The organism is Pseudomonas sp. LPB4.O (genome assembly GCF_038383825.1).
Taxonomy (GTDB): Bacteria; Pseudomonadota; Gammaproteobacteria; order Pseudomonadales; family Pseudomonadaceae; genus Aquipseudomonas; species Aquipseudomonas putida.
Map to the genome: position 1 here is coordinate 2,008,744 of NZ_CP151298.1, position 55,698 is coordinate 2,064,441.

General features: G+C 63.5%; 49 protein-coding genes, 1 tRNA gene and 1 pseudogene (2 of these 51 cut by a window edge). 31 read left to right on the top strand and 20 right to left on the bottom strand.

The window, feature by feature from the left end; genetic code table 11:
- Together MRBLPB4O_RS09110 and MRBLPB4O_RS09115 are read right to left on the bottom strand one after the other, a co-directional pair.
- Positions 1 to 1,539, bottom strand: the 5' portion of a protein-coding gene (locus MRBLPB4O_RS09110; RefSeq protein WP_341798152.1) for an FtsX-like permease family protein. The gene continues 969 nt to the left of window position 1, outside the view; only the first 1,539 of its 2,508 coding nucleotides appear in the window; the start codon lies at positions 1,537 to 1,539; its stop codon lies beyond the left edge, outside the window.
- The gene (locus tag MRBLPB4O_RS09115) at positions 1,539 to 2,222 is read right to left on the bottom strand and encodes an ABC transporter ATP-binding protein (RefSeq protein WP_016500545.1); all 684 of its coding nucleotides are present in this window, start codon (positions 2,220 to 2,222) and stop codon (positions 1,539 to 1,541) included. The genes MRBLPB4O_RS09110 and MRBLPB4O_RS09115 overlap by 1 nt, the downstream gene beginning before the upstream one ends.
- Before the next feature lie 10 nt (positions 2,223 to 2,232).
- Here MRBLPB4O_RS09115 and MRBLPB4O_RS09120 point away from each other — a divergent pair, with 10 nt between their 5' ends.
- From MRBLPB4O_RS09120 to MRBLPB4O_RS09130, 3 genes are all read left to right on the top strand, one after another.
- Positions 2,233 to 2,838, top strand: a complete 606-nt coding sequence (locus tag MRBLPB4O_RS09120; protein WP_341798153.1) for an arylesterase — start codon at positions 2,233 to 2,235, stop codon at positions 2,836 to 2,838.
- A 58-nt stretch (positions 2,839 to 2,896) separates the two neighbouring features.
- Positions 2,897 to 3,187: a hypothetical protein gene (locus tag MRBLPB4O_RS09125; RefSeq protein WP_016485900.1), complete on the top strand. Its 291-nt coding sequence runs from the start codon at positions 2,897 to 2,899 to the stop codon at positions 3,185 to 3,187.
- A 113-nt stretch (positions 3,188 to 3,300) separates the two neighbouring features.
- Complete coding sequence (locus MRBLPB4O_RS09130) at positions 3,301 to 4,278, top strand: L,D-transpeptidase family protein (protein ID WP_016500543.1); 978 nt, start codon at positions 3,301 to 3,303, stop codon at positions 4,276 to 4,278.
- Positions 4,279 to 4,410: 132 nt separating this feature from the next.
- On the opposite strand, the gene oprI is transcribed toward MRBLPB4O_RS09130, so the two are convergent.
- Positions 4,411 to 4,662: an outer membrane lipoprotei OprI gene (gene oprI / locus MRBLPB4O_RS09135; protein ID WP_003259780.1), complete on the bottom strand. Its 252-nt coding sequence runs from the start codon at positions 4,660 to 4,662 to the stop codon at positions 4,411 to 4,413.
- 508 nt (positions 4,663 to 5,170) lie between these two features.
- On the opposite strand from oprI, the gene MRBLPB4O_RS09140 reads away from it, so the two are divergent.
- Positions 5,171 to 5,452 (top strand): GNAT family N-acetyltransferase, encoded by a 282-nt coding sequence (locus MRBLPB4O_RS09140; protein WP_016500542.1) that lies wholly within the window; start codon positions 5,171 to 5,173, stop codon positions 5,450 to 5,452.
- A gap of 138 nt (positions 5,453 to 5,590) precedes the next feature.
- On the opposite strand, the gene MRBLPB4O_RS09145 is transcribed toward MRBLPB4O_RS09140, so the two are convergent.
- Positions 5,591 to 6,667, bottom strand: a complete 1,077-nt coding sequence (locus tag MRBLPB4O_RS09145; protein ID WP_341798154.1) for a 3-deoxy-7-phosphoheptulonate synthase — start codon at positions 6,665 to 6,667, stop codon at positions 5,591 to 5,593.
- Between the two features lie 233 nt (positions 6,668 to 6,900).
- Between MRBLPB4O_RS09145 and MRBLPB4O_RS09150 the strand changes: the two are divergent.
- From MRBLPB4O_RS09150 to cysB, 3 genes and pseudogenes are all read left to right on the top strand, one after another.
- A pseudogene (locus MRBLPB4O_RS09150) lies at positions 6,901 to 7,365 on the top strand (ketopantoate reductase C-terminal domain-containing protein).
- Between the two features lie 138 nt (positions 7,366 to 7,503).
- The gene (locus MRBLPB4O_RS09155) at positions 7,504 to 8,001 is read left to right on the top strand and encodes a universal stress protein (RefSeq protein ID WP_341798155.1); all 498 of its coding nucleotides are present in this window, start codon (positions 7,504 to 7,506) and stop codon (positions 7,999 to 8,001) included.
- Between the two features lie 128 nt (positions 8,002 to 8,129).
- Positions 8,130 to 9,104, top strand: a complete 975-nt coding sequence (gene cysB / locus MRBLPB4O_RS09160) for an HTH-type transcriptional regulator CysB (protein ID WP_016485905.1) — start codon at positions 8,130 to 8,132, stop codon at positions 9,102 to 9,104.
- 123 nt (positions 9,105 to 9,227) lie between these two features.
- On the opposite strand, the gene MRBLPB4O_RS09165 is transcribed toward cysB, so the two are convergent.
- The 5 genes from MRBLPB4O_RS09165 to MRBLPB4O_RS09185 form a co-directional block, all read right to left on the bottom strand.
- Positions 9,228 to 9,962, bottom strand: coding sequence for a phosphoadenylyl-sulfate reductase (locus MRBLPB4O_RS09165; RefSeq protein ID WP_016500538.1), 735 nt, complete (start codon positions 9,960 to 9,962; stop codon positions 9,228 to 9,230).
- Positions 9,963 to 10,041: 79 nt separating this feature from the next.
- Positions 10,042 to 11,385, bottom strand: coding sequence for an aminodeoxychorismate synthase component I (gene pabB / locus MRBLPB4O_RS09170; protein WP_341798156.1), 1,344 nt, complete (start codon positions 11,383 to 11,385; stop codon positions 10,042 to 10,044).
- Positions 11,386 to 11,595: 210 nt separating this feature from the next.
- Positions 11,596 to 12,576 (bottom strand): alpha-L-glutamate ligase-like protein, encoded by a 981-nt coding sequence (locus MRBLPB4O_RS09175; RefSeq protein ID WP_016500536.1) that lies wholly within the window; start codon positions 12,574 to 12,576, stop codon positions 11,596 to 11,598.
- Complete coding sequence (locus MRBLPB4O_RS09180) at positions 12,576 to 14,111, bottom strand: inactive transglutaminase family protein (RefSeq protein WP_341798157.1); 1,536 nt, start codon at positions 14,109 to 14,111, stop codon at positions 12,576 to 12,578. The genes MRBLPB4O_RS09175 and MRBLPB4O_RS09180 overlap by 1 nt, the downstream gene beginning before the upstream one ends.
- Before the next feature lie 5 nt (positions 14,112 to 14,116).
- Entirely contained in the window at positions 14,117 to 14,653 is a 537-nt protein-coding gene (locus tag MRBLPB4O_RS09185; RefSeq protein WP_016500534.1) for an ATP-dependent zinc protease, read from the bottom strand.
- Between the two features lie 306 nt (positions 14,654 to 14,959).
- On the opposite strand from MRBLPB4O_RS09185, the gene MRBLPB4O_RS09190 reads away from it, so the two are divergent.
- The 6 genes from MRBLPB4O_RS09190 (at position 14,960) to prpD (ending at position 23,342) form a co-directional block, all read left to right on the top strand.
- Positions 14,960 to 15,676 (top strand): GntR family transcriptional regulator, encoded by a 717-nt coding sequence (locus tag MRBLPB4O_RS09190; RefSeq protein ID WP_016500533.1) that lies wholly within the window; start codon positions 14,960 to 14,962, stop codon positions 15,674 to 15,676.
- On the top strand, positions 15,673 to 16,563 hold the full coding sequence (prpB, locus tag MRBLPB4O_RS09195; RefSeq protein ID WP_016485912.1) for a methylisocitrate lyase: 891 nt from the start codon (positions 15,673 to 15,675) through the stop codon (positions 16,561 to 16,563). The genes MRBLPB4O_RS09190 and prpB overlap by 4 nt, the downstream gene beginning before the upstream one ends.
- Positions 16,564 to 16,621: 58 nt before the next feature.
- Positions 16,622 to 17,749, top strand: a complete 1,128-nt coding sequence (gene prpC / locus MRBLPB4O_RS09200) for a 2-methylcitrate synthase (RefSeq protein ID WP_016500532.1) — start codon at positions 16,622 to 16,624, stop codon at positions 17,747 to 17,749.
- Between the two features lie 109 nt (positions 17,750 to 17,858).
- A complete protein-coding gene (gene acnD / locus MRBLPB4O_RS09205; protein ID WP_341798158.1) occupies positions 17,859 to 20,447 on the top strand; it encodes a Fe/S-dependent 2-methylisocitrate dehydratase AcnD in 2,589 nt (862 codons plus the stop codon).
- 147 nt (positions 20,448 to 20,594) lie between these two features.
- Complete coding sequence (gene prpF, locus MRBLPB4O_RS09210; protein ID WP_341798159.1) at positions 20,595 to 21,785, top strand: 2-methylaconitate cis-trans isomerase PrpF; 1,191 nt, start codon at positions 20,595 to 20,597, stop codon at positions 21,783 to 21,785.
- 72 nt (positions 21,786 to 21,857) lie between these two features.
- Entirely contained in the window at positions 21,858 to 23,342 is a 1,485-nt protein-coding gene (prpD, locus tag MRBLPB4O_RS09215) for a 2-methylcitrate dehydratase (RefSeq protein WP_341798160.1), read from the top strand.
- A 173-nt stretch (positions 23,343 to 23,515) separates the two neighbouring features.
- Here prpD and acnB read toward each other — a convergent pair whose 3' ends face one another.
- On the bottom strand, positions 23,516 to 26,125 hold the full coding sequence (gene acnB / locus MRBLPB4O_RS09220; protein ID WP_341798868.1) for a bifunctional aconitate hydratase 2/2-methylisocitrate dehydratase: 2,610 nt from the start codon (positions 26,123 to 26,125) through the stop codon (positions 23,516 to 23,518).
- A 406-nt stretch (positions 26,126 to 26,531) separates the two neighbouring features.
- Between acnB and MRBLPB4O_RS09225 the strand changes: the two genes are divergently transcribed.
- On the top strand, positions 26,532 to 27,014 hold the full coding sequence (locus tag MRBLPB4O_RS09225) for a DUF1289 domain-containing protein (protein WP_151326450.1): 483 nt from the start codon (positions 26,532 to 26,534) through the stop codon (positions 27,012 to 27,014).
- A 10-nt stretch (positions 27,015 to 27,024) separates the two neighbouring features.
- Here MRBLPB4O_RS09225 and queD read toward each other — a convergent pair whose 3' ends face one another.
- Positions 27,025 to 27,381, bottom strand: coding sequence for a 6-carboxytetrahydropterin synthase QueD (gene queD / locus MRBLPB4O_RS09230; RefSeq protein WP_012271598.1), 357 nt, complete (start codon positions 27,379 to 27,381; stop codon positions 27,025 to 27,027).
- Between the two features lie 53 nt (positions 27,382 to 27,434).
- Positions 27,435 to 28,514, bottom strand: a complete 1,080-nt coding sequence (locus MRBLPB4O_RS09235) for a patatin-like phospholipase family protein (protein WP_229609435.1) — start codon at positions 28,512 to 28,514, stop codon at positions 27,435 to 27,437.
- Positions 28,515 to 28,752: 238 nt separating this feature from the next.
- Here MRBLPB4O_RS09235 and MRBLPB4O_RS09240 point away from each other — a divergent pair, with 238 nt between their 5' ends.
- The 5 genes from MRBLPB4O_RS09240 to MRBLPB4O_RS09260 all read left to right on the top strand — a co-directional run bounded on the left by MRBLPB4O_RS09240 (position 28,753) and on the right by MRBLPB4O_RS09260 (position 32,798).
- Positions 28,753 to 29,061 (top strand): PepSY domain-containing protein, encoded by a 309-nt coding sequence (locus MRBLPB4O_RS09240; RefSeq protein ID WP_341798161.1) that lies wholly within the window; start codon positions 28,753 to 28,755, stop codon positions 29,059 to 29,061.
- A complete protein-coding gene (locus tag MRBLPB4O_RS09245) occupies positions 29,061 to 29,375 on the top strand; it encodes a PepSY domain-containing protein (protein WP_016500524.1) in 315 nt (104 codons plus the stop codon). Before MRBLPB4O_RS09240 ends, MRBLPB4O_RS09245 begins: the two co-directional genes overlap by 1 nt.
- The gene (locus MRBLPB4O_RS09250; RefSeq protein ID WP_028613463.1) at positions 29,376 to 30,044 is read left to right on the top strand and encodes a response regulator transcription factor; all 669 of its coding nucleotides are present in this window, start codon (positions 29,376 to 29,378) and stop codon (positions 30,042 to 30,044) included.
- Positions 30,041 to 31,360, top strand: coding sequence for a sensor histidine kinase (locus MRBLPB4O_RS09255; protein ID WP_341798162.1), 1,320 nt, complete (start codon positions 30,041 to 30,043; stop codon positions 31,358 to 31,360). The genes MRBLPB4O_RS09250 and MRBLPB4O_RS09255 overlap by 4 nt, the downstream gene beginning before the upstream one ends.
- A gap of 283 nt (positions 31,361 to 31,643) precedes the next feature.
- Entirely contained in the window at positions 31,644 to 32,798 is a 1,155-nt protein-coding gene (locus MRBLPB4O_RS09260) for an HPP family protein (RefSeq protein ID WP_341798163.1), read from the top strand.
- On the opposite strand, the gene MRBLPB4O_RS09265 is transcribed toward MRBLPB4O_RS09260, so the two are convergent.
- Positions 32,772 to 33,638 carry a LysR family transcriptional regulator gene (locus MRBLPB4O_RS09265; RefSeq protein ID WP_341798164.1) on the bottom strand — a complete coding sequence of 289 codons (867 nt, stop codon included), beginning with the start codon at positions 33,636 to 33,638 and terminating at the stop codon, positions 32,772 to 32,774. The genes MRBLPB4O_RS09260 and MRBLPB4O_RS09265 overlap by 27 nt on opposite strands.
- 179 nt (positions 33,639 to 33,817) lie before the next feature.
- On the opposite strand from MRBLPB4O_RS09265, the gene MRBLPB4O_RS09270 reads away from it, so the two are divergent.
- Positions 33,818 to 35,707, top strand: coding sequence for a propionyl-CoA synthetase (locus MRBLPB4O_RS09270; RefSeq protein ID WP_229609433.1), 1,890 nt, complete (start codon positions 33,818 to 33,820; stop codon positions 35,705 to 35,707).
- Between the two features lie 36 nt (positions 35,708 to 35,743).
- Here the strand turns inward: MRBLPB4O_RS09270 and zapE are convergent, their stop codons facing one another.
- Together zapE and MRBLPB4O_RS09280 are read right to left on the bottom strand one after the other, a co-directional pair.
- Positions 35,744 to 36,814, bottom strand: a complete 1,071-nt coding sequence (gene zapE / locus MRBLPB4O_RS09275) for a cell division protein ZapE (RefSeq protein WP_341798165.1) — start codon at positions 36,812 to 36,814, stop codon at positions 35,744 to 35,746.
- Between the two features lie 127 nt (positions 36,815 to 36,941).
- Positions 36,942 to 37,184 (bottom strand): hypothetical protein, encoded by a 243-nt coding sequence (locus MRBLPB4O_RS09280; RefSeq protein ID WP_012271609.1) that lies wholly within the window; start codon positions 37,182 to 37,184, stop codon positions 36,942 to 36,944.
- 260 nt (positions 37,185 to 37,444) lie between these two features.
- Between MRBLPB4O_RS09280 and MRBLPB4O_RS09285 the strand changes: the two genes are divergently transcribed.
- Positions 37,445 to 37,519, top strand: a tRNA-Gln gene (locus MRBLPB4O_RS09285).
- Positions 37,520 to 37,662: 143 nt separating this feature from the next.
- Here the strand turns inward: MRBLPB4O_RS09285 and MRBLPB4O_RS09290 are convergent.
- The 3 genes from MRBLPB4O_RS09290 to MRBLPB4O_RS09300 are packed head-to-tail and all read right to left on the bottom strand — an operon-like array spanning position 37,663 to position 42,787.
- On the bottom strand, positions 37,663 to 40,050 hold the full coding sequence (locus tag MRBLPB4O_RS09290) for a response regulator (protein ID WP_341798166.1): 2,388 nt from the start codon (positions 40,048 to 40,050) through the stop codon (positions 37,663 to 37,665).
- Between the two features lie 13 nt (positions 40,051 to 40,063).
- Complete coding sequence (locus tag MRBLPB4O_RS09295) at positions 40,064 to 40,525, bottom strand: response regulator (protein ID WP_016500516.1); 462 nt, start codon at positions 40,523 to 40,525, stop codon at positions 40,064 to 40,066.
- Positions 40,526 to 40,540: 15 nt separating this feature from the next.
- Positions 40,541 to 42,787 (bottom strand): ATP-binding protein, encoded by a 2,247-nt coding sequence (locus MRBLPB4O_RS09300; protein ID WP_341798167.1) that lies wholly within the window; start codon positions 42,785 to 42,787, stop codon positions 40,541 to 40,543.
- A gap of 268 nt (positions 42,788 to 43,055) precedes the next feature.
- Here MRBLPB4O_RS09300 and MRBLPB4O_RS09305 point away from each other — a divergent pair, with 268 nt between their 5' ends.
- From MRBLPB4O_RS09305 to MRBLPB4O_RS09335, 7 genes are all read left to right on the top strand, one after another.
- Positions 43,056 to 43,583 (top strand): spore coat U domain-containing protein, encoded by a 528-nt coding sequence (locus MRBLPB4O_RS09305; protein ID WP_341798168.1) that lies wholly within the window; start codon positions 43,056 to 43,058, stop codon positions 43,581 to 43,583.
- Positions 43,584 to 43,613: 30 nt separating this feature from the next.
- The gene (locus tag MRBLPB4O_RS09310) at positions 43,614 to 44,150 is read left to right on the top strand and encodes a spore coat U domain-containing protein (RefSeq protein ID WP_341798169.1); all 537 of its coding nucleotides are present in this window, start codon (positions 43,614 to 43,616) and stop codon (positions 44,148 to 44,150) included.
- Positions 44,151 to 44,168: 18 nt separating this feature from the next.
- The gene (locus MRBLPB4O_RS09315; protein ID WP_341798170.1) at positions 44,169 to 44,702 is read left to right on the top strand and encodes a spore coat U domain-containing protein; all 534 of its coding nucleotides are present in this window, start codon (positions 44,169 to 44,171) and stop codon (positions 44,700 to 44,702) included.
- Positions 44,703 to 44,705: 3 nt separating this feature from the next.
- On the top strand, positions 44,706 to 45,209 hold the full coding sequence (locus MRBLPB4O_RS09320; protein WP_341798171.1) for a spore coat U domain-containing protein: 504 nt from the start codon (positions 44,706 to 44,708) through the stop codon (positions 45,207 to 45,209).
- A 39-nt stretch (positions 45,210 to 45,248) separates the two neighbouring features.
- Positions 45,249 to 46,025, top strand: coding sequence for a molecular chaperone (locus tag MRBLPB4O_RS09325; RefSeq protein WP_341798172.1), 777 nt, complete (start codon positions 45,249 to 45,251; stop codon positions 46,023 to 46,025).
- A 108-nt stretch (positions 46,026 to 46,133) separates the two neighbouring features.
- Positions 46,134 to 48,431 (top strand): fimbria/pilus outer membrane usher protein, encoded by a 2,298-nt coding sequence (locus MRBLPB4O_RS09330; RefSeq protein ID WP_341798173.1) that lies wholly within the window; start codon positions 46,134 to 46,136, stop codon positions 48,429 to 48,431.
- The gene (locus MRBLPB4O_RS09335; RefSeq protein WP_341798174.1) at positions 48,428 to 49,396 is read left to right on the top strand and encodes a spore coat U domain-containing protein; all 969 of its coding nucleotides are present in this window, start codon (positions 48,428 to 48,430) and stop codon (positions 49,394 to 49,396) included. Before MRBLPB4O_RS09330 ends, MRBLPB4O_RS09335 begins: the two co-directional genes overlap by 4 nt.
- A gap of 176 nt (positions 49,397 to 49,572) precedes the next feature.
- Here MRBLPB4O_RS09335 and MRBLPB4O_RS09340 read toward each other — a convergent pair whose 3' ends face one another.
- Positions 49,573 to 50,721: a M14-type cytosolic carboxypeptidase gene (locus MRBLPB4O_RS09340; protein ID WP_341798175.1), complete on the bottom strand. Its 1,149-nt coding sequence runs from the start codon at positions 50,719 to 50,721 to the stop codon at positions 49,573 to 49,575.
- A gap of 142 nt (positions 50,722 to 50,863) precedes the next feature.
- Between MRBLPB4O_RS09340 and MRBLPB4O_RS09345 the strand changes: the two genes are divergently transcribed.
- Complete coding sequence (locus MRBLPB4O_RS09345) at positions 50,864 to 51,823, top strand: AraC family transcriptional regulator (RefSeq protein ID WP_341798176.1); 960 nt, start codon at positions 50,864 to 50,866, stop codon at positions 51,821 to 51,823.
- 42 nt (positions 51,824 to 51,865) lie between these two features.
- Here MRBLPB4O_RS09345 and MRBLPB4O_RS09350 read toward each other — a convergent pair whose 3' ends face one another.
- Positions 51,866 to 53,779 (bottom strand): tyrosine-protein phosphatase, encoded by a 1,914-nt coding sequence (locus MRBLPB4O_RS09350; RefSeq protein ID WP_341798177.1) that lies wholly within the window; start codon positions 53,777 to 53,779, stop codon positions 51,866 to 51,868.
- A gap of 285 nt (positions 53,780 to 54,064) precedes the next feature.
- On the opposite strand from MRBLPB4O_RS09350, the gene MRBLPB4O_RS09355 reads away from it, so the two are divergent.
- Together MRBLPB4O_RS09355 and MRBLPB4O_RS09360 are read left to right on the top strand one after the other, a co-directional pair.
- A complete protein-coding gene (locus MRBLPB4O_RS09355) occupies positions 54,065 to 55,027 on the top strand; it encodes an ABC transporter substrate-binding protein (RefSeq protein ID WP_341798178.1) in 963 nt (320 codons plus the stop codon).
- 14 nt (positions 55,028 to 55,041) lie between these two features.
- Positions 55,042 to 55,698 carry the 5' portion of an aliphatic sulfonate ABC transporter substrate-binding protein gene (locus MRBLPB4O_RS09360; RefSeq protein WP_341798179.1) on the top strand. The gene runs 306 nt beyond the window's last position, so 657 of the gene's 963 nt are visible here — the first part of the coding sequence; it begins with the start codon at positions 55,042 to 55,044; the stop codon falls past the right edge of the window.

Here is a 55,698-nt window from a genome sequence, read left to right on the forward strand (position 1 = left end):
GGCGAAATGGTTGGGCGCATCCTTAGGTAACTGAGCTTGCCAGGTGTCGAGCAGTTCTGCGCGTAGCAGGGCGACCAACGCCATGGCTAGCAGGATCAGGCCGAAGGCCAAGGCCTGGCCGGCGGCGGCCGTGGGGTGGCGCAGCAACTGGCCCAGCCCCAGGCGCCAGGCCAGTGGCGCCCCGGCCAGCAGCTGGCGGAGGCTGCGCAAGCCGAGCAATAGCAAGCCGCCGAGCAGTAATGCGGCGACCAGGCCGCCCCCGAGCAGGGCGAAGGTGAGCAACAGATCGAGGCTCAGGCGCCACATGATCAGGCCAAGGGCAAACAGAGCGGCGCCGTACACCAACCAACTGCTGGGCGGTATCGGCAACAGATCACGGCGCAGTACCCGCAGTGGCGGGACCTGGCCCAGGGCGGCAATGGGTGGCAGGGCGAAGCCGGCTAGTGCAACCAACCCGGTGCCGATGCCGGCCAGGGCCGGGATGATGCCGCCTGCCGGCACCACGCTTGGCAGCAGGCCGTGCAGCAGGCGGAACAGGCCCAGTTGTGCCAGCCACCCGAGCAGCGCCCCGGCAATGGCGGCAACCAGGCCGAGCATGGCCAGTTGCAGGCAATACAGGCCCAGTGCCTGGCGGCGCGAGAGACCCAGGCAGCGCAGTAGTGCGCTGGCATCCAGACGACGTGCGGCATAACGGCTGGCCGACAAGGCCACGGCGACCCCGGCCAGCAGCACCGCCACCAGACTGGCCATGTTCAGGTAGCGTTCGGCCTTGCCCAGGGCGCCGCCGATCTGCTGGTTGCCATCGCGGGTGTCGCGCAGGCGCTGGTTGGCGGCCAGGTCTTTTTCCACGCCCTGGCGGTATTGGGCCAGCGCCCCGGCATCGCCGCGCCACAGGTCGCGGTAGGTGACCCGGCTGCCCGGCTGGATTACACCGGTGGCCTCCAGGTCGGCCAGGTTCATCATCACCCGCGGGGTGAGGCTGTAGAAGTTGTTGGCGCGGTCCGGTTCGTAGGTCAGCACACGGCTCATGCGCAGGGTTTTCATGCCTACGTCGATGCTGTCGCCAATCGCCAGCCCCAGCGCCGCCAACAGGCGGGGCTCGACCCACGCCTCGCCAGGTGCCGGGCCGCCGCCAGGTGTTTCCTCGGCATAGGGCGCCGGCGCGCTGCGTACTTGCCCGCGCAATGGGTAGGCGCTGTCGGCGGCCTTGACGCTGGACAGCTGGATGCCGTTGTCGCCGCCCACCACACTGGTGAACTCGACCACCTGCGCGTGACGCAAGCCAAGTGCGGTGCCGGTATCGATCTGCTGCTCGCGGGCGGGGGCGCTCCCCTGCAGCACCAGGTCGGCACCCAGGAATTCGCTGGCGCGCAGTTGCATGGCGCCGTTCAGGCGGGCGCCGAAATAGCCGATGGCGGTGCTGGCGGCCACTGCTACCAGCAGGGCAAAGAACAGCACGCGCACTTCGCTGGCGCGAATGTCGCGCAGCAACTGGCGCAGGGCCAGGCCGCACAGGCGGGACAACGGCATATGCTTCATCAAGCCTCCACCGGCGCCACCAGGCGCCCCGCGTCCAGGCGGATCTGGCGGCGACAGCGCCGGGCCAGGCGTTCGTCATGGGTGACCAGCACCAGGGTGGTACCGCGCTCCTTGTTCAAGTCAAACAGCAAGTCGCTGATGCGCTCACCCGTGTGGCTGTCGAGGTTGCCGGTGGGCTCGTCGGCAAACAACACCGCAGGTTGTGCGGCGAAGGCGCGGGCGATGGCTACCCGCTGCTGTTCGCCGCCCGACAGTTGGCGTGGGGTGTGGCTCAGGCGCTTGCCGAGGCCGACCCGCTCCAGCAGGGAGCGCGCCTGCTCGCGGGCATCGCGGCGGCCGTCCAGCTCCAGTGGCAGCATGACGTTTTCCAGCGCATTGAGGCTGTCGAGCAACTGGAATGACTGGAACACGAAACCCACATGTTCGGCGCGTACCCGGGCGCGCTGGTCTTCATCCAGTGGCCCCAGGTCGTTGCCGGCGAGGATGACCTTGCCGGCACTGGGCAGGTCGAGGCCGGCGAGCAGACCGAGCAGGGTCGACTTGCCTGAGCCCGAGGCGCCGACGATGGCCAGGCTGTCGCCTTTGGCCAGTTCGAGGGAGAGCGCGTGGAGGATCGTCAGGTCACCTTCCGCGCTGGGGACCACTTTGCTAAGGTTCTGCGCAACGAGTATGTTGGGGCCCATGGAGAATCCGATGCGAGTGTGGTGGTTGAGTGCCGGTCTGGCCCTGTATTGCCTGGCCCAGAGCGCGGCGGCGGGAACACTGCTGGTTGTTGGCGATAGTATCAGCGCCGGTTTTGGCCTGGATAGCCGCCAGGGTTGGGTCACTCTGTTGCAGACCCGCCTCAAGGACGAAGGTTTCGACGACAAAGTGGTCAATGCCTCGATCAGCGGCGACACCAGCGCAGGTGGCCAGGCGCGGCTGCCGGCGCTGCTTGCAGCGCATAAACCGAGCTTGGTGGTGCTGGAGCTGGGCGGCAACGATGGCCTGCGTGGGCAACCGCCCGCGCAATTGCAACAAAATCTTGCCTCGATGATTGAGGGGGCACGCCAGGCCGGTGCCAAGGTGGTGTTGCTGGGCATGCGCCTGCCGCCCAATTACGGGGTGCGCTACACCACCGCTTTTGCCAAGGTGTATGAACAGCTGGCTGCGGACAAACAGGTGCCGTTGGTGCCGTTTTTCCTCGAAGGGGTAGGGGGCGTGCCTGAGTTGATGCAGGCCGATGGCATCCATCCGGCCCAAGGTGCCCAGCAGCGCCTGCTGGAAAATGCCTGGCCGATGATAAAACCCTTGCTGTGACGCTTTAAACGGGGCGGGCTTTCGGCTAATGTTGCGCCCCCCGTTTCGAGTGCCCCCGATGCCGCGCCCTGCCTGGTCCCTGTATGCCTATCAACTGATCGAGCCCGATGAGCAGCTCGACCTGTTCGCCTGCCAGGAAATCCGCGTCCACCTGGTGGCCCGCCAGCTTGAGCTGGGCGTGCCGGTCGACCGTACCTTGTGCGGCGGCCTGCTGCCGGCGCAGCCGCGCTGGTCGGGCGTGCCGCGCGCGATCTACCGCGATAGCCGGCTGTGTGACTTGTGCCGAGCCATCCTCGATGCCCAGCGGCGCGGCATGCGCCCGGTCTGGCCAGAGCTGCAGGCGAGCTGAACGGCAAGCACCTTTCATCATCTGAAACGCTTGCATCGCGCCAATGCCTCCCGCTTGCATCGGCGCGGGTGTACAATCGATCCTCTTGACCCACCTTTCGAAGGATTTACCGGATGTTGCCGCGCTTTCCTGCCGTCACCCGTAGCCTGTCCCTGGCCGCCCTGCTGGTAGCGGGCCCCGCTGCTGCGCTGGAGCTGCCACTGCCACCGCCCGGTGAAGACATCGTCGGTCAGGTGCATGTGATCAAGGCAAAGTACGAGGACACGTTCGCCGACATCGGCACCGCCAACGACCTCGGCTACCTGGAAATGATTGCCGCCAACCCGGGCGTCGACCCTTGGCTGCCGGGCGCTGGCACCGAGATCATCCTGCCGACCCGCTACGTGCTGCCGCCTGGCCCGCGCGAAGGCATCGTCATCAACCTGGCCGAGTACCGCCTGTACTACTTCCCGAAAGGGCAGAACGTGGTACATACCTTCCCGCTAGGGATTGGTCGTGAGGGTTGGGGGTCGCCGATCGCCAATACCAAGATCACCGCCAAGACGCCGAACCCGACCTGGACGCCACCTGCTTCGATCCGCAAAGAGCACGCGGCGGACGGTGACATCCTGCCGACCGTAGTGCCGGCTGGCCCGGACAACCCGCTGGGGCCGTTCAAGTTCACCTTGGGCGTGCCGGGCTACCTGATCCACGGTTCGAACAAGAAGTTCGGCATTGGCATGCGTACCAGCCACGGCTGCTTCCGCATGCTCAACAACAACGTGCTGGAACTGTCGAAGATGGTGCCGGTGGGTACGCCGGTGCGCATCATCAACGAGCCTTACAAGTTCGGTATCAGCGGCGGCAAGGTCTATCTGGAAGCGCACACGCCCCTGGATGACCAGGGTAACCCGTCGGTAGTCGATAAACACACCGCCGTTATCAACGCCTTGCTCAAGCGTGAAGACCTGGCCAATAACCTGCGTATGAACTGGGACATGGTGCGTGACGTGGTGGCCGCAGAAGATGGCATGCCGGTAGAAATTGCCGTGCCGGTCGAGAACCAGGGTAGCGCACCTATGGTGTCGAGCATTCCGCCAGAACTGCAGTAAGGTAATTGCGACACATCACGGCCCGCCTTAGTGCGGGCCTTTTCGTTACTGCCTGGCGCATTTACCTTGCTGGCAGGCAATAAAAAAGCCGACCCACAAGTGGGTCGGCTTCTTAACAATCCGCGAGGATTATTACTTGCGGCTGGCTTTGTCCAGCATACGCAGAGCGCGCTCGTTGGCTTCGTCAGCGGTCTGCTGAGCCTTCTGAGCGGCTGCCAGTGCGTCGTCAGCCTTACGGTAGGCTTCGTCAGCACGAGCTTGAGCGCGAGCTGCTGCGTCTTCAGTCGCAGTCAGACGAGCTTCGGTTTCTTTGGATACGCTGCTGCAACCGGTAGCCAGAACTGCGGCCAGAGCCAGAGCAGAGAATTTCAGAACGTTGTTCATCGTGTTCCCCTTCAAGGACTTTCTATTAAATAGCCATCTCTCAGGAAAGAGAAACTGGCCGGCGTACATAGTACCCATTACTTGTAGTAAGTAAACTGACTGAGCGCAAGAACTGCAAAAAAAATGTGGCTTGGCGCCACGCCGACAAGATTTGCGACGTGCGTGTGAAAAAAACGTGCAGGGTTCGCAAGCGATTGTAGTGCCGGAACTTTTTTGTTGAACTAACGGTGACTTTAACTGTCCTTCGACGTCTTAAGCCCTACAACATCCGGCGGCTGTTGAAGGTAGCAGGGAAGAGTCGCTTTCTCAGCATTTTCGCCATTTTTCGCCGCTGCCACCTTGAGCAATCCCATTTGCGGCGCCTACTATCTTGTGAGTGCCACAGGATCCGAACGATTACAATCGTCCAGAGGTCGAAGGGGCAACAGGTGGCGTAGAGGATTTAGCGCCGGATAAACCACCATCGGTTAAGGTATGGGTCTGCCGAGAAGACCTGCGAGGAGTAGTGATGAGCGAAGCGCTGACCATCCACCATGACCAGGCCGGTCATCAGTTCGAGACCACCGTGGACGGTCATCGTGCCTATCTGACGTACATGGATCTGGGCAAGCAGACGCTGGACATCTATCGCACCTTCGTGCCCAACGCCTTGCGGGGCCGCGGGATTGCTGCCGCTTTGACCGAGCGGGCGCTGGAGTACGCTGAACAGATGGGCTACACGGTGATTCCGTCCTGCTCATATGTGGAACGCTACATGGAGCGCCAGCAGCGGCATTCGAGCAAGGCCTGACGCTTTACATAAAAAAACGGGGGCCGCTTCGCGCCCCATTCGCGGCACAAGGCCGCTCCTACAGGAGATCGCATATCCCTGTAGGAGCGGCCTTGTGCCGCGAATGGGGCGCGAAGCGGCCCCGCTTTTTTATATCAATCAGCCGCGCTTACGCTGCGGCAGCACATCCTTGAGCTTGGCATGCATGCTGCGCAAGGTTTTCTCGGTCGCGGACCAGTCGATGCACGAGTCGGTGACCGAGACGCCGTACTGCAATTCGTTCAGGTCTTTCGGAATCGACTGGCAGCCCCAGTTCAGGTGGCTTTCCACCATCAGGCCAATGATCGACTGGTTGCCTTCGAGGATCTGGTTGGCAACGTTCTCCATGACCAGCGGTTGCAGGGCCGGGTCCTTGTTGGAGTTGGCGTGGCTGCAATCGACCATGATGTTGGCCTTGATCTTGGCTTTGGCCAGGTCCTGCTCGCACAGGGCGACGCTGACCGAGTCGTAGTTCGGCTTGCCGTTGCCGCCGCGCAGTACCACGTGGCCGTACGGGTTGCCCTTGGTGGTGACGATGGACACGCCACCTTCCTGGTTGATACCGAGGAAGCGGTGTGGCTTGGACACCGACTGCAGGGCGTTGATGGCAACGGTCAGGCCGCCGTCAGTGCCGTTCTTGAAGCCGACCGCCGAGGACAGGCCCGAGGCCATTTCGCGGTGGGTCTGCGATTCGGTGGTGCGAGCGCCGATGGCCGACCAGCTGATCAGGTCCTGCAGGTATTGCGGGGAAATCGGGTCAAGCGCTTCGGTAGCGGTCGGCAGGCCCATTTCGGCCAGGTCCAGCAGCAGCTGGCGGCCAATGTGCAGGCCATCCTGGATCTTGAACGAGTCATCCAGGTACGGGTCGTTGATCAGGCCTTTCCAGCCGACGGTGGTGCGTGGCTTTTCGAAGTACACACGCATGACCAGGTACAGCGTATCGGACACTTCGGCGGCCAGCACCTTCAGGCGCTCGGCGTATTCGTGGGCGGCCTTGATGTCGTGGATGGAGCAAGGGCCGACTACGACGAACAGGCGATGGTCCTTGCCATCGAGAATATTGCGCACCACTTCACGGCCGGCAGTCACGGTCTGCAGGGCCTTGGCGCTGAGGGGGATTTCCTTCTTGAGCTGATCGGGGGTGATCAGGGTCTCGTTGGAGGCAACGTTCAAGTCATCGATCGGTAAATCAGCCATCGTGTTACTCGTCAGGTCACGGGTGCCGGCCGCCAACTGTCCCCGTGCGGCCCAGCAGCAAGAATAATCGCAGCGGGGAGCCGAACCTTAGCGCGTTACGGGTGGCGCGACAATGGGCTGAAGTCGCGTCAGCATGCTGTTTTCCCTGCTGTTGTGGCACTTTGGCGTGCATGGGCTAGCTGGCAGTGTGCAAGCTGTGTAAAAAGAAAGCTGACCTTGACCTGGAAATCGGCATGCATCCGCGCGCACCACGCATCGGCATCATTGGCAGCGGAGCTATTGGAGGCTTCTATGGCTTGATGCTGGCCCGGGCTGGTTTCGACGTGCATTTTCTGCTGCGCAGCGAGTCCGTCCAACGGTCTGTCGGTATTGCTGGGCGAAGGCACCGCCGGGCTGATGGCAAGCAGCCATGACCGTGAACTGATCCAGGCCCTGATGGCCGAGGTGTGCAAGGCGCTGCCGCCTGTGGGCATGTGTTACCCGAGGGGTATGCCGAGCACTTGTTCCAGATGACCGAGCGCATGCCTGACTATTGGCCAAGCATGTTTCACGACTATGCCCTCATGCGCCCGCTGGAGCTGCAGGCTATCTATGCAGAGCCGCTGGCGCGTGCGCGTATGGCAGGCTGCAGCTTGCCGGGCATGGGAACCCTGTACCAGGCCATGAGTTTCCTCGACACCAGAGATCGGCCCTGCTGACGGCGGCTTTGACCTTGGCGTTGCTTTTTTTGCGCGGGCCTGCAGGCCACGCCGGCAGCGCGCCGGACGGCAAAGCGTGCGTTCGGCGCGCTGCTAAGCTGAAGCTTGCTCTGCCGTTGCGGCAGTCGAGGAGGTCGAATGATCCGCTCCATGCTGTACGCCACCGACCTCGGTGTCTACGCCCCTTTTGTGATGCAGCACGCGCTGGCCTTGGCGCGCACGTTCAATGCCGAGTTGTATGTCATTCACGCCGTGGAGCCAATGGGCCAGTTCGCCGAATCCCTCCTGCAAAGCTACCTCGATGAGCAGACGCTCGACCAGTTGCATAGCCAGGGGGTGAACGCGGTGATGGCCAACATCGAGCAGCGCGTGCTGGAAAACTTCCGCGATGAGCTGGGCGAGGAGGCCGACCTTGCGGTGATCAAGGCGGTGCGGGTACGCCAGGGCGATCCGGCGCAGGTGATCCTTGACCAGGCGCAGCGGCTTAGCGTCGACCTGTTGATTTTCGGCAGCCACAGCGCCGGCGCCGGCGTGGATGTGCCCTTGGGGCGCACGGCAGTGCGACTGCTGCAACTGTCGCCGGTGCCGGTGTACATGGTGCCTTTGGCGCAGCATCTGGGGCGTAGGAAAATATGAAGTGGAGCGTCTGCTTTTTCCGAGGGTACGTAACAAAATAGTTCTAGATTTATTTCCAGAACCACTAATATAGTTATATATCGTCGCTGCCTGCTGCCGCGGACTCATCGCTGAACCGAGGGAAACCTATGAAGCTTCAACAACTGCGCTACATCTGGGAAGTGGCGCACCATGACCTCAACGTCTCCGCGACGGCGCAGAGCCTGTATACCTCCCAGCCAGGTATCAGCAAGCAGATCCGCCTGCTCGAAGATGAACTGGGTGTTGAAGTCTTTGCTCGCAGCGGCAAGCACCTCACCCGTGTCACCCCGGCCGGTGAGCGCATCATCAATACTGCCGGCGAAATCCTGCGCAAGGTCGAAAGCATCAAGCAGATTGCCCAGGAGTTCTCCAACGAGAAGAAGGGTACGCTGTCCATTGCCACCACCCACACCCAGGCGCGCTATGCCTTGCCGCCGGTGATCAGCAGCTTCATCAAGCAGTACCCGGAAGTGTCCCTGCACATGCACCAGGGTTCGCCCATGCAGATTGCCGAGATGGCTGCGGACGGTACGGTCGACTTCGCCATCGCCACCGAGGCGCTGGAGCTGTTCGGCGACCTGATCATGATGCCGTGCTACAAGTGGAACCGCTGCGTGGTGGTGCCACAAGGTCACCCGCTGGCCAAGCTGCCGAAACTGACCCTGGAAGCGGTTGCCGAATACCCGATCGTTACCTATGTGTTCGGTTTTACCGGGCGCTCGAAGCTGGACGAAGCCTTCAACCACCGTGGCCTTACGCCAAAAGTGGTGTTCACCGCAGCAGACGCCGACGTGATCAAGACCTATGTGCGCCTGGGGCTGGGCGTGGGTATCGTCGCGGGTATGGCCGTGGACGCCAAACTCGACAATGACCTGGTGGCCCTGGATGCCAGCGAGCTGTTCGAAGCCAGCATTACCAAGATCGGCTTCCGTCGTGGCACCTTCCTGCGCGGCTTCATGTGCGACTTCATCGAGAAGTTCGCCCCGCACCTGACCCGCGAAGTGATGGCCAAGGCCATTCAGTGCCATAACAAGCAAGAGCTTGAAGAACTGTTCGCAGGCGTTGAACTGCCGGTGCACTGATCCGCAATTGTGCGGGGCCGCTTTGCGGCTCTTTCGCGGCACAAGGCCGCTCCTACAGGGGATGCGATCTCATGTAGGAGCGGCCTTGTGTCGTGATAGGGCTGCAAAGCAGCCCCGGCTATCTCAAGCCTTGCTGATCAGGTTGCCGGCGTGCAGCCCGCATTCCTTTTGCGTCGACTCTTCCCACCACCAACGCCCTTCACGCTCATGCTGGTTCGGCAGCACCGGACGGGTGCATGGCTCGCAGCCGATGCTGATGAAGCCGCGCTCATGCAGGCTGTTATATGGCAGCTCAAGCATGCGGATATAACCCCACACCTCTTCACTGCTCATCTGCGCCAGCGGGTTGAACTTGTACAGGGTGCGCTCGGGCGTGGAGAAGGCGCTGTCGATTTCCAGTGCCGCCACCTGGCTGCGGGTGCCTGGGCTCTGGTCGCGGCGCTGGCCGGTGGCCCAGGCGCTCACGGTGGCCAGCTTGCGACGCAGCGGCTCGATCTTGCGAATACCGCAGCACTCGCCGTGGCCGTCCTTGTAGAAGCTGAACAGGCCCTTTTCCTTGACGAACGGGTCGAGTTTGGCACGGTCGGGGCTGAGCAGTTCAATCGGCAGGTTGTACTGCTCGCGCACCTGGTCGATGAACCGGTAGGTCTCCGGGTGCAGGCGGCCGGTGTCGAGGCTGAACACCTTGACCTGCTTGTTCAGCTTCCAGGCCATGTCGACCAGCACCACGTCCTCGGCGCCGCTGAAGGAGATCCACAGGTCATCACCAAAATGCTCGAAGGCGAGCTTGAGAATGTCCTGCGGGGACTTGTTGGCGTAGGTCGCGGCCAGGGCGGCGACGTCGAAGGGTTGGCTCATCAGGCGGTTTCCATCTTGGCTGTGGCGCTGTGCGCTCGTAGTAAGGTGATGGTAACAAAAAAACGCGGGCTAGACGGACTCACAAGCCCTGCAAGGTCTGCATCAACACCCGCACTTTGGCGATCGACTCTTCATATTCGGCCTGCCATTCGGAGTCGGCCACCACCGCACCGCCGCCCCAGCAACTGACCTGGCCGTCCTTGACCAGCAGGCTGCGAATGGCAATCGAGCTGTCCATCTCGCCGCGCACATCCACATACAGCAGCGAGCCGCAGTAAAGCGCCCGGCGTGCAGGCTCCAGCTCGTCGATGATCTGCATGGCGCGAATCTTCGGCGCCCCGGTGATCGAGCCGCCGGGGAAGCTGTCGCCGATCAGGTCCAGGGCATCCTTGTCGCTGGCCAGCTGGCCGGTGATGCTGCTGACCAGGTGGTGGACGTTGGGGTAGCTCTCCAGGCTGAACAGCTCCGGTACCTTCACAGAACCGATCTTGCAGGTACGCCCCAGGTCGTTGCGCAGTAGGTCGACGATCATGAGGTTTTCCGAGCGGTCCTTGGGGCTGTGCAGCAGCTCCTCGGCATTGCGCTTGTCTTCAATCGGGTCGCTGGCGCGCGGGCGAGTGCCCTTGATTGGCCGGGTTTCCACCTGCCCCTGGCTGACGCGGACGAAGCGCTCCGGGGAGAAGCTGAGCAAGGCACTGCCATCGGCCAGTTGCTGGTAGCCGGAAAACGGCGTCGGGCAAGCTTGGCGCAGGGCCTGATAGGCGCGCCAGGGGTCGCCCTGGCAGGGCGCGCGAAAGCGCTGGGTAAGGTTGATCTGGTAGCAGTCGCCGGCCTGGATGTAGCGCTGTACCTGGTCGAAGGCGGCCCGGTACTGGTCGGGCTGCAGGTCACCGGCCATCGGCGCGAGCAGCTTGAAGTCGCCGCTTGCAGTGTCGCAGGCGCCTTCGAAAAGCGTGATCAGGCGTTCGCGTTCACTGCTGGCCAGGCTTGGGTGGAACACCAGCTGGCTGGTGCCGTGCACATGGTCGCTGACCAGTGCCCAGGCATATAGCCCCAGTTGCGCGTCGGGCAGGCCGAGGTCGTCCACGGCCAGGCTTGGCAGGTGTTCCAGGCGGCGACCGAAATCGTAGCTCAGGTAGCCGATCAGGCCACCGGCGAAGGGTAGCTCGCTGCCTTCGGGCAGTTGTGCATGGCCCAGGTGGGCCAGGCCGTCGCGCAGGCGCTGGAGGAAGGCGCTGCCTTCTTCATCGGGGTGCGCTTGCAGCTGTTGCAGCGGCCAGGCGCTGAGCAGGTCGAAGCGGCCGCGTTCGGCGCCGGGGCGGGCGCTGTCGAGCAGGATCGCGCCGGGGGCCTGGCGCAAGCGGGCGAAATAGGCGGCTGGGTCAGGCTGGTAGGGCAGGGGGTAAAGCGTACAGGTCGGCATCAGTGTGGACGGCGATGTAAAAGCGAGGAGGGCGATTGTAGACCTGTGTAGGAAAAGCGCCTAGCACTGGGCGCGACATTCGCCAGTGTGTTTGGCCCATTCGCAGCACAAGGCTGCTCCTACAGGTGAAACGCAGCCCTGTAAGCCTGCGCAGTATTCTGTAGGAGCAGCCTTGTGCTGCGAATGGGCTGCAAGGCAGCCCCCGGCAATTCAGCGGTTAGGCACGTGCCCGAACAAACCCTGAGCTACCCGAACCCGCTGTTCGGCATCTTCGGTAATGCCATCCTTGGCCAGCGCTTCGATATGCGCCTCAATGGCGTGGGTGCGCTGGGTCAGACCGCAGTCGTTGGCAATCTGGATGTTAAGGCCCGGGCGGGCGTTGAGCTCGAGAATCAGCGGGCCTTTTTCCTGGTCCAGCACCATGTCCACGCCGATGTAGCCCAGCCCGCACAGTTCATAGCAGCCGGCGGCCAGCTTCATGAAGCCGTCCCAGTTCGGCAGCTGCACGCCATCCACCGCATTGGTGGTGTCCGGGTGCTTGCTGATGATGTTGTTCAGCCAGGTACCGCGCAAGGTCACGCCGGTGGCCAGGTCAACGCCCACGCCGATGGCACCCTGGTGCAGGTTGGCCTTGCCGCCCGACTGGCGGGTCGGCAGGCGCAGCATGGCCATTACCGGGTACCCCATCAGCACGATGATGCGGATGTCCGGCACGCCTTCGTAGCTGATGCTTTTGAAGATCTGGTCGGGGGTAACCCGGTACTCGATCAGCGCGCGGTCGCGGTGGCCGCCCAGCGAGTACAGGCCGGTGAGGATGCTCGAAATCTGGTGTTCGATTTCCTCATGGCTGATGATCTTGCCCGACACCGTGCGGTAGCGGTCCTCGAAGCGGTCGGCGATCACCAGGATGCCGTCACCGCCGGCGCCTTGCGCCGGCTTGATGACGAAATCGCTGCGCCCGCCAATGATCTGGTCGAGCTTGTCGATTTCTTTCTCGGTTTCGATGATGCCGTACATTTCCGGCACATGGATACCGGCCGCCAGGGCGCGCTCCTTGGTGATGATCTTGTCGTCGACGATCGGGTACAAGCTGCGCTTGTTGTACTTCAACACGTAGTCCGCGTTGCGCCGGTTGATACCCATGATGCCCCGGGCCTCCAGGGCTTTCCACGTCTTGATCAGGCCAAACATCAGGCGTCAGCCTTCTTCAGGAATGCCTTGAAGCGCACGAGTTCGGTCAGGCGGTAGCCACGGTAGCGGCCCATCGCCAGCATGAAGCCCACCAGGATCAGCAGTACGGCCGGGAACGTGAACACGAAGTACACCAGCTCCGGCACCATCATCAGCAGGTGCGCCAAAGAGGCTGCAAACAGGGTGCCGATGGCCACTTTCATGGCATGGCCACCGCCACGTTCTTCCCAGGTGATCGACAGGCGCTCGATGGTCATGGTCAGGATCACCATCGGGAACAATGCCACCGACAGCCCGCGCTCAAGGCCCAGCTTGTGGCTGAACAGGCTGATGGCGGCGATCAGCACCACGACGAAGGTCAGCACCACCGACAGGCGTGGCAACATTTGCAGCTTGAGGTGTTCCAGGTACGAGCGTAACGACAGGCCAAGCGCGGTAATCACCGTGAACAGCACGATGCCAAAGCCCAGTTGGGTCTCGCGGAAGGCCAGGGCGATCAGCACGGGGGTGAAGGTACCCAGGGTCTGCAGGCCGACCAGGTTGCGCAGCACCAGGATCACCAGCACGCCGATAGGGATCATGACCATGATCATGAAGGTTTGCTGGGTCTGCAGCGGCAGGCTGTACAGCGAGTACTCGAGGAAGTCGGCGTCGGTGTTCTCGTCGGTCAGCTTGGCCAGGCGGATGGCGTTCATCTCGCTGTTGTTCATGCTGAAGGTGACGTTGGCCTTCTTGCCGCCATCGACGGTGATCAGGTTGTCGTCACCGGTCCACCACAGCAGGCGGTCGCTGGGCAGGCCTTGCTCGCCGGTGTCCGGGTTGAAGTACAGCCAGTCGTTACCGTTGAAGCTGCGCAACCACAGCTCCGGGGTTTGCGGGGTGTCGGCCACCAGGCGGATGGTGTGCACCTTTTCCATCGGTACGTGGGCGATCGACAGCAGCAGGTCGATGATCTGGGCTTTCTTCATCGGCGAGGTGTCGCCGGCCAGCAGCAGCTTGACGTTGTCGTCGTTGAGGTTGTTGACCCGCTTGATGGTCTCGCTGACGAAGGTCTCTACGTCGGCAGAGTGCTGGCGAATCGGCGCCATCAGGGCTTCGGCGGCGATCTTCTCGGGGCCTTCGATAGCCAGGCTGTCACGGAAGGTCGGGCCTTTGACCGTGGTCTTCTCGTTGCTGTAGCGCTTGGTCAGCACCAGGCGGTAGTAGAGGGTCTGGTTGCCGCTGGCGCGGCGGGCCGACCAGGTGACCTTGCGGTTACCGTCGGCACGGTTGACGCTCACCCCGTAGTTGTTGGAGATGAAGCTCTCGTTGAGGCTGACATAGTCGCGGTTCAGCGGTGGCACGAACATCTGCACCTTGACCGGGTCCTTGGTGCTGGCCACGAACTCGACCTTGGCGTCGATGTTCCACAGGTCGTCGGTTTCATCCTCGGTCACCGGGATGCCGAGGAAGAAGATCTGGTAAGCCGTGACCGCCACACCCAGTAGCACCAGTACGGTGATCAGGACTTTCAGATGGAGGGTAAGAGAGCGCATCGGAATTACTCTGCTTTGTGAGCGTCGGTGGCACAGGCAGGTTTGCCGGCCGCATATTTAAGGCTTGGGTCGACCAGCGCGTCGAAGTGCTTGAGTGCCTCGGAGCCGATCAGCAGCGGGAACTGGAAGGCGCTGCGGTCGGTGAGGTTGACTTCGATGGTGCGCATGGCCTGGCCCATGCAGATTTCAAGTTCGATGACCGGGCGTGCCGTGTAGGCCTTGCCCGATTCGGCATCATAGTCGCCGGCCCGGCGCTTGATCTTGCTTACGCGTGCCAGCGGGCGCTCGATCGGGTGCGAGTGGGCAGCATCGATGGCCAGGTAGAAGCGCACCCAGCTTTCGCCGTTGCGCTTGAACCGCTTGATATCGCGGGCGCTGAGCGAGGCGGTTTTGGCACCGGTGTCGAGCTTGGCGGCCACTTCCAGGTCCAGGTCGCCCAGCCGTGCATATTCGTTGAGACCATAGACGGTCTTGCCCGCAGCCTGACCAAGGGCCGGCAGCAGGGTGAGGCATAGCAGCAATAAAACGGGTGTAAGTCTCATAATCCTGGCGCGGTGCAGTGCAAGGTTCTAGGCAAGGTTCTGGTCAAGGCGACTGGCAACTACTGCGCAAGCTTCCTCTTTTATCTGTCAACAAGCATGAATGTATGACAGACAGGCTATCCATACCCCATCGGAGGCGCGGCATTCTATCACGCCGACGTATTGACGCCAGCGGTGCGCGATCTGACAGCACCGGGCGGGGGTTAGTTCGTTATTAGACAATTGTCGACAATGTTCATTTTGTCTTTGACTGGCGAGCCTGTTTTCGCTAATTTCTGGCAAAGAGATTTTCAAGGTGTCGACAATATGCAGGACCTTTCCACCGCCAGCCCGGTGCTGACAGACGAAACGGAAACCTTGTCTGAAAACGTCTTCCGGCGCATTCAGGCGGCCATCGTCAAGGGCGAAATTGCCCCCGGCAGCAAGATTTCCGAGCCGGAGCTGGCGCGCACCTACGGCATCAGCCGTGGGCCGTTGCGCGAGGCCATCCACCGCCTGGAGGGCCAGCGCCTGCTGGTGCGCGTACCGCATGTTGGCGCGCGCGTGGTATCGCTGAACCACGCCGAACTGATCGAGCTGTACGAAATTCGCGAGTCGCTGGAAGGCATGGCCTGCCGCCTGGCAGCCGAACGCATGAGCCAGGGCGACATCGACGAACTGCGCCGTGTGCTTGATACCCACGAGCGCGATGCCGCATTCCAGGCTGGTGTGGGTTACTACCAGCAGGAAGGCGACTACGACTTCCATTACCGGATCATCCAGGGCAGCGGCAACCAGACCCTGGTCAAGATGCTGTGCGGCGAACTGTACCAACTGGTGCGCATGTACCGCATCCAGTTCTCTGCCACGCCCAACCGGCCACGCCAGGCTTTTGCCGAACACCACCGCATCCTCGATGCCATCGCCGACCGTGACGGCGAGCTGGCCGAACTCCTGATGCGCCGCCACATCGGCGCGTCCAAGCGCAACATCGAGCGTCACTATCTGGACGCCCACAACAACAGCCCACGAGGTGAGAAATGACTGTGAAGAGCACCCCCGGTCAGCGTTTCCGCGACGCCGTTGCTGCCGAACATCCCCTGCAGGTGGTTGGCGCCATCAACGCCAACCATGCCCTGCTGGCCAAGCGCGCCGGCTTCAAGGCCATCTACCTGTCCGGCGGCGGCGTGGCCGCAGGCTCGCTGGGCTTGCCGGACCTGGGCATCACCGGCCTGGACGACGTGCTCACCGATGTGCGCCGCATTACCGACGTGTGCGACGTGCCGTTGCTGGTGGATGTCGACACCGGCTTCGGTGCGTCGGCCTTCAACGTCGCCCGCACCGTACGTTCGATGAGCAAGTTTGGCGCTGCTGCCATCCATATCGAGGATCAGGTGGGCGCCAAACGCTGCGGTCACCGTCCGAACAAGGAAATCGTCAGCCAGCAGGAAATGGTCGACCGCATCAAGGCCGCTGTCGATGCCCGTAGCGATGACAGCTTCGTGATCATGGCGCGTACTGACGCCTTGGCCGTCGAAGGCCTGAACGCTGCCCTTGATCGCGCCGAGGCCTGCATCGAGGCTGGCGCCGACATGATCTTCCCGGAAGCCATCACTGAACTGCAGATGTACAAGACGTTCGCTGATCGGGTGAAGGCGCCGATTCTGGCCAACATCACCGAATTCGGCGCCACGCCGTTGTACACCACCGAAGAGCTGGCCTCGGTCGACGTGTCGCTGGTGCTGTACCCGCTGTCGGCGTTCCGTGCCATGAACAAGGCCGCCGAGAACGTGTACACCGCGCTGCGCCGCGACGGCACCCAGAAAAACGTGATCGACACCATGCAGACCCGTATGGAGCTCTACGATGCCATCGGTTACCACGCCTTCGAGCAGAGCCTCGACGCGTTGTTTGCCCAGAAGAAAGGCTGAGCAACACCCCGAATTAGCCAGAATAAATCCATAACAAATTCAAGAAAGGAGAAACACCATGGCCGAAGCGAAAGTACTCAGTGGCGCAGGCCTGCGTGGCCAGGTGGCCGGCCAGACCGCACTGTCGACCGTTGGCCAGGCCGGTGCCGGGCTGACCTACCGGGGTTACGACGTGCGTGACCTGGCGGCAGGTGCCGAGTTCGAAGAAGTCGCTTACCTGCTGCTGTACGGCGAGCTGCCAACCCAGGCCGAGCTGGCCGACTACAAGCTCAAGCTCAAAGGCCTGCGTGACCTACCGCAAGCATTGAAGGAAGTGCTGGAGCGCATCCCGCGTGACGCCCACCCGATGGACGTGATGCGCACCGGTTGCTCGGTACTGGGTACCCTGGAGCCCGAGCTCACCTTCGAAGCCCAGCGCGACAAGACCGACCGCCTGCTGGCGCTGTTCCCGGCAGTGATGTGCTACTGGTACCGCTTCACCCACCATGGCGTGCGCATCGATTGCACCAGTGACGAAGACACGCTCGGCGGCCATTTCCTGCACCTGCTGCACGGCAAGAAGCCGAGCGAGCTGCACGTCAAGGTCATGAACGTGTCGCTGATCCTGTACGCCGAGCACGAGTTCAACGCCTCCACTTTCACCGCCCGCGTTTGCGCCTCGACCCTGTCCGACCTGTACTCCTGCGTCACCGCTGCCATCGGCTCGCTGCGCGGCCCGCTGCACGGCGGTGCCAACGAGGCGGCGATGGAGCTGATCGAGCGCTTCCAGAGCCCGCAGGAAGCCACTGCCGAGCTGCTGCGCATGCTGGAGCGCAAGGACAAGATCATGGGCTTTGGCCATGCCATCTACAAAGAGTCCGACCCGCGCAACGAGGTGATCAAGGGCTGGTCGAAGCAGCTGGCCGACGAAGTGGGCGACAAGGTGCTGTACCCGGTTTCAGAAGCCATCGACAAGACCATGTGGGAGCAGAAGCGGCTGTTCCCCAACGCTGACTTCTACCATGCCTCGGCGTACCACTTCATGGGTATCCCGACCAAGCTGTTCACCCCGATCTTCGTCTGCTCGCGCCTGACCGGCTGGGCGGCGCATGTCTTCGAACAGCGTGCCAACAACCGCATCATCCGCCCGAGCGCCGAGTATGTCGGCGTCGAGCAGCGCCAGTTCGTGCCGATCGAGCAGCGCTGAAACCGAACCTGTGGGGTGGCCTGTTCCGGCGATGAGGCCGGAACAGCCAACACAGGACAGCAATTAGAAAGCTATCCACGACCGTACCGTGACCGAGCCTGATAACGATATGAACACAGCATTCCGCAAGCACCTTCCAGGCACCGACCTGGACTACTTCGATGCCCGTGCGGCGGTCGAGGCGATCAAGCCCGGCGCTTACGACGGCCTGCCTTACACGTCCCGCGTGCTCGCCGAAAACCTGGTGCGCCGCTGCGACCCGGCCACCCTCGACGCCTCGCTGGGCCAACTGATCGAACGCCAGCGCGACCTCGACTTCCCGTGGTTCCCGGCCCGCGTGGTGTGCCACGACATCCTCGGCCAGACCGCGCTGGTCGACCTCGCCGGCCTGCGCGATGCCATCGCCGACAAGGGTGGCGACCCGGCCGCCGTCAACCCGGTGGTGCCGGTACAACTGATCGTCGACCACTCGCTGGCAGTGGAGTGCGGTGGCTTCGACCCGCAGGCCTTCGAAAAGAACCGGGCCATTGAAGACCGCCGCAACGAAGACCGCTTCCACTTCATCAACTGGACCAAGAAGGCGTTCAAGAACGTTGACGTGATCCAGCCGGGCAACGGCATCATGCACCAGATCAACCTGGAGAAGATGTCGCCAGTCATCCACAACGATCGCGGCGTGGCCTACCCGGACACCTGCGTCGGCACCGACAGCCACACCCCGCATGTCGACGCCCTGGGCGTGATCGCCATTGGCGTTGGCGGCCTGGAAGCCGAAAACGTGATGCTCGGCCGCGCTTCGTGGATGCGCCTGCCGGAAATCGTCGGCGTCGAGCTGACCGGCAAGCTGGCACCGAACATCACCGCCACCGACCTGGTGCTGGCCCTGACCGAATTCCTGCGTAAACAGAAAGTCGTCGGCGCCTACCTTGAATTCCACGGCGAGGGCGCCCGCGCGCTGACCTTGGGTGACCGCGCCACCATTTCCAACATGGCCCCGGAATACGGCGCCACCGCCGCTATGTTCGCCATCGACCAGCAGACCATCGACTACCTGCGCCTGACCGGCCGCGAAGAGCAGCAGGTCAAGCTGGTGGAAACCTACGCCAAGGCGACCGGCCTGTGGGCCGACAGCCTGGGCGGCGCTGTCTACGAGCGCACCCTGAGCTTCGACCTGTCGAGCGTGGTGCGCAACATGGCCGGCCCGTCCAACCCGCACGCTCGCGTGGCTACCACCGACCTGGCAGCCAAAGGCATTGCCGGCAGCTGGGAAGAGGTGCCGGGGCAGATGCCGGACGGTGCGGTGATCATTGCCGCCATCACCAGCTGCACCAACACCAGCAACCCGCGCAACGTGATAGCCGCTGGCCTGATTGCACGCAATGCCAACAGGCTTGGCCTGGCCCGCAAGCCGTGGGTCAAGTCGTCGCTGGCGCCAGGTTCCAAGGCTGTGCAGCTTTACCTGGAAGAAGCCGGGCTGGAGAAGGAGCTGGAGCAACTCGGTTTTGGTATCGTCGCCTTCGCTTGCACCACCTGCAACGGGATGTCTGGCGCGCTGGACCCGGTGATCCAGCAAGAAATCATCGACCGCGACCTGTACGCCACCGCCGTGCTGTCGGGTAACCGCAACTTCGACGGGCGTATCCACCCGTATGCCAAGCAGGCCTTCCTGGCTTCGCCGCCGCTGGTGGTGGCCTATGCCATTGCCGGCACCATCCGCTTCGACATCGAGAAGGATGTGCTGGGCGTGGTCGATGGCAAGGAAATCCGCCTCAAGGACATCTGGCCGAGCGATGAAGAGATCGACGCCGTGGTGCGTGCCGCGGTCAAGCCAGAGCAGTTCCGCAAGGTGTACATCCCGATGTTCGCCATCGAGGAAGACCGCGGGCCGAAAGTGGCGCCGCTGTATGACTGGCGCCCGATGAGCACCTACATCCGCCGCCCGCCGTATTGGGAAGGCGCGCTGGCCGGTGAACGTACCCTGCGCGGCATGCGCCCATTGGCGGTGCTGCCGGACAACATCACCACCGACCACCTGTCGCCGTCCAACGCCATCATGCTCGACAGCGCCGCCGGTGAATACCTGGCGAAAATGGGCTTGCCGGAAGAGGACTTCAACTCTTACGCCACCCACCGCGGCGACCACCTGACCGCCCAGCGTGCCACCTTCGCCAACCCCAAACTGTTCAACGAAATGGTGCGCAAGGAAGACGGCAGCGTGAAGCAGGGCTCGCTGGCGCGTATCGAGCCGGAAGGCAAGGTGACCCGCATGTGGGAGGCGATCGAAACCTACATGCAGCGCAAACAGCCGCTGATCATCGTGGCCGGCGCCGACTACGGCCAAGGTTCGTCCCGCGACTGGGCGGCCAAGGGCGTGCGCCTGGCGGGTGTCGAGGCCATCGTCGCCGAAGGCTTCGAGCGCATTCACCGCACCAACCTGGTGGGCATGGGCGTGTTGCCGCTGGAGTTCAAGCCAGGCACCGACCGCAAGACCCTGGGCCTGGACGGCAGCGAGACCTATGACGTGCTGGGCGCACGTACCCCTCGGGCGACCCTGACGTTGGTGGTTACCCGCGCCAATGGCGAGCGCCTGGAAGTGCCGGTGACCTGCCGCCTGGACACCGCCGAGGAAGTGTCGATCTACGAGGCGGGCGGGGTGCTGCAGCGCTTTGCCCAGGACTTCCTCGAAGCGACCGCCTGAGCATGAACGGGGGCCGCTTTGCGGCCCTTTCGCGACACAAGGCCGCTCCCACAGCGTCACGCGATCCCTGTAGGAGCGGCCTTGCGCCGCGATGGGCTGCAAGGCAGCCCCAGAGGCCATATGCATTTCAGACAGGACAGCACATCAATGGCACACGTACCGCAAATAAAAATCCCCGCCACCTACATCCGTGGCGGCACCAGCAAAGGCGTGTTCTTCCGCCTGCAAGACCTGCCCGAGCAGGCGCAGATCCCCGGCCCAGCCCGTGACGCACTGCTGCTGCGGGTAATCGGCAGCCCCGACCCCTACGGCAAGCAGATCGACGGCATGGGCGGTGCGACGTCCAGCACCAGCAAGACCGTGATCCTGTCGCAAAGCATCAAGCCCGGGCACGATGTCGACTACCTGTTCGGCCAGGTCAGCATCGACAAGGCGTTCGTCGACTGGAGCGGCAACTGCGGCAACCTGTCTGCTGCGGTCGGTTCGTTCGCCATCACCAGTGGCCTGGTCGACCCGGCGCGCATTCCGCGCAACGGCATCGCCACGGTGCGGATCTGGCAGGCCAATATCGGCAAGACCATCGTCGCCCATGTCCCGATCACTGAAGGTGAAGTGCAGGAAACCGGCGACTTCGAGCTGGACGGGGTGACCTTCCCGGCGGCCGAGGTGCAACTGGAATTCCTCGACCCGGCGGCCGACGACGGTGACGACGGCGGTGCGATGTTCCCTACCGGCAGCCTGGTCGATGACTTGGAGGTACCGGGCGTCGGCACCTTCAAGGCGACCCTTATCAACGCTGGCATCCCGACCATCTTCGTAAACGCGGCGGATATCGGCTACACCGGTACCGAACTGCAGGACGCAATCAACGGCGACCCGCAGGCGCTGCTGCGTTTCGAGACCATTCGTGCTTATGGCGCCGTGCGCATGGGCTTGATCGACAATGTCGACCAGGCTGCCGGGCGTCAGCACACACCAAAAGTGGCGTTCGTTGCGCCACCGAGCACCTACACTGCGTCCAGTGGCAAGGTGGTACAGGCAGGGGATGTCGACCTGTTGGTGCGGGCCTTGTCGATGGGCAAGCTGCACCATGCCATGATGGGTACGGCGGCGGTGGCGATCGGCACCGCAGCGGCCATTCCGGGCACGCTGGTCAACCTCGCCGCTGGCGGGGGCGAGCGCAGCGCTGTGCGTTTCGGCCACCCTTCGGGCACCTTGCGGGTCGGGGCCGAGGCGCGCCGGGTGGAGGGTGAGTGGACAGTGACCAAGGCAATCATGAGCCGCAGTGCTCGCGTGCTGATGGAGGGCTGGGTTCGCGTGCCTGGCGATAGCTTCTAAAGCACCACTGGCGCTCGGCTTTAGTTCGTTGGGGCTGCACAGCAGCCCCGGCAATTCTGAAGGGAGCTGGATATGAGCGCCAACGTAGACCTCAACGACCGCCCGGATTACGACCGGGTGTTGCAGACCCTGGCCGACTACGCCCTCGGCTACCGGGTCGATTCCGCCGAAGCCCTGGCCACCGCGCGCAACTGCCTGATGGACACCCTCGGCTGCGGCCTGCTGGCCCTGCGCTTCCCCGAATGCACGAAACTCCTCGGCCCTCAGGTGGAAGGCACGCAGGTCCCCAATGGCGCCCGTGTTCCCGGCACCGCCTACCGCCTCGACCCGGTCAAGGCCGCCTGGGACATCGGCTGCACGGTGCGCTGGCTGGACTACAACGACACCTGGCTGGCCGCTGAATGGGCTCATCCCTCGGACAACCTTGGCGGCATCCTGGCCGTGGCTGATCACCTGTCGCAGAAGCACGTCGCAGCGGGTGAGGCGCCGCTGCTGATGCGCGATGTGCTTGAGGCAATGGTCATGGCCCATGAGATCCAGGGTGTGCTGGCACTGGAAAACTCTTTCAACCGTGTCGGCCTCGATCACGTGATTCTGGTGAAGGTGGCCTCAACCGCCGTGTGTGCCAGGCTGATGGGGGCCAATCGCGAGCAGATGCTCTCGGCCTTGTCCCACGCCTTCGTCGACGGCCAGGCCCTGCGCACTTACCGCCATGCGCCCAACGCCGGTTCTCGCAAGTCCTGGGCGGCGGGCGATGCTTCCAGCCGGGGCGTGCGCCTGGCCGATATCGCCCTGCGCGGCGAGATGGGCGTGCCGGGCGTGCTCACGGCGCCGCAGTGGGGGTTCTACGACGTATCGTTCAGTCACACCAACAAAGACTTGGCGCTCAAGCCTGCCGGGCAGTACGAGCTGCGTCTGCCTCAGGCCTTGGGCAGCTATGTGATGGAAAACGTGTTGTTCAAGGTCAGTTTCCCTGCCGAGTTTCATGCCCAGACCGCCTGTGAGGCGGCAGTGACCCTGCATCCACTGGTGCGCAACCGTCTGCATGAAATCGACCGCATCGTGATCACCACCCAGGAGTCAGCGATCCGCATCATTTCCAAGAGCGGCCCGCTGGCCAATGCTGCCGACCGTGACCACTGCTTGCAGTACATGGTGGCGGTACCGCTGATCTTCGGCCATTTGGTGGCAGAGCACTATGAAGATGCTTTCCATGCCCACCACCCGAGCATCGATCGCCTGCGCGAGAAGATGGAAGTGGTGGAAGACCTGCGCTTCAGTCGCGAGTACCTGGAGCCAGACAAGCGCTCGATCGCCAACGCGCTGCAAGTGTTCTTCAAGGATGGCAGCAGCACTGACCAAGTGGTGGTGGAATACCCGATCGGGCATCGGCGGCGGCGAGGGGAGGGCATACCGTTGCTGGAGGCCAAGTTCAGGGCAAACCTGGGGACGCGTTTTGCCCGTCAGCGGTGTGCGCAGATTGTGGAGGTGTGCAAGGACCAGCAGCAGCTGGAGGGGATGGCGGTGCACCGGTTCGTGGATTTGTTTGTGATCTGAGGTGGCCTCTACTGGCCCAATCGCCGGCAAGCCAGCTCCCACAGGTACTCCAAAGTTCTCAAGACCTGTGGAGTACCTGTGGGAGCTGGCTTGCCGGCGATAGGGCCGGTACAGGCTAAAACAAAAAGCCCCGGCATCGCTGCCGGGGCTTTCTTTACTGCCTGTAACTCAGCTTAAGCCTGAACCACCGGGATCTTGGCGTTGGCTGCCGCTTCGCGGAACTCGGCGATCTGGTCGAAGCTCAGGTAGCGGTAAACGTCGGCAGCCATGCTGTCGATGTCTTTCGCGTACTGCATGTACTCTTCGACGGTCGGCAGCTTGCCGATGATCGAAGCGACAGCAGCCAGTTCGGCCGATGCCAGGTACACGTTGGTCGCGTCGCCCAGACGGTTCGGGAAGTTACGGGTCGAGGTGGAGACCACGGTCGAACCGGTCTGCACACGTGCCTGGTTACCCATGCACAGCGAGCAGCCTGGCATTTCCATGCGCGCACCGGCCTTGCCGTAGATGCCGTAGTAGCCTTCTTCGGTCAGCTGGTGAGCATCCATCTTGGTTGGCGGAGCCAGCCACAGACGGGTAGGGATGCCACCCTTGACCTTCTCCAGCAGCTTGCCGGCAGCGCGGAAGTGGCCGATGTTGGTCATGCACGAACCGATGAACACTTCGTCGATCTTCTCGCCCTGTACCGAAGACAGCAGGCGGGCATCGTCCGGGTCGTTCGGCGCGCAGAGCACAGGCTCTTTGACGTCGGCCAGGTCGATTTCGATGATTTCAGCGTACTCGGCATCGGCGTCAGCCGACAGCAGCTCAGGGTTGGCCAGCCAGGCTTCCATGGCCTGGGCGCGGCGCTCCAGGGTACGTGGGTCGCCGTAGCCTTCGCCGATCATCCAGCGCAGCAGGGTGATGTTGGACTGCAGGTACTCGGCGATGGCCTTTTCCGGCAGCTTGATGGTGCAGCCGGCAGCGGAACGCTCGGCCGAGGCGTCGGACAGCTCGAATGCTTGCTCGACGGTCAGTTCGTCCAGGCCTTCGATTTCCAGGATGCGGCCGGAGAAGGCGTTTTTCTTGCCCTTCTTCTCGACGGTCAGCAGGCCCTTCTGGATGGCGTAGTAAGGGATGGCATGTACCAGGTCACGCAAGGTGATGCCCGGTTGCAGTTTGCCCTTGAAGCGCACCAGGATCGACTCTGGCATGTCCAGCGGCATGACGCCGGTGGCGGCGGCGAAGGCCACCAGGCCGGAACCGGCCGGGAACGAGATGCCGATCGGGAAGCGGGTGTGCGAGTCGCCACCGGTACCGACGGTGTCAGGCATCAGCATGCGGTTCAGCCAGCTGTGGATGATGCCGTCGCCTGGGCGCAGCGACACGCCGCCACGGGTGCGGATGAAGTCTGGCAGGGTGTGGTGGGTGGTGACGTCGATCGGCTTTGGATAAGCCGCGGTGTGGCAGAACGACTGCATGACCAGGTCGGCAGAGAAGCCCAGGCACGCCAGGTCTTTCAGCTCGTCGCGGGTCATCGGGCCAGTGGTGTCCTGGGAACCGACGGTGGTCATCTTCGGCTCGCAGTAGGCACCTGGGCGCACGCCCTGGCCTTCTGGCAGGCCACAGGCACGGCCGACCATTTTCTGCGCCAGGGTGAAGCCCTTGCCGGAGTCGGCAGGCTGCTCTGGTTTCTTGAACAGGTCGGAAGCACCCAGGCCCAGCTCGGCGCGGGCTTTTTCGGTCAGGCCACGGCCAACGATCAGCGGGATACGGCCGCCAGCGCGGACCTCGTCCAGCAGCACTTCGGTTTTCAGCTCGAAGTTGGTGACCAGCTCGTCGCTTTCGTGGCGGCGTACTTCACCTTTGTACGGGTAAACGTCGATGACGTCGCCCATGCCCAGGTTGGTGCAGTCGAATTCGATCGGCAGGGCGCCGGCGTCTTCCATGGTGTTGTAGAAGATCGGGGCGATCTTGGTGCCGAAGCAGAAGCCACCGGCGCGCTTGTTCGGCACGTACGGAATGTCGTCGCCGAAGAACCACAGTACCGAGTTGGTAGCGGATTTACGCGAGGAACCGGTACCTACCACGTCACCTACATAGGCAACCGGGAAGCCCTTGGCCTTGACGGCTTCGATCTGTGCCAGCGGGCCGACCGAACCAGGCTGCTGTGGCTCGATGCCGTCGCGGGCCATTTTCAGCATGGCCAGGGCGTGCAGCGGGATGTCAGGGCGCGACCAGGCGTCTGGAGCAGGCGACAGGTCGTCGGTGTTGGTTTCGCCTGGCACCTTGAACACGGTCAGGGTGTACTTCTCGGCGATGGCCGGGCGGGCGGTGAACCACTCGCCGGCAGCCCAGGAGTCCAGCACGGCCTTGGCGTGAGCGTTGCCGGCCTTGGCTTTTTCGGCCACGTCGTGGAAGGCATCGAACATCAGCAGGGTGTGCTTGAGCTGTTCGGCCGCGACGGCGCCCAGTTCGGCGTCATCCAGCAGTGCGACCAGCGTTTCGATGTTGTAGCCGCCCTGCATGGTGCCGAGCAGTTCGGTGGCGTGCTTGCGGTCGATCAGAGGCGACTGGGTTTCGCCCTTGGCAACAGCAGAAAGGAAAGCAGCCTTGACGTAGGCAGCTTCGTCGACCCCTGGTGGTACGCGGTTGGTGATCAGGTCTACGAGGAAGGCTTCTTCGCCGGCCGGCGGGTTTTTCAGCAGCTCGACCAGGCCTGCGGTTTGTTCGGCGTTCAGCGGCTGGGGCACGATACCCAGGGCGGCACGCTCTTCGATGTGTTTGCGGTAGGCTTCAAGCACAGTTATTTCCCTCATCAGTGGTCCCTAAAGGGGGTCCGGGACGCTTATCCAGCATTCGATGCACCCATGCGCTGCCACGGCTTTGTGGGCCGCCCAGCCAGAGTCGCAAAGAATCCTTACAGAAGCTGCTTTCAAAGTTTTACGCCTGCAGAACGGGGAGCTGATGAGGGCTGGCGCGGGCATGCGAGGGATGCATGGCCCGGGCCAACGCCGTTCTACCGGATTAACTGTGCTCGTGACGCTTTGAAAACAGCTTCCAACGGACATTGTTGCCTTTGAAAAGGCCGGATGATTCTACGGCAAAAAAAGCCCGAAAGTAAGGCGCAGAAGATGACTTTAACGAGTGACCCTGGTTAGACAAAGGGCTAACATGGGCCCGTGTTCCTCCGCCAAACTGTTGTTTTTCATGTCCAACAAGTCCATCAAGACCCCTTGCGTCGGCCTGTGCTCCACGGTTTACGGAGACACGGTGTGCCGTGGCTGCAAGCGTTTCCACCACGAGGTGATCAACTGGAACGGCTACGACGACGCGCAGAAACGCGCGGTGTGGCTGCGCCTTGAGCAGTTGCTGGTGCAGGTGATGATGGCCAAGCTGGAGGTGTTCGACAAAAGCCTGTTGCGTCAGCAACTGGAGCAGCGCTCCATCCGCTTTGTCGAGCAGCAGTCGGAATATTGCTGGGCTTACCAGCTGATTGCCCGCGGGGCGCGGATGATCCGTGACCTGGAGGCCTACGGCATGGTGCTGCTGCCGGAGTTTCGCGACTGGGAACTGCCGCAATTGCGCGATGCCATCGATCGCGAGTTCTTCCTGCTTTCAGAAGCGCATTACCAGCGCTACATCGCCCCCAGCTTCCTGCGCGATGCCATGGGCAGCACGCAGGGCCAGTAGCGCGGGCGAATCAGTCGCCGGTATATTCGCAACCGCTGGTGCAGGTTTCGTGGATGCGCACTTTCGACAGTTCCGGCATCAGCGGCTTGACCTGGTCCCAGATCCACTTGGCGATCACTTCGCTGGTGGGGTTCTCAAGGCCCGGGATGTCGTTCAGGTAGTTGTGGTCCAGTTGTTCGTAGATCGGCTTGAAGATCGCCTTGACCTCGGCGAAGTCGCGGATCCAGCCGGTGTGCGGGTCGAGCGGGCCGGTCAGGTGCAGGCCGACCTTGAACGAATGGCCATGCAGGCGGCCACATTTGTGCCCTTCAGGGACGTGGGGCAGGCGGTGGGCCGATTCGAATGTAAATTCCTTGAAGATTTCCACGCTGTCTTAACTCTGTGTGAATCAATAATGCGCGCATTCTACCAGCATGGCCGTTACAAGGCTTGCAGGCGTTCATGCAGCCGCCCGGTGGCGACCAGCTCCAGCAACTCGTCGCCCAGGCGCTGGCTTTCAGCGATAGCCTTGTACCAATAGCGCTTGCGGCCTGGCGCATCACCCATGAAGCGCTTGAAGTCGTTGCGGTCCGGCAGCTTGCCGTAGGGCAGGGCGGCCAGGTACTGCGGCGAAGGGGTCATCAGCAGCACGTTCTGCAGGCGGGTGGCATCGCCTTTGCGCCAGGGCAAGGCTTTGTCGAACCAGCCCGGTACCACCTTGTCGGTGAAGTGCGGGTACAGCACCAGGTCGTCGCCGCGATAGGGCAGGTCGAGGTGGTAGTCCAGCAGGCCGCCGTCGCGGTAGGTGCCAGCGCCCACGCCGGGGATGTCTTTCACACCCTGCATGACCATGGGGATCGAACCCGAGGCCAGCAGGGCGTGGCGCAGGTTGGCCAGGTCCAGCGGCAGGTAGCGTGAGGGGAAGTCGGTCAGTGCGTCGAGCGGCGGCGTGGCGCGCCCGTCGTGCAGGATGATGCGCTCGAAGTGGCGCGCCAGGCGCGAACGGCCGAGCAGGTTGCTGGCCACCACCGAGCCCAGGCCCAGGCCCAGGCGGCCACGATGGTCGTGGGCAAGCTGGCCATGGCTTTTCACTACCAGGATATTCAGGTGATAGTGCGGGTTGGCCAGCAGCTGGCCGTCGCGGCCCTGCAGCAGGTCGTCGAGCATGCGTTGGCAGCTGTGGCTGATTTCGGCCGGGGTGGCGCCCTTGGCGAAATCCAGTTCGGTGTACAACTCGCCCAGGCGACGCAGACCCGCGATGGGGTCTTCGAGGCAGGCGCTGGCGAAGCGCCAGGCACCGATCGAAGCGCCAATCAGGGCGCGCGGGCGCGGTGCCGAAGGCAGCCACTCGCCGAACAGTGCCAGGTCCAGGCCCTGGATACCCAGCGGCTTCGGGCCACCGGCCGCACCTGGCAGCACCCCGACATCGGCCGCCTGCAGGCCGCGCTCGCGGATGAGCCGCAGGGCACGGTCACCGGCCTTGAAGGTGAGGGCAGGGTACTTGATGTGGATGGCGCTCATGGCGGATCTCTTGGGTTTGTAGGAGCAGTCTTGTGCTGCGAAAGGGCCGGTACAGACTACACAACTGTTGTGCCTGCACGGGCCCTTTCGCAGCACAAGGCTGCTCCAACAGGAGGCCGAGTCTGGCTGGCGGTGTAACTGCGCTATCATGCCGCCAGCTGTTTTCAGGTTGAATTAAGGACCGGTGGTTAATCTTAACCCCGTAGACAACTTACACAGTTCTCAGGAGAGAAGAACGATGAAAACCTTGACTGCCCTGTTCGCCGCCGCCGCCCTCGCCCTGGGCGCCAATGCCGCTTTCGCCAAGGATGTACAGCCTGACGAAGTGGTCAAGCTGGTCAACGCCAAGACCATCAAGTCGCTGGACGAGCTCAAAGCCACCGCCGTGGCCAAGCACCCCGGCGCCACCGTCACCGACTCGGAGCTTGAAGACGAGTACGGCCGCTACATCTACAAGGTCGAGTTACGCGACAGCCAGAACGTCGAGTGGGATGTTGACCTGGACGCCAAGACCGGTGAAGTGCTGAAGGACGAGCGGGACAACTGATGATCCACTTACCGCGGCCGGCGCGCTACCTCGCGCTGGCGCTGCTGGCCGTGTGCTCCCTGGCCGCAGCCCGCGACCTTGACCAGGACGAAGCCCTGAAGCTGCGGCAGAAGGGCGTCATCCTGCCGCTCGAGCAATTGCTGGAAACCGCCCTGGGGCGTCACCCCGGGGCGCGCCTGCTGGAAGCCGAGCTGGAAGAAGACGACGATCGCTACGAATATGAGGTCGAACTGCTGACGGTTGAAGGTGTGGTACGCGAGATCAAGCTCGATGCCAGCACCGGCGCCCTGCTCAAAGACGAGGAAGACGACTGAATGCGCCTGTTGCTTGTCGAGGACAATGTACCGCTGGCCGATGAGCTGACCGCCGGCCTGCAGCGCCAGGGCTATGCCGTGGACTGGCTGGCCGACGGCCGCGACGCGGTTTACCAGGGCCAGAGCGAACCCTATGACCTGATCATTCTCGACCTTGGCCTGCCGGGCTTGCCGGGCCTGGATGTGCTGGCCCAGTGGCGTGCCGCCGGCCTGGCCACGCCGGTGCTGATCCTCACCGCCCGCGGCTCGTGGGCCGAGCGCATCGAGGGGCTGAAGGCCGGGGCTGATGATTACCTGAGCAAACCGTTCCACCCGGAAGAGCTGCAATTGCGTATCCAGGCATTGCTGCGCCGTGCCCGGGGCCTGGCCAACCAACCGAAACTGGAGGCAGCGGGGCTGCACCTGGATGAAAGCCGTCAGTGCGTGAGCCGTGATGGCATGGATGTGCAGCTGACCGCCGCCGAGTTCCGGCTGCTGCGTTACTTCATGCTGCACCCGCAGCAGATCCTGTCCAAAAGCCACCTGGCCGAACACCTTTACGACGGCGAAACCGAACGGGACTCCAACGTGCTGGAAGTGCACGTCAATCACTTGCGGCGCAAGCTGGGCCGCAGCGTGATCGAGACCCGGCGTGGGCAAGGGTACATTTATGCAGGGAGCGCCGAGTGAAGTCGATCCAGGCGCGCCTTAGCCTGGGCCTGGTGGCGGTGCTGGTGGTGGTCGGCGTGGTGCTGGCGCAACTGACCTTGTGGCTGTTCGAAGCTGGCCTGCAACGCTACCTGGAAAACGGCCTGCGCAAGGAAAGCGAGAACCTGCTGGTGGCGTTGGTACGTGGGCCGTCCGGCCTGCAGCTGGATGAGCGGCGTATTTCGGCGGCCTACCAACGGCCTTTTTCCGGGTACTACTTCCGCATCGATTTTGACAAAGGTACCTGGAGGTCTCGTTCGCTGTGGGACCTTGACATGCCCAAACCATCGGCGCCCGGGCTTTCCGATAGCCATGAACTCGGCCCGGAAGGGCAGCAACTGCTGGCCCTGCGCGCCGACTACCGGCGCCTGGGCCAGGACATTTCGATCAGCGTGGCACAGGACTATTCGCCGGTGCGCGAAGGTTTCCGGCGCATGCAGCAGATCGGCCTGGGCATGGGCCTGGTGGCGCTGATTCTGGTTCTGGTGCTGCAGCGCATCACGGTTACCCGCTCGTTACGCCCGCTTGAGCGGGCACGCCAGCAGATCGCCCAGCTGCAGCAGGGCCAGCGCTCGCAGCTGGATGAGCAGGTGCCCAGCGAGTTGGCGCCGCTGGTGGGGCAGATCAACCACTTGCTCAGTCATACCGAAGACAGCCTGCGCCGTTCGCGCAATGCCTTGGGCAACCTTGGGCATGCACTCAAGACGCCGTTGGCGGTACTGCTGAGCCTGGCCTCCAGCGAGCGCTTGAAGGACCTGCCCGAAGTCCGCGCGCAGATGCGTGAGCAACTGGAGCAGATCCAGCAACGGCTGGCACGCGAGCTGAACCGTGCGCGGCTGGCAGGGGATGCGCTGCCGGGCGCGCAGTTCGACTGTGACGCCGAGTTGCCGGGGTTGCTCGGGACATTGGGCATGATCCACGGCGAGGGCCTGCTGCTGGCAAGTGATGTGCCGCCCGGGCTGTTATTGCCATGGGACCGCGAAGACTTCCTGGAGCTGCTGGGCAACCTGCTGGACAACGCCTGCAAGTGGGCAGACAGCGAGGTGCGCCTGGGCATTGAGCCCAATACCGAGGGCTTCCAGCTGTGGGTCGATGACGATGGCCCAGGCATCCCTGAGAGCCAACGGCTGCAGGTGCTGGAGCGGGGCTCGCGGCTGGACGAGCAGGTGGACGGGCATGGGTTGGGGTTGGGCATCGTGCGCGATATCGTCGACGCCTGGGGCGGGCAACTGGCCTTGGAAGAGAGCCCGCTGGGCGGATTGCGTGTGAGCATCGACCTGCCGCGCAAGGCTCGGTAATGCCGGGGCCGCTGTGCGGCCCATCGCGACACAAGGCCGCTCCCACAGGTGTGCCCAATCCGCCGAGGCCATATCAGTACTGCAAAAAAATTGCAGTACAGCCGCAGTTTTTTGAATTAGCCCAACTTCCCTCCACCCGGCAAAATCCCTCTCACGAAACCCTGCGGTTTCCATCTCTCCATGGAAGGAGCCCCTTGTGGTATTGCACGCGCAATACGAGGCCCAGGCCAGCTCGGCTGGGCTTTCTTTTTAATCAGAAAAAACCAAGATCCCGATTACTTAAATGTCTGCCTCGCGTTCCGAAAGCCGTCTGCAGCGCCTGTTGCCGGCGCCCCTGAATACCTCTCCAAAAGAATGGTTGCGTGCCGGTATCGGTGCGTTGCTCGGTCTGTTCCTCGCTGGCTGGCTGACCAGCATGGCCTATGGCCCCGGCATCGCCTTGCACCTGCTGGGCCCGCTGGCGGCCACGGCAGTACTGGTGTTCGCCGTGCATTCCGGCCCGTTGGCCCAACCTTGGCCAGTGCTGGGCAGCTACGCGCTGGCCGGCGCGGTCGGCCTGGCCATGCGTCAAGGTTTCGGCCCGGAGCTGTGGGTGGCCGCAGCGGCCCTGGGCGTCTCGATCCTGGTGATGTGCCTGCTGCGCTGCCTGCACCCGCCGGGTGGCGGGGTGGCAGTGAGCGCAGTGCTGGCTGATTCGGGGTTGACCGCCATGGGCGATCACCTGCTTGAGCCCATCCTGCTCAACGCGCTGATCCTGGTGAGCGTGGCGGTGCTCTACAATCGCCTGACCGGTGTGCGCTACCCGAAAGGCGTAGCGCCGCGCAAAGATGTGCACCATACCCACGACCCCCTGCCCAGTGAGCGGGTCGGCATCCGTGGCGAGGACCTGGATCAGGCCCTGGAAGAGCTGGGTGAGTTCGTCGACGTCACCCGTGACGAGCTGGAACGCATCATCCTCGCCACCGAGCAGCACGCCCTGCAGCGCAGCCTTGGCGGTATTACCGCGGCTTCGGTGATGTCGCGCGATGTGCAGTTCGCCACGCCCGAAACCACCCTTGAGCAGGCCTGGAAAATGCTAGCCAGCCACCACCTGAAAACCCTGCCGGTATTGCAGCAGGGCAAGCTGGTGGGCATCGTCAGCCTCAGCGACCTGGTCGGCCCGGCCATGCAGCGTGGCCGCTTCAGCTGGCGCGGGCTGTTCGGCCGCAAAGCGGTACGCATGGAGCAGGTGATGAGCCGCCGGGTGGTCAGTGTCAGTAGCCAGCATCCGCTGGAGCGCCTGTTGCCGCTTCTGTGCGAGCAGGGCCTGCATTGCCTGCCGGTGCTCGATGCCGGCAAGCTGGTGGGGGTAATCACCCAGACCGACCTGATTGCTGGCCTCAAGCGCCAGCTGCTCAGCAACGGCGAGGCTTCAGATAACCGGGTCCCAGCGTTGTGACCAGTCGCTGGCGCCGGCGGCTACCAGCCGGCGCAGGATGGCGAAGGCCTGTTGCAGGGCTTCGCTGTCGCGTTTGCGTGGGTACACCAGGAAGGTCGGGTAGGTGAATTCCGGCGCCTGCGGCACCCGTTCGAACACGCCGCTGTCCAGGTACGCCTGCACCACCCGCGTGCGGAAGTAACCGCTGCCGCCCTGGTCGAGAATAAACTGCAAGGCCAGAGGGCCCAGGTTGAAACTGAGCGCCGGGCGGGCGCAGTCGGGCAGGGCGGCATCGTGCTGGCGGCGAAAGGCCTCGCCCCAGTCGATGTAGATGTAGGGCTCTGGCTGGTCGACCCGGCGCACGCGGATCAGCTTCTCTTCCATCAACTGTTCCACCTGCAGGCCCGGCCCGTAGGTCGGCTGGTACACCAGCGCGGCGTCCAGCAAACCCATCTCGACCTTGCGCAGCAGCGACTCGCCGTCACTTACCTCGCTGCGGATGGCATGGCTGGGCAGCTCACGGTGCAGGGCACTGATCCAGTCAAGCATCATCGGGTTGCCCAGGCTCACTTCTCCCCCCACATGCAGCACTTGCTGGCAGCCCTCGGGCAGCGGCAGGTCGCGCCGCGCCGCTTCCCAGGTTTGTACCAGCTGGTTGGCATAACTGACGAATGCTTCGCCGTCGCTGGTCAGGCTGGCGCCGTTGCGGCTGCGCACAAATAGCTGGCAGCCCAGTTGCTGCTCCAGGCGCTGCACTCGGGCAGTAATTGCCGTCTGTGACACGAACAGGCGTTCGGCGGCGGCGACCAGGCTGCCGCAACGCACGATTTCCAGGAAGGTTCGGGCCTGATCGATATCCATGGGCTGCTCGGTGGCTGAAGGGTGGCCTATTCTAGAGGCTTTGCACCGTTATGGGGCGCTTTTGCGTTGTCTGCAAATTTGCAGGTCGGTTGTGACTTTAGTCCCATGGCGGCGCGGGTGTAGCGGTCCATACTCAGGTTTCGCCCTTCAATAACAACAAGTACCGGGTTCCCTTCGATATGAGCTACCAGCACAGCTACGCCCATTCCATTTCCGACCCTGCCGCTTTCTGGGCGGAACAGGCCGCGCACCTGGCCTGGCACCGCAAGCCTGCCCTGACCCTGCAAGACAACGCCGACGGTACCCACCGCTGGTTCGCCGATGGCCGTCTGAACAGTTGCTACCTGGCCCTCGACCACCAGATCGAGCTGGGCCGTGGCGAGCAGGTGGCGCTGATCTACGATTCGCCGGTCACCGGCGTGCAGCAGGCCTACACCTACAACCACTTGCGCGACGAAGTGGCGCGCCTGGCCGGTTTGCTGCGCCAGCTGGGGGTGGAAAAGGGCGATGGGGTGATCATCTACATGCCCATGGTGCCGCAAGCGGCCATGGCCATGCTGGCCTGCGCGCGGATTGGCGCGGTGCATTCGGTGGTGTTCGGCGGCTTTGCCGCCAACGAGCTGGCCCTGCGCATCGATGACGCCCGGCCCACGCTGCTGCTGACGGCATCCTGCGGGCTGGAATTCGACAAGGTGATTGCCTACAAGCCGCTGGTCGACCGCGCCTTGCAGCTGGCCCGGCACCAGCCGCGCAATGTGCTGGTGCTGCAACGGCCGCAGGCGCAGGCGCAGCTGCAGCCAGGCCGCGACCTGGACTGGCAGGTAGCCTTGGTCGGCGCCCAGCCGGTAGCACCGGTCGAGCTGGATGCCGGCGACCCGCTGTACATCATGTACACCTCTGGCACCACCGGCAAACCCAAGGGCATCGTCCGCGAAAACGGCGGCAATGCCGTGGCGCTGTGCTATGCCATGCGCCATATCTACGGCATGCAGGCCGGAGACGTGTGGTGGGGCATTTCCGATGTGGGGTGGGTGGTCGGCCATTCGCTGATCGTCTATGGGCCGCTGATGAGCGGCTGCACCACGGTGTTCTACGAAGGCAAACCGATCCGCACGCCGGACGCCTCGGCTTACTGGCGGGTGGTGGAGCAATACAAGGTCAACGCGCTGTTCTGTGCGCCCACCGCGATGCGTGCCATCCGCAAGGAAGACCCGGAGGGCGAGCTGATCCGCAAGCACGACCTCAGCTCGCTGCGCCAACTGTTCCTGGCGGGTGAGAAGCTCGATTCCAGCACCCATGAATGGCTGGAGCGGGTCAGTGGCAAGCCGGTGCACGACCACTGGTGGCAGACCGAAACCGGCTGGCCGGTCACCGCGCCCTGCGTGGGGCTGGACGGCAGTGCGGCGAAACCGGGCTCAAGCAACCGGGCGGTTCCGGGCTATCACGTGCGTGTGGTGGATGACGAGGGCCATTTGCTGGGCCCCAACCACCAGGGCTCGATCGTCATTGCCTTGCCATTGCCGCCTGGGTGCAGCCAGACCCTGTGGGGCGATCACGAGCGTTATTTGCAGGCTTACCTGCGCACTTACCCGGGGTATTACCACACGGGTGACGGCGGCTTTCTGGATGATGACGGTTTCGTCTACATCATGGGGCGCACGGATGACGTGATCAATGTCTCTGGCCACCGGCTGTCCACGGGCGAAATGGAGGACCTGGTTGCCTGCCACCCGGCGGTGGCCGAGTGTGCGGTGATTGGCGTGCACGATGAAATCAAGGGTCAAGTGCCTTTGGCGCTCATTGTGCTCAAGGACGGCGAGGGCATTGCCGAGGCGCAGTTGCTGGTAGACCTGGTGGGCAGCGTGCGCGAAGCGATTGGCCCGCTGGCCTGTTTCAACCGGGTTCGGCTGGTGAAGCGGCTGCCCAAGACCCGCTCGGGGAAAATCTTGCGCGCGGTGCTGCGCAAGATTGCCGACGGGCAGGACTATGTACCGCCTTCGACTCTGGATGACCCGGCGGTGCTGGGGGAAATCGAGGCGGTGCTGGCGGATTTGCCCAGGGCGGGTTGATATTTTGACCATCAGGCCGGGGCGGGCAATGCAGTGCTAAGGGGCTACCTGGTGCAGTTGCCCCAACCGGCTGCGGGTACGCATCAGGTCGGCAAGCGGCCCGCCCAGGCTCTCTTCCAGCGGCCGCTTACCAACCACTGTCACCTGTCGGTCCTGGTCATACAGCACATCTACCAGGTTGACGAAGCGCTGCTGCGCCGCCAGCGAACACTGCGCCAGGTCATCCAGCCCATCGATGATCCATTCATCGTACTGCTGCGCAAGCGCCAGGTAGTCGATCACCGCCGTGGCCTTTTCGCACAAGTCGTCAAAGCCAAGCACCACCCGCCGGCCATCGATGGCCAGTGCGCGCAGCGGGCGGTTGTTCACTTCAAGCATTACCGGCTGCTCGTCCGGCATGCCCAGTACCTGGCGCTGCGCTGCCGTCCCCGGCCATACATAGTGGCCTTGGGTAAACCGCTGGTGCTCGCGGTTGGCCGGCAAGCTGCGAAAATCGGTGTCGCCACCCACTTCCAGAACCTGCATGCGCCCGTTGATCAGGCGGATCACCGGCAGGAAACGCTCGTGGTACAGCGGGTTGGGCAGCAGCCCTTCGGGCGCGTAATTGGAGGTCACCAGCAGGAACACGCCGCGGACGAACAGGGCGTTGAACAGGCGGGTAAGCAGCATGGCATCGCCGATGTCATGCACGTGGAATTCGTCGAAGCACAACACCTGGCAGCCACCTACCAGTTCGTCGAGGGTTGCGCCCAGCGCATCGTCCAGCGCCCGGTGGCGGTGCATGCCCTGGTGCAGGCGGGCAAAAAAATCATGAAAGTGCAGGCGGCGCTTGGCTTCAACCGGCACCGCCTGGAAGAACCCGTCCAGCAGCCAGCTCTTGCCGCGCCCCACCGAACCGTACAGGTACAGGCTGCGTGGCTGCCCTTGTTCGAGCAGTGCCAGTTGTTCGGCCATGCAGTGGATCACCCGTCGCTGGCCGTCACTCAGCTGGTAACCGCGGCTTCGGGCTTTGTCCTCGAACCAGTCGAGCAGTTCGCTCTGGCCGGCGGGGGCGCCGCGCAGGCGCTGGCCAAGCTGGCGCAGTGGGGCAGGGATCCAGGCAGACAAAAGCAAAGCTCCTTGGGCGATGACGGGGCAGCGCGCAGCTTGCCCGAGGGCAGCCATTTTGACTAATACAGAAAATGATCGGCAATGATCACCTGATGCGATAGGTCTGGCTGCACACCTGCATTGCCTAGGCTTTACGTTCCAGTTGGCGCTCGATCATGTATTTCACCGCCAGGCGGCGCTCCTTGAGGTGGCGCAGGTCTTCGTCAACAAAGTTGCCCGCCGAGATCGATTCGGCGGCCAGCACCTGGTTGTCGATGTCCATGTACTCGTCCAGCAGCCGGTCCAGCGCTTTGTCCTGCTGGCGGCGCTGCTGGACGATTTCGCGCGGGTAGTGCAGGTCCTGGTACAGGTCGTGAGAGACAGGCATGGGGTCCTCCTTGGTGAATGCAATTGGCTCAATAGATTGGAAGGGAGGAATGCGATTGTGTTGAAGCGAAGCGGGGGGAAAGCGACGGATGGTCACTGTACAAACCGCTGAAATGACTAACTCGCTGTTTTTTGACAATTTTTTTTCATCAGGGGGTTCACAGATCAAAACTTTGTTGTTAAAGTGCCGCGCATTCCAAGACAACAACCCAGTTGTCACTCAGTTGGAATTGTCAGAGCAGCGAATGCTGCATCCGATACAGGGGCGTCGCCAAGCGGTAAGGCAGCAGGTTTTGATCCTGCCATGCGTTGGTTCGAATCCAGCCGCCCCTGCCATTTTCCAGTTTCAAACGTATATCGCCCGGTGCTTAGAAAGATAAGCGCTGGGTTTTGTCGTTTCCGTATTTTTGATTCCGTCACACGATTCTTGCAGGAGCGGCCTTGCCGGGCCGCTCCTGCAAGGGTTTTGCTTTCCCGAATTACCCGGCAATGCCCAGCATCTCGTTCAGCACCCTGGCGAGTTCATCCGCTTGCGCCGGCTTCTGAACCACCACGCTGCCCGGCAACTCCAGCCCCTGCAACTCCGCATAGCCAGTCAGGAACACCACCGGCAAGCGCGGGTACCGTTCGCGTGCCGCCAGCGCCAGTTGCGCGCCGTTGAACTCGGGCATGGCGAAATCGGTAAGCAGCAGGTCGATCTCGTCGTCCAGCAAGGCCAACGCCTGTTCGCCGCTGTGCGCCTGACGCACCTGGTAGCCATATTGGCGCAACACATCGCCAAGCAGGTCCCGCACCAGATGGTCATCATCCACCAGCAACACCGTGCGGTTGCGGCCGCTGTCGCTGACCGGCTGGCCGAGCGTCGGGATCACCGGCTCGCTCACGATATGGTCCTTTACGGCGGGCAAGTACACCGCCACCTGCGTGCCGCGGCCGGGGGTGGTATCGATGCGTACACCACCCCCGGACTGCTTGGCGAAGCCGAACACCTGGGCCAAGCCCAGGCCCGAGCCCTTGCCGATGTCCTTGGTGGTAAAGAACGGCTCGAACACCTTGGCCAGCACGTCTTCGCTCATGCCGCAGCCGGTATCGCGGATGCTCAGCATCACGTACTCGCCCGGGTCCGGGTCTTCCGGGCGTTGCGGGCGGTTGTCAATGCGGGTGTTGCGGGTGGTCAGGGTCAGCTGGCCGCCGTCAGGCATGGCATCGCGGGCATTGATCGCCAGGTTGAGGATGATCATCTCAGTCTGGGTGGGGTCGGTCAGTGCGTGCCACAGGGCCTGGTCCAGGTCCAGGCGCACCGAGACGTTGCCACCCAGTGTGCGGCGCAACAGCTCTTCCAGGCCGGCCAGGGTCTGGTTGAGGTTGAGCGCTACCGGTTCCAGGCGCTGGCGGCGGGAAAATGCCAGCAGCTGCGAGGTCAGCTTGGCGCCACGCTCGCCCGCCTCGCGGATGTGGGTGAGACGCGTACGGGCCTTTTCCAGGTTGGCCTTGGCCAGGTCGCGCTCAAGAAAGCTGGCGCCGGTAAGGATCACCGTCAGCAGGTTGTTGAAGTCGTGGGCCACGCCAGCGGTCAGCTGACCGACTGCTTCAAGTCGCTGCATCTGCTGCAGCGCCGCCTCGATGCGTTCGCGTTCGTTGATCTGTTCGCGCAGGCGGGCGTTGGCTTCTGCCAGGCCCAGGGCGGCTTCGCGCTCGCTGGTGATGTCGCGTGCCACCACATACAGCAGGGTGTCTTCCGGCACCACCACCCACGATAGCCAGCGCTGCTGGCCGCCGGCATGCAGGATGCGGCCGACGAAACGTACGCTGGTACGGCCATGGGCGAGGGCAGCCAGTTCGGTCAGCAGCAGATCCTGGTCGGCTTCGGGCAGCAGATGCAGCAACGACGACTGGCTCAGGCGCTCGCGGGAGAAGCCCAGGCTGGCTTCCCAGGCGGGGTTGAGTGCGACTGGGGTCAGGTCCTTGTTCAGCACGGCCAGCAGGTCCTGCGACAGCTCCCAGGCACGGTCGCGTTCGCGGGTGCGGCGTTCGACCCTTTCCCCCAGCATCTCGTTGAGCTGACGCAGCGCCTGGGTGGCCAGGCGCTGGGTGTGGATGTCCTGCAGCACACCGGAAAAGCGCACGCACTGGCCATCGACGAACTGGCTCTGGCCGCTGCTGAGCAACCAACGCGGCTCCAGGCCGTTGGGTTGCGCGATGCGAAATTCGACGCGGTAGCGGCCGCCGCTTTCCGGGCGCATGGCGTATTCCACCGCCTCACGCACCATTGGCAGGTCATCGGGGTAGATGCCACCGAGGAACACCTCAAGGCTCATTTCGGTGCTGGTAGGCAGGCCGAACAAGGTCTTGCAGCGGTCGTCCCACACCAGCAGGCCTTCCTGCGGGCGCAGGTCCCAGGTGCCCATGCCGGCGGCGTCGATGGCGATACGTGCCCGCACCTCGACGTCGATCAGAGCCTCTTCGGCGCGGCGCCGGCGCTGGCGTTCCTGCACTTCGGTCAGTGCCCGGCGTACCGCCTTGGGCAGCAGTGGCAGGTTCTTCTTCAGCACATAGTCGGTGGCGCCCAGGCGGATCATTTCCACCGCGTGCTCTTCGCCGTAGATGCCGGAGAGGAAGATGAACGGAACGTCCGGTGCCAGGCGTTGGGCAACGGCCAGCACCTCGGTGCCAGACGACCCCGGCAGCACGCAGTCGCAGAGGATCAGATCGTAGCGGGCCTCGCGCAGGGCATGGTCGACACCCACATGGTCGAATACCAGCTGGGACTGCACATGCAGCCCGCTGCGCTCCAGGCGCATCAGGGTAAGCTCGGCGTCCATCGAGCTGTCTTCGACCATCAGTAGTTTCAACGGCGTTTGCTGCATCGTTGCGGCGGCCTCAGTTGCTACCGCGACGATTCAGCCGCAGTGAGCCGGGTGGCGGTTCGTTAAGCACTGCCCAGAATACCCCGAGGTCAGAGATGGCGGCGACGAATTCCTTGAATTCCACCGGCTTGACCACGTAGGCGTTGACCCCGAGTTCATAGGCGCGCAACAGGTCGGGCTCCTCCCGCGAGGAGGTCAGCATCACCGTGGGGATGCTGCGCAGTTCGGCGGTGGCGCGCACTGCCCTGAGCACTTCAAGGCCGTCGACCTTGGGCAGCTTCAGGTCTAGCAGCAAGACGGCGGGGTTGCCGTCGTCGCGGTCGGCATAGGTGTTGCGGCGCAGCAGGTAGTCAAGTGCCTCGGCGCCGTCGCGCAGCACGATGACCTCGTTGGCCAACTGGCTGCGCTCCAGGGCCAGCAGGGTAAGTTCCAGGTCCCGGGGGTTGTCTTCGACCAGCAGGATGGGTTTGAGCATGATGGTAGCGGTGCCTCAGGTAGCAGTGTTTCGGGGGAGTGTGAAATGGAAGCTTGCGCCCTGGTCGATCTGGCCTTCGGCCCAGACCCGGCCATCATGGCGCTCGATGATGCGGCGCACACTTGCCAGGCCAATCCCTGTGCCCTCGAAATCTTCCATGCGGTGCAGGCGCTGGAATACGCCGAACAGCTTGTTGGCATAGGCCATGTCGAAGCCCACGCCATTGTCGCGGATGCAGATCTCGGTTTCGCCTGGATGCTCCACGGCACTGATCCCGATGTGGGCAGGGGTCCGGCCGCGTGTGTACTTGATGGCATTGGCGATCAGGTTGTGCAGGGCCATGTTGATGAACGCCGGGTCGCCGATCACCTTGGGCAGCGGGGCGATGTCCCAAACGATTGCGCGGCCTTCGTAATCGGGGGCCAGTTCGCTGCGAATGGCCTCGACCAGCGCGTTAAGGTCTACGTCGGACAGGCGCAAGGCAGAGCGGCCCATCTGCGAGAAGTTGAGCAGGTTGTCGACCAGGCTGCCGGCAAAGTGCGCGGCTTCACCAATGTGCTGCAAGAACCGCTTGCCGCGCTCGGTCAGGCCCTGGCCTTCCATTTCACTCAGCAGTTCGGTGTAGCCGGCGATGTGCCGCAGAGGCGCGCGCAGGTCGTGGGAAACACTGTAGGAAAACGCTTCGAGCTCCTTGTTCGAACGGCGCAAATCACCCGCCAGCTGTGCCAGTTCTTCGGCTTTGCGCAGGACTATGCCAAGCACGGCGGTGCGCAGTTCCAGCACGCCGTCGATCACTAACGGGTCCCAAGGCTCGCTATAGCCGCGCAGCTCTTCCTGCCAGCGTTCGAAACTGTGCCGTGGGTCGAGGTTACCCTGCGGCCCGACCTGCTTGGTCGGCTGGCCCGCCCAGTTCACCGTGCGCACCTGTTCGGGCCGGAACCACAGCAGGTAGTGCGAATGGATCTGCGAGATGGCCACCGCCAGAACACCACCGGCGTGGGTGGCCAGCTCGGGCAGGTCAGTGATGTCGCGGCGCACGTTGTCACTGTGGAATACAGTGTCTTCGCCGCGCTGGCCAAGCCAGTGCACCAGCGCGGTCACCTGGGCTTCAGGCGGGGTCTGGCCGATCAGGTCACAGCGTTCAGCCGAGATTACTGCGGCGCCTTGGGCGCCGGCAAAGGCCAGCAACACCTGGGGCAGGTCGCGCAGGCCGTCACTGACGCTGTCGTGGTCGGCCATGGACGAGATCATGCGCACGATGTGTTGGCGCAACGCCAGCAGCTTGCGCGTGCTGGCGTGGGACTCGCGGGACTCGATCTGCAGTGACAGCACACTGGCCAGCAACTCGCAGGCCGTGCGTGTACGCAGGTCCACCGCACGTGGCTGTTGGTGGTGGCAGGAAATCAGCCCCCACAGCTCACCGTCGACCACGATCGACAGCGACATCGAGGCCAGTGTGCCCATATTGCGCATGTACTGCAGGTGCACCGGCGACACACTGCGCAGTGCGGCAAAACTCATGTCCAGTGCCTTGCCGGTGCGCGGGTTGATGACCGGTAGCAGGGGCGAGGGTTGGTAGTTGGCATCCTCGATCACGCGGATGCGGTTGACCCGGTACAGTTCGCGCGCCTGGCGCGGGATGTCTGCAGCCGGGAAGCACAGGCCCAGGTAAGCGGGGTAGCCTGGGTCGGCGGACTCGGCCAGTACCTGGCCGTTGCCCTCGGCATCGAAACGGTACGCCTTGACCCGGCCAAAACCGGTGATGCGCTTGAGCTGCAGCACCGTTTGCTGCAGCAGGTCTTCGAGGCTGCTGGCCAGCTGCAGGCTGCCGACAAAGCTGCGCACGAGCGGGTAATAGTCACCTTGCCCGGTCAGTTCCGGCGACAGCCGAGGGGGTTCGAATTCGGCAATCAGTACTTCGTCGTGGCCGTGCACCAGCAAATGCAGCGGGGTGCTGTACGGCGCACTTTGGCGCAAGCGCACGTCACCGATGTGGAAGGGGAAGACTTCATCTTCGGGCAGCCTTGCGAGCTGCGCGTGCAGGTCAAAACCGTCGCTGACCAGATTGGCGAAGGGGCAACCGATCAGTTCACGAGCTGGCAAGCCCAGCCAGTGCTCGACGTTTTCACTGGCCTGCAGCACGCAAAGGTCGATGGCGTCCAGCACCAGCAGAAAGCCGTGGGGCTGGATGCTGCTCGGCACGTGGATCGGTTCCCGGGCACAGCGCTCCATGGCTTCTGCCAGCGTGGTGTCTGCAGTCATCAATGAAAACGCTCCTGTCATGTCCGTCCATGTATGGCATTGGCGCCCGGCGCTGGAGGAACGTGGTTCACCCTACCAGAAACCAGGCACATTTACCGGCCCTCGGCCATTGGAGGCACGGAGGTGGCCTGGGGTTCTGCGCCGTTCCGGCTTTTTTTAACGCGGTGCTATCGCTTTATCGCTAATACCAAAAAACGGCTTGGGGCCACCACGGTTGCACTGCCTCGCTGCTACGCTCTGTTCAGGACGTTTCGACAAGGATAAAAAGGTGACGGAGCGCTTAATGGCCGCGTTGTTGGGCCTGTTGTTCAGCGGCAGTACCGTGGCAGCGGATTTTCTCGTGGAAGTGCGTGTGCTGGTGCAGCGCGGTTGCATGCTGGTCAACCAGACCCGCGACGCGGGAGCCCAGGCCCTCGGACGCATTGATCTGGGCACGGCGGCACGCCTGGACAGCCCCGGCGCACCGTTGAGCGGCGTTCTGCTAAGCCAGCGCCCACCGCGCCTTGAGTGCAACCCGGACACCCCTTATCAGGTGCGCGTCGATGGCGGCCAGCATGGTGGCGTCGGCGAGCTGCGCTACCTGGCCAGCGACGATCACACGGCTAGGCCCATCCCTTATCGCTTGTACCGCGACGCTGCCTGGCGTGAGCCGCTGGCGGTGGGGGTCGCCCAGTCGGCGAGGGTACCGAGCAGCGGCTCGGTCGAGCTGCCGTTGTACGCTCGCATCGACAAACTGGCCTGGGTGCCGAATGCAGGGGTTTACGCCGACCTGCTCAAAGTCACGGTCACCTGGTAGGGACGCCACCATGCACAAGGACGCCACGCCATGAACCGCACTTCGATACTGTTGCTTACCCTTGGCCCGCTGCTGGTGCCCGGTGGTGTGGCGCATGGCAGCACCACCGGGTTTATCCAGGCGCGGTTGGTGATCAGCGCAGCCTGCCAGATCAGCAGCGACGACACGCAACCGGCTGTGCTGGGCAACCCGGGGCTGCTGGACTTTGGCGAGCGTGGCCCGAACTGGGACCAGCCGCTGCGCAGCCGGGTTGACGAAGCGGGCGGCGCGGGCTCCCTGCAGATCAGCTGCACGCCCGAAGTAAGGGCCTTCAATGTGCGGATCAATGGCGGCCTGAATGGCGACGACGGCGTGCGCCGGCTGAGCAACGGCCGGGAGCTGATCCCTTATCAACTGGCGGTCGACCCGGGCGGCAACAGCCGCTACGCCATCGGCCAGGCGCGTGCTTTCACCATCAACAGCACCCAGCAAGTACCAATCCCCATTTACGGTGTGCTGGTGGCGCAACCGCGCGCACTGCCGGCCGGGCTGTACAGCGACACCCTCAGAGTGACCCTGGACTGGTAACCACGCAAGGAGACCCCGATGCGAACGAACCTTTCATGCTGCATGCTCGCAGGTCTGGGCCTGGCACTGGCTTCCCAGGCCCAGGCCGCCACGGTGACCGGCAGCATCAACTCGACCCTGACGCTGATCTCGGCGTGCCAGGTAAATGGGAGTTCTGGCACGTCGGGGCTCAACTTCGGTGCCTTGAACTTCGGTACCCAGGATGCCTTGTTCGTCACCGCCAATGCCCAGGTGCTGGGAGGCGGGGGCGGTGCCATGAGTATCCTGTGTTCGGCGGGTACGGTACCCGCGATCAAAGTGCGCGCAGGCCTGCATGACGGCCAGTCGAGCGGTGGCACGCGTGCGCTCGCCGATGGGGCCGGCAACTTTGTGCCGTATGACCTGTACACCGACACCGGGCGTACGACGCTGCTGGCCATCGACGGCACCATCACCCTGCCCACCAGCACTGGCGTGGCCCAGACCGTCAACCTTTACGGCAAGGCCGTGGGCAAGGCGGGCCTGCCCGCAGGGGTCTACAGCGACACGATTTCGGTCGAACTGTCGTTCTGAGCCATGCGCGGCTGGCTGGCGGGTGGGCTGACCGGAATCGGCATGCTGTTGGCTGCCCCGTTGGGGGCGGTGACCACCAGTACCTTCACGGTAACGGCGCAGATTGTCGCCGGGTGCCTGGTGGTGGGCGGTGTCAGCAGTTACGGCACGCTCGACTATGGCTCGCAGTCGGCACTGTCCAAAGCGTTGCTCAGCACCTCGCTGGGTGGCTCGACAGTGACCTTCCAGTGCACGCCGGGCGTGGCCATGAGCATGAGCGTGGACGGCGGGCAGAACAGTGCCAGTGGCACACGCAACCTGAAACGCACCAGCGGCACGCAAGTGCTGGCTTACCAGTTATACCGGGACGCGGCGTACAGCCAGGTCTTGGGGATCGGCCAGAGCGTGGCCGTGAGCTATTCCGACCCGACGGCGATCAAGCTGCCGGTGTACGGGCGAGTCCAGCTGACCGGCGTGCTGCCGGCAGGGACCTACACCGATGTGGTGCAAGTGACGGTGACCTGGTGAAGGCCAGCGCACCAAAGACAAGTGTCTAAGGAGAGCTGCATGCGGGCAGGCGCGAAGTGGGCGCATGGATTGATCGGATTGTTGTGGCTGGCAAGCCTGCCGGCCGGGGCGGCCACCTCGGTGCTGATCTGGCCGATCGACCCGGTGCTGGAGGCCGACCAGAAGGCCGGTGCACTGTGGCTGGAAAACCGTGGCACTGAGCCGGCCAATTTGCAGGTACGGGTATTCGCCTGGCGCCAGGGTGATTACCAGGAACAGTTCCAGGCGCAGCGCGAGATCATCGGCAGCCCGCCGGTGGCCAACATTGCCCCCGGGCAGAAGCAGCTGATCCGCCTGACCCGTACCGGCCCTTCACCTGCCGGCCAGGAGCAGGCCTACCGCATCATCATCGACGAGATCCCGCCCGCCATCCCGGTCGAGAAGGCCGAGCCCGGCGCTACTGCGGCCATCCGTTTGCAGATGCGTTATTCGGTGCCGCTGTTCGTCTATGGCGAGGGGCTGTTGGGCAAGGCCGACCCTGAAGGCAAACGCAATGCCGAAGGCGTGGGCAAGCCGCAGCTCAGCTGGCGGCCGGTGACGGTGCAGGGCAAACCTTACGTGGAACTGCGCAACACAGGCCCCGTGCATGCGCGGCTGACCGATGTGGTGGTGCAGCAAGGCAGCCAGAGCAAGCCACTGGCCGAAGGCCTGCTGGGTTATGTGTTGCCGGGCGCCAGCATGCGCTGGCCTACTCCCGTGGCCTCCACCAGCGGCAGCGTGCTGAAGGGCAGGATCAATGGCCAGAGTGCAGCGGACGCCATCCGCCAGGGCCAATGAGTCAACGACTGTATGCAGTGCAGGGGCCAGGGAGGACCCGGCAATGGTTGGAAACCGTGTGTGAAATGGCTCTCGGCGACGACGCGCCGCTGGTGCCTGGGGCTGGTCATGACCAGCCCTGTGCTGGCGCTGGCCGACGACCTGCCCCCGCCGCCCACGGAGATGTCCGCCATCGCCGACGCTACCCTGTATCTGGACCTGGTGGTGAACCAGATGCCCAGGGCTGAACTGGTGCCGGTGCAGCAACGGGCCGGGCAGTTGTACCTGGGCAGCGACGTGTTGCGGGCAGCCGGTATCTCGTTGCCGGGCAATCCCCAGGGCGAGGTGGCCCTGGAAAGCATCGCAGGGCTGCACACCGACTACGACACCCAGAACCAGCGCCTGCTGCTGCAGGTGCCGCCGGCCTGGTTGCCAGACCAGCAAGTGGGTGACCGCAACCTGTACCCGGCCAGCGATGCGCGCAGCAGTTTCGGCGCCTTGTTCAACTACGACCTGTATCTGAACGACACCGATGAGGGCGGCACCTACCTGGCCGCCTGGAACGAGCTGCGCCTGTTCGACAGTTGGGGGACCTTCTCCAGTACCGGGCAATGGCGCCAATCATTCAATGGCGCACAGGCGGACGATACCCGCCAGGGCTTCATGCGTTACGACACCACCTGGCGCTTCACCGACGAGCAGCGCCTGCTCACCTACGAAGCCGGTGACTTCGTGACCGGTGCCTTGCCCTGGAGCAGTTCGGTGCGGGTGGGCGGCCTGCAAGTGTCACGCGACTTCGCTGCACGCCCCGATCTGGTCACTTACCCGTTACCGGCGTTCGCCGGCGAAGCCGCGGTGCCGACCTCGCTCGACCTGTTCATCAACGGTTTCAAGTCCAGCACCACCGAGCTGCAGCCTGGGCCGTACACCCTGACCAACGTGCCGTTCATCAACGGCGCGGGGGAGGCGGTGGTGGTCACCACAGACGCCCTTGGCCGGCAGGTGTCGACCACCTTGCCGTTCTATGTCACCAGCAGCCTGCTGCAGAAGGGCCTGTCCGATTACTCGGTGGCCGCCGGTAGCCTGCGCCGTGATTACGCGGTGCGCGATTTCAGCTATGGGCCCGGGGTTGCCTCGGGCAGCCTGCGCTATGGCCTCAGCGACATGTTCACCCTGGAAACACACGCCGAAACTGCCGAATCGCTGATGCTGGGCGGCTTGGGCGGCAACATGCGCCTGGGCAACTTCGGCGTGCTCAACGCCGCCCTTGCGCAAAGCCGGTTCGACGGTGACAAGGGCCACCAGGTCGCCTTGGGTTATCAGTACAACAGCCAGCGCATTGGCTTCAGTTACCAGCGCCTGCAACGCCACGGCGACTACGCCGACCTGACCCGGGTGGACTCCCCGGACATGCAACTGAGCAAAAGCAGCGAACAGGTCACCCTCAGCCTCAACCTGAACGAGTACGGCAGCATCGGCGCCGGTTACTTCGATGTGCGCGCCGGTGACGGCACGCGCACTCGGCTGATCAACCTGAGCTACAGCAGGCCGCTATGGGGCAGCAGCAGTGTGTACCTGTCCGCCAACCGTGAAGTGGGTGACAGCCAGTGGGCCGTGCAGGCGCAGCTGGTGATTCCGTTCGACCTGCACGGAACCCTGGCCCTGGGCATGGAGCGCAGCAACGAAGGCGAAAGCCTGCAACGAGTTAACTACAGCCACGCCGTGCCGGTAGGTGGCGGTGTTGGTTACAACCTGGGCTATGCCGCAGGCAGCGACCGCGATGCCTACCGCCAGGCCGACGTCACCTGGCGCTTGCAGTCGGTGCAGTTGCAGGCCGGTGTGTATGGCAGCAGCGGCGCGATGACCCGCTGGGCCGACGCCAGTGGCTCGCTGGTGTGGATGGATGCCGGCGTATTCGCCGCCAACCGCATCGACGATGCCTTCGTGGTGGTCAGTACCGGCGGTTACGCCGAGGTGCCGGTGCGCTACGAAAACCAGGATGTCGGCCGCACGGATGCCAAGGGGCACTTGCTGGTGCCGTACAGCAGTGGCTATTACCGCGGCAAGTACGAGATCGACCCCATGGACCTGCCACCGGACATCCTTGCAGCGGAGGTGGAGCAGCGTGTGGCCGTGCGCCGGGGTAGCGGCTACTTGCTGGAGTTCCCGCTCAAACGCGTAATGGCGGCCAGCATCGAACTGGTCGATGGCAACCAGCAAGTGCTCAAGCTGGGCAGCCGTGTCACTCATGAAGAAAGTGGCAGCCAGGCCGTGGTGGGCTGGGATGGCCTGGTGTATCTGGAAAACCTGGCGGCGCACAACCGCCTGCTGGTGGAGCTGGAAGGTGGTGGCCATTGCGAGGTGACGTTCGATCTGCCTGAGGCACAAGGCTCGATCCCCTTGGTCGGCCCCTTGGTGTGCAAATGAAGGCCTGGTGGGGCGGGGTGTGGGCGTGCGCCGTGCTGCTGTGTGCGGGCCCGGCCTGGGCCAAGTGCACGTCAGTGGCGACTTCGGCAGCGGCATTTGGCTCGCTCAACTCGACCCAGGTACGAACCACGGTGCAGACGGCTTCCAGTGCCAACTCGGGTTTGCAGTGCAACGGCTCGGTGCTGAGTGTGCTGAGTAGTACCGATTCCTTCGTGGTGAAGATCACCTCGGCCACCAACGGCCTGGTAGGGCCCACCGGAGATGTCATCCCTTACACGCTGTATGCCGACGCCACCACTACCTATCCGATCACGCGCGGCACGGGCTTCGAATTCAGGACCACCGGCATCCTCGACTTGCTGGGGCTGCTCAACGGTACGCCCAAAGCCGTGCCGATCTACATGCGCACTCAGATCAACGCCAACGTGGCGGCGGGGCTCTACCAGGAAACCCTCAATGTCGAGTGGACATGGAAGTACTGCGATGGGATTGGGTTAGGCGGCATTTGTATCGGGACTGACCAAGGCACGGGCACCAAGCCGCTGACGGTGACCCTGACGGTGACCAACGATTGCCAGATCACCACACCCAACATCAGCTTCGCCAGTGCGCCTGTGGTGGCAGGGTTTGGCACGGTGAGCCAGGGCATAAACGTGTCGTGCACCAAGGGCAGCAACTACACGGTGGGGCTGGATGACGGGCAGAACGTGTCGGGCGGGCGGCGACGGATGAAGTCGTCGGCCAACAACTACCTGGCCTATGACATTTTCAAGAGCGCAGGGGTGGTGCGTTGGGGTTCATCGGGGGCTGCCAGGCGTTCCAGCACGGATGCCGACGTAAACCCCGGTGCGGGTACCGGCACGGGTAGCCAGGTGTTCAACTACAACGCCAAAGTCTATACCGACCAGCCTACGCCGCCGGCAGCAACCTATTCCGACAGCGTGATACTGGATGTGCAGTTTTGACTGAACCCCATGCCTACCACGGTCCCCCTGTAGGAGCGGCCTTGCCGGGGCGCCGGACCGGCCGGATGGGCTGCGCAGCAGCCCCAGGATGGCAGACCCAGCACAGATTGCCGTGGCCGCTATGCGGCCCATTCGCGGCACAAGGCCGCTCCTACAGGGACCGCGTGAGGCAGGGCTCAGCGCAAATCGTCCGCCATTTTTGACAGGGTCTCCAGCACCGCCCCCGCCAGCGCCTTCGAACGTGCACCCGACCACCCGGTTACCGGATCGGGCGCGTCGTCGTGGTCCTTGAACGGCATCTCCAGCGTCAGCGACAGGCAGTCATGGGCCATGCCCACGGCATTGCACGCCAGCGTGGTGTTGGCCTGCCCCGGCTCATCACGTGTGTAGCCATACTTCGTCTGGAAGTCCGGCGTAACGCTGCACAACGTAGTGCGGAACTGCTCCTCCAGCTTGGCCAGCCGCGGCGTATAGCCGGGGTTGCCTTCGCAGGCCGCCGTGAACACATGCGGGATTTCCTCATCCCCATGCACGTCGATAAACGCGTCCACCCCATATTGCTTCATCTGCGCCTGGGCAAAGAACACCTCCGGGCTCAGCTCGACACTAGCATCCTGCCAGGCTCGGTTGAGGTCTTTGCCCTTGAAGTTGGTGCGAAGGTGGCCAAGGAATGCGCCATCGGGGTTCATGTTGGGGATAAGGTACAAGTCGGCTTTAGCCAGCAGTTGCTGAACGACGTCATCGTTCGCCTGCAGCCGATCGATCACACCCTCCATGAACCACTCGGCCATGTGCTCGCCCGGGTGCTGCTGGGCGATCAGCCACAGCTTGCGCTTGCCCGCGCCACCGTTGCCGGCGCGCAGCAGGGGGATGTCGCGGCCTTGCACGCTGCGGCCATGGGCCAACAGCTCGACCCCTTCGATTTTCTGGGCACGTTCGATCAACTGGTTGTGGCGCGCGCGTGGGTAGGGCTCGAAGTAGGCAAACCAGATCTGCTCCTGCTCGGCCTTCACTTCAAAGGCCAGTGCCTTGCCATCGAACTGGCTGGGCACACGGAACCAAGTGTGCTGGTCGTAGGAGGCCACGGCGTTATAGCCGGCCCAAGCGTTCTTGTAGGAGGACTCGCTGGCGTTGTCCAGGCTGAAGCGATGAACCTGACCGGGGGTGAGGCCGCTGACCTTGAAGTGGAACCACTGGAAGTGGCCGCTGTGAGTGTCCGGGCGGATGGCCAGGTGCACCTGGGCAGGGTTGCTGGCGTCCAGTACCTGGATGTTGCCGGAATCGAAAGCGCAGTCGATCTGCAGGGGGGATAGCGTCACGGTCATGTGCCGGGCTCCTTTGCGGGCGTTGTTGTAGGGGTACTGTACACGGCTTGGCAGGTTCGCTGCCTCTTTAACGCGGTTGTCATACGGGCATGGCAGCATCCGGGTCCCCCTTTGCACAGGTGAACCTACAGTGCATTCCGGCATGACGCGCAAGCCGTTCATCCTCCGCTCTCGCGACATGCGCAGCGATGACTTTGGTGCTTTGTTCACCCAGATGTTCGGCAACCTGTATGCCGACATGCCGCCGCTGGCCGAGGGCATCAGCATTGGCGGCGTATATGGGCGCTTTGAAGGCATGAGCGTGCGACGCCTGCAGTATGGCGGGGATTTCAGCATCACCCTGCCCACGCCACAGGACGAGATCACCTTCGTGCTGTCTACTGCTGGCAAGATCATTTTCGATCACCGAGGCGAATCGGTTGGTGATGCCCAGGTGGGGCTGGCGGTCGACAAACGCGATATTCGCACGGTGCGCTTTGCCGAAAACCATGCCCAGTGCGGCATGTCGATACACCGCGGGTTGTTTGCCGAGCGCCTGTCCCTGTTGTTAGGCCAACCCTTGGCGGCACCGGTGTGTTTTGCCCCGGTGGTGGACCTGGCGTTGCCGGTGTTCCAGGGCATACGTGCGTTGCTGGAAATGGCCACCGGTACGCAGTTCGACCAGCTGATCAATACCGGCGTGCTGATGCCGACCCGCCTGCAGGAAATGATGGTGGATGCGGTGCTGGAGGCCTGGCCGCACAACTATAGCGATGCCCTGCGCAGCCCTGCGCCCGGGTTGGCGCCGCGCCATGTGAAGCTGGCGATGGCGTACCTGCACGAGCACCCGGCGCGCTTGGTCAGTGGCACCGAGCTGGCGGGGTTGGCCAATGTCAGCCTGCGCGCCTTGCAGGATGGCTTTCGCCGTTTTGCCGGGACCTCGATTGCCGGGTATCAACGGCAGGTGCGGCTGGAAAGTGCGCGCCAGGTGCTGGCGCGCGGGGAGGGCGGGTCGGTGGCCGAAGTGGCCTTGAGCCATGGGTTCAGCAACGCGGGGCGTTTTGCCCAGTACTTCCAGCAGGCGTTCGGAGTAAGCCCGTCTGAATTACGGCGCAGTGGTTAGCGCTGCCGGGCACCGGCAAAGCCGGTGCCAGCGGTTACAGGATCAGAACGCGTAGCTGGCCTTGAGGCTGCCACTCACCCCGTGGCTGTCGCCTCCGCCCATCGCCGCCACTTCGCCGCCGACACTCAATGCACCCAGGTTGGCCATCAGGCTCACCCCGCCAGTGAACTGATCGCGGTTGTCAAATGCCGCACGTTGCTCGATATCCAGCCCCAGCAGATGCCCCCGGCTATCCACCTGCTGATCACCCAGGGCATGCTCGTAACCCACTTCCACTCCCGGCACCAACCGCCAGCTGCCTACCGGAATCGGCGCGAACGACGCCTTGAGGTTGGCCACCGCACTTCGACGGGTTTCTTTCAGGTCGTCCACTTGCAGGGCCAGTTCGCTGCCTTTCTCGGTGAAGCCGTTCAGGTCGACGTGGCTGACCCGCACGCCAAGGCTTGGCTCCAGCACCACGCCATGGGTGGGCAGGCGATAACCCAATGCCAGGCTGGCACCCGCCAGGGTGCCGTTGCTGTCACCTTTGGCCGTGCCCAGGCCGCCGCCCAGTTCGCGCTTGCTGGAGTAGTCGAGCCAGCCGCCGCTGATGACGGCATCGATGAACAGCCCGTGCTCCAGGCTCCCCGGGGCAAAGCGTGCCCCCAGGCTGAGGAAGGTCAGGTCAGTGTCGGCCTCGCCACCGGCACCGCCCACATTGCCGCGGTTGTAGCCAAAACCGGCATGGCCGCTGAGCTGTTCGGAGAAGCGCTGGGTCATGCCCACCATCAACCCTTGGCTGTGTTCGTTGCTGCTGGCCGCATGGGCTGAGCCGTCAGTGCCCAGGTAGCCGGCCAGCGCCGTGCTCCACAGGCGCGCCTGGCCGACCTTGACGTTGCTGGCGTCGGCAAAGGGCGAAGCCGCGCGCGTGACCATGGCGCCTTGGCGCAACAGGTAGCTGGCGGCATCCGCGTGCACCTGGCCGCCAACCGTCGAGGTCACGCCGCCGAGTGTGCCGGCATCGATGGCCGATTGCAGGTAGTAGTTGTAGGCGCTGTAGCTGCCCGACAGCGAAGTGTCCTGCAGCTCACGCAACAATTGCGCGCCGGCGGCAGCGTTGCCCAGCAGGCCAGCCTCGCCGGGCAGGGAACCATAGCGCACCATCTTGCCGCGCAGCACGTAGATCGTTTCCTCGCTCAGGCCCAGGCCCTGCTTGAGGTAGTTTTCCATGTTGCCGTAGTCGGCGCTGATTTCATCGAGGCCAGCCTGCAGGTAGCTGGCTTCGACCCCCAGTAACGGTGCATAGATTTCGGCCATGCTCGCCGGCATCGCCGCCAGGGTGGCAGCCACTCGGGCGGCGGTGTAGTCGTTGGTTGCCAAGTAGTTGCTCATGATGGTGGCCTCGTCCACCCCGGCGATGCTCAGCAGCACCGCTGCCGTCCAGCCGGTGCGGTCCTTGCCCGCATTACAATGGAACAGCGCCGCGCCATCGGCAGCGGCCAGTTCGTTGAACAGCACGGCAAACTGGCCACGCATGCCGGCGTCATTGACGAAGGCGCGGTTGGTCTCCTGCATCATCGCCCGCGCCTGTTCTGCGCTGCTGAAGGAAATATTGGTGATGTTGGAGCCCGATGTGGTGCTGCCAATGATGTCGATGTTGGTGTAGCTGGCGCTGTCCGGCAGGGTATCGGGGGTGCTGGCTGTTTCGCTTGGGGTGCGCAGGTCGTACACATCGCCGATACCCAGGCCATTGAGGGTTGCCAGGTCGGCGGCGGTCGGGGTAAGGGCATTGGAGCGGTAGAACACGCCCGCCCGCATTGTGCCGTCATGGCTGGTGGTGTAGGCACTGGTGGTGCCGGCGATGTCGCGGAAATTGTCCATGCCGGCCAGGCGCGGGGTGTCGAGCGCTTCGGCAGCGTGGGCGGTGGAAATGGCAAGGGTGAGCAGGGACAGGGAGCAGAGCACACGTTGCAGCACGGATCAGGCCTCAGGCAGTGGTTTGGGCTGTCTACGGTCCTGGAGCAATATGAAACTGAATGTTACAGGTTGCAGTGATGTGTAAAAGCTTGCGCGATCTGTCCTGTTTTTGCGTGTTCTGTCCGGCGACAGGGGCGCAAAGCGCTCCCGTCATCACCCACTGGTTACGACGAGGATTATTCGCGCTCAATATTTTTTGCATATTAGCTTATTACTTTAATCACTTTTATTTATTTGATGCGGCCCGCTACATTCGCAGTTCTTCCAACCTGCAAGGAACTGCGGATGTCCATTCGATCTCGCCTGCTGCTGCTCGCCGCTGTCACACTGCTGGCCACACAGGCATTTGCCAGTGACCGCCTGACCCTGCGCATCGGTGACCAGAAAGGCAATATGCGCGCCCAGCTGGAGGCCGCCGATGCCCTGCGCGACCTGCCTTACGACATCCGCTGGGCAGAATTTCCCGCTGCCGCGCCGTTGGCCGAAGCACTGAATGCCGGCGCGATCGATGCCGGCATCATCGGTGATGCGCCATTGCTCTTCGTGCTGGCCTCCGGTGCGCCGGTCAAGGCCATTGCCGTGGACAAGTCAGACCCGTATGGCACGGCGCTACTGGTGCGCCCTGATGCTGCGCTGCACAGCGCGGCCGACCTCAAGGGCAAGCGCATCGCCACTGGCCGTGGCTCCATCGGCCATCACCTGGCGCTGAAGGCGCTGGATCAGGTCGGGCTCAGCGAAAAAGACGTGGAGTTCCGCTTTCTCGGCCCGGTCGACGCCAAGATCGCACTGGCCAATGGCTCGGTGGACGCCTGGTCGACCTGGGAACCCTACACCGCGCTGGCAGAGCTGAGCGGCCAGGGCAAGGTGCTGGTTAATGGCCGCGGGCTGTCCAGTGGCAACAGTTTTCTGGCGGCCACCGACAAGGCGCTGGATGACCCGGCGCGCAAGGCCGCATTGCAGGATTACCTGGCCCGTTTGGCCGCCGCCCAGGTCTGGGCGTACCAGCACCTGGACAGCTATTCGCAAACCCTGGCCGCGATCATCGGCTTCCCGCAGGACGCTGCCCGGCTGCAATTCGAGCGCCGCCAGTTGCGTTGGCAGGCCATCGACGCGAAGACCATCGGCGAACAGCAGGAAACCGCCGACTTCTACCACGCCCACGGCCTTATGAACCAACGCCTGGACGTTGCCCCGACCTTCGCCACGGGCTTTACCGTGCCCGCCACTGACTCGCTGGCCCAACATTGACCTGGAGACACCCCATGCTGCACCGTAGACATCTGCGTCACCTGGCCCTGGGCCTGCTGCTCGGTGGCCTGCTGCCGTCGCTTGCCAACGCCGAGCAGACCCTGCGCATCGGTTACCAGAAATCCTCCACCCTGCTGACCCTGCTCAAGGCCCGTGGCACGCTGGAGCAGCGCCTGCAGGCCGAGGGTATCCGCGTCAGCTGGCACGAGTTCCCCAGCGGCTTGCCGCTGCTGGAGGCGCTTAACCTGGGCAATGTCGACCTGTCTGCGGATGTGGCCGACACCGTGCCGGTGTTCACCCAGGCGGCCGGTGCCAAGCTCACCTATTTTGCTCGTGAGGCGCCATCGCCCTCGGCCCAGGCCATCCTGGTACCAGCCAGCTCGCCGCTCAAGACCCTGGCCGACCTCAAGGGCAAGCGGGTGGCGGTGACCAAGGCGGCGGGTAGCCATTACCTGTTAATCCAGGCCTTGGCCAAGGCCGGCCTCAGCTTCAAGGACATTACCCCGGCGTACCTGATCCCGGCCGATGGCCGGGCGGCGTTCGAGAATGGCAAGGTCGATGCCTGGGTCACCTGGGACCCCTACGTGGCCAGCGCCCAGCGCCAGCAGAATGCGCGCGTTCTGGCTGATGGCAGCGAGCTGGCGAGCTACCAGCGTTACTACCTGGCCGGC

Coding starts and splice junctions, on each gene's coding strand:
- MRBLPB4O_RS09115 (WP_016500545.1), bottom strand. CDS start 2,222: ATGGGCCCCAACATACTCGTTGCGCAGAACCTTAGCAAAGTGGTCCCC.
- MRBLPB4O_RS09120 (WP_341798153.1), top strand. CDS start 2,233: ATGCGAGTGTGGTGGTTGAGTGCCGGTCTGGCCCTGTATTGCCTGGCC.
- MRBLPB4O_RS09125 (WP_016485900.1), top strand. CDS start 2,897: ATGCCGCGCCCTGCCTGGTCCCTGTATGCCTATCAACTGATCGAGCCC.
- MRBLPB4O_RS09130 (WP_016500543.1), top strand. CDS start 3,301: ATGTTGCCGCGCTTTCCTGCCGTCACCCGTAGCCTGTCCCTGGCCGCC.
- oprI (WP_003259780.1), bottom strand. CDS start 4,662: ATGAACAACGTTCTGAAATTCTCTGCTCTGGCTCTGGCCGCAGTTCTG.
- MRBLPB4O_RS09140 (WP_016500542.1), top strand. CDS start 5,171: ATGAGCGAAGCGCTGACCATCCACCATGACCAGGCCGGTCATCAGTTC.
- MRBLPB4O_RS09145 (WP_341798154.1), bottom strand. CDS start 6,667: ATGGCTGATTTACCGATCGATGACTTGAACGTTGCCTCCAACGAGACC.
- MRBLPB4O_RS09155 (WP_341798155.1), top strand. CDS start 7,504: ATGATCCGCTCCATGCTGTACGCCACCGACCTCGGTGTCTACGCCCCT.
- cysB (WP_016485905.1), top strand. CDS start 8,130: ATGAAGCTTCAACAACTGCGCTACATCTGGGAAGTGGCGCACCATGAC.
- MRBLPB4O_RS09165 (WP_016500538.1), bottom strand. CDS start 9,962: ATGAGCCAACCCTTCGACGTCGCCGCCCTGGCCGCGACCTACGCCAAC.
- pabB (WP_341798156.1), bottom strand. CDS start 11,385: ATGCCGACCTGTACGCTTTACCCCCTGCCCTACCAGCCTGACCCAGCC.
- MRBLPB4O_RS09175 (WP_016500536.1), bottom strand. CDS start 12,576: ATGTTTGGCCTGATCAAGACGTGGAAAGCCCTGGAGGCCCGGGGCATC.
- MRBLPB4O_RS09180 (WP_341798157.1), bottom strand. CDS start 14,111: ATGCGCTCTCTTACCCTCCATCTGAAAGTCCTGATCACCGTACTGGTG.
- MRBLPB4O_RS09185 (WP_016500534.1), bottom strand. CDS start 14,653: ATGAGACTTACACCCGTTTTATTGCTGCTATGCCTCACCCTGCTGCCG.
- MRBLPB4O_RS09190 (WP_016500533.1), top strand. CDS start 14,960: ATGCAGGACCTTTCCACCGCCAGCCCGGTGCTGACAGACGAAACGGAA.
- prpB (WP_016485912.1), top strand. CDS start 15,673: ATGACTGTGAAGAGCACCCCCGGTCAGCGTTTCCGCGACGCCGTTGCT.
- prpC (WP_016500532.1), top strand. CDS start 16,622: ATGGCCGAAGCGAAAGTACTCAGTGGCGCAGGCCTGCGTGGCCAGGTG.
- acnD (WP_341798158.1), top strand. CDS start 17,859: ATGAACACAGCATTCCGCAAGCACCTTCCAGGCACCGACCTGGACTAC.
- prpF (WP_341798159.1), top strand. CDS start 20,595: ATGGCACACGTACCGCAAATAAAAATCCCCGCCACCTACATCCGTGGC.
- prpD (WP_341798160.1), top strand. CDS start 21,858: ATGAGCGCCAACGTAGACCTCAACGACCGCCCGGATTACGACCGGGTG.
- MRBLPB4O_RS09225 (WP_151326450.1), top strand. CDS start 26,532: ATGTCCAACAAGTCCATCAAGACCCCTTGCGTCGGCCTGTGCTCCACG.
- MRBLPB4O_RS09235 (WP_229609435.1), bottom strand. CDS start 28,514: ATGAGCGCCATCCACATCAAGTACCCTGCCCTCACCTTCAAGGCCGGT.
- MRBLPB4O_RS09240 (WP_341798161.1), top strand. CDS start 28,753: ATGAAAACCTTGACTGCCCTGTTCGCCGCCGCCGCCCTCGCCCTGGGC.
- MRBLPB4O_RS09245 (WP_016500524.1), top strand. CDS start 29,061: ATGATCCACTTACCGCGGCCGGCGCGCTACCTCGCGCTGGCGCTGCTG.
- MRBLPB4O_RS09250 (WP_028613463.1), top strand. CDS start 29,376: ATGCGCCTGTTGCTTGTCGAGGACAATGTACCGCTGGCCGATGAGCTG.
- MRBLPB4O_RS09260 (WP_341798163.1), top strand. CDS start 31,644: ATGTCTGCCTCGCGTTCCGAAAGCCGTCTGCAGCGCCTGTTGCCGGCG.
- MRBLPB4O_RS09265 (WP_341798164.1), bottom strand. CDS start 33,638: ATGGATATCGATCAGGCCCGAACCTTCCTGGAAATCGTGCGTTGCGGC.
- MRBLPB4O_RS09270 (WP_229609433.1), top strand. CDS start 33,818: ATGAGCTACCAGCACAGCTACGCCCATTCCATTTCCGACCCTGCCGCT.
- MRBLPB4O_RS09280 (WP_012271609.1), bottom strand. CDS start 37,184: ATGCCTGTCTCTCACGACCTGTACCAGGACCTGCACTACCCGCGCGAA.
- MRBLPB4O_RS09290 (WP_341798166.1), bottom strand. CDS start 40,050: ATGCAGCAAACGCCGTTGAAACTACTGATGGTCGAAGACAGCTCGATG.
- MRBLPB4O_RS09295 (WP_016500516.1), bottom strand. CDS start 40,525: ATGCTCAAACCCATCCTGCTGGTCGAAGACAACCCCCGGGACCTGGAA.
- MRBLPB4O_RS09300 (WP_341798167.1), bottom strand. CDS start 42,787: ATGACTGCAGACACCACGCTGGCAGAAGCCATGGAGCGCTGTGCCCGG.
- MRBLPB4O_RS09310 (WP_341798169.1), top strand. CDS start 43,614: ATGAACCGCACTTCGATACTGTTGCTTACCCTTGGCCCGCTGCTGGTG.
- MRBLPB4O_RS09315 (WP_341798170.1), top strand. CDS start 44,169: ATGCGAACGAACCTTTCATGCTGCATGCTCGCAGGTCTGGGCCTGGCA.
- MRBLPB4O_RS09320 (WP_341798171.1), top strand. CDS start 44,706: ATGCGCGGCTGGCTGGCGGGTGGGCTGACCGGAATCGGCATGCTGTTG.
- MRBLPB4O_RS09325 (WP_341798172.1), top strand. CDS start 45,249: ATGCGGGCAGGCGCGAAGTGGGCGCATGGATTGATCGGATTGTTGTGG.
- MRBLPB4O_RS09330 (WP_341798173.1), top strand. CDS start 46,134: ATGACCAGCCCTGTGCTGGCGCTGGCCGACGACCTGCCCCCGCCGCCC.
- MRBLPB4O_RS09335 (WP_341798174.1), top strand. CDS start 48,428: ATGAAGGCCTGGTGGGGCGGGGTGTGGGCGTGCGCCGTGCTGCTGTGT.
- MRBLPB4O_RS09340 (WP_341798175.1), bottom strand. CDS start 50,721: ATGACCGTGACGCTATCCCCCCTGCAGATCGACTGCGCTTTCGATTCC.
- MRBLPB4O_RS09345 (WP_341798176.1), top strand. CDS start 50,864: ATGACGCGCAAGCCGTTCATCCTCCGCTCTCGCGACATGCGCAGCGAT.
- MRBLPB4O_RS09355 (WP_341798178.1), top strand. CDS start 54,065: ATGTCCATTCGATCTCGCCTGCTGCTGCTCGCCGCTGTCACACTGCTG.